We start from the raw sequence: 57671 nt of genomic DNA, 5'->3' as shown, positions 1-57671 counted from the left end.
GCCAAAACATGCAATGAGAATCTGACTTCAGTGGACAAACTGCATGACTTTCTTGATTGGATGAAAACCATATAAAGGAGGGATTCCATGGAGCTTAATCAGGCGTTCAGAAACAGACTGGGTTTATCCGCCGGCAGCACCATTTCATTTGAACAGCTTGATGACCTGCTTGAGCGGACGGCCTCAGCTTTTCCTTTTGAAAATTTTCGTGTGCTCACCGGACAGACAAAGCCCGTCACTAAAGAAAACCTGACGGAAAAAATGCTGGCTTTGAATGAAGGCGGGCTCTGCTATGAGCTGAACCCCCTCCTCTATCATTTTCTGCTGGAAAACCATTTGAACGTAAAGTTGGTCAGGGGAATGGTCTATGACCACCATAACAACTGCTTCAGCCGGACAGGAAGAACACATACCGCCATCCTTCTTGACCACGACAGCAGGTACTATCTGATTGATACCGGGTTTGGAGGAAATCTTCCGTTGAAACCTGTTCCTCTGAACGGAGAGGTCATCAGCTCCCGCAATGGGGAGTTCCGCGCGGCTGAGGTTTCGGGGTTTTCAGGAGAATATCTGCTTGAGATGAAGCTTTCAGGCAGGGATACAGATTGGAAAAAAGGATATGTATTTGACTCAAGAGAAATGAAGGAGTCAGAATTAGATGAAATACAGGATGTTATCTCTCATTCTGAATTCTCCCCTTTTAACAAAAAGCCTTTGGCCGTAAAAATAACAGACAGCGGCACGGTCACACTGACCGACACCTCACTCACCCGTACGATCAACGGACGGGCTGAAAAGACAGCGATACAGCAAGAAGAGTTTGCTCAATTGGCGAAAACCCTTTTTCAGCTAAATGATAAAAGCTGCTGATGTGCTCAGCAGCTTTTTGTATGCAGACGTCATTTCAGACGCTTTAATTTGTCGACTTCAGCGCAATCAGCTGATACGTCAGGATGGTTTTTGAATCAGCTAGTTCAAGTTTTTTGATCAGAGCCTGTCCGCTGACATCGCCGTCTTTTGTTTTTCTGACCTCAACAGGTATTTCTAGCGGATAAATGCGATAACCCTCTTTTTCAAGCGAAAAAAGATTCTCTTCCAGCCTGCTCTCTCTTCCTTTGGTCACAATCATTGTGTTCAGCTCTAAAGGCATACCCATCCTCATCACTCCTCTTCTTATATAGCTTTATTTTATCATAACCGTTTCCGGTTTTACTGCTTTTTCATCCATGCTGTAAGGTCCCTCACGACTTTTCTGTTTACAGCCGGGGGAAAATAGTGCGTATACTCCTCAAAGTACATCGTTTCTGCTTTTATTCCGAGTTCCAAAAGCCTGTTCTCCAATAAATGAGCATGCTGAACGGACACATTGTGATCATGCATCCCGTGGATGATCAAGATTGGCGCATGCCAGTCTTCAAGGTCATAAAGAGGGGTTCTCCAGTGATACCGTTCCGGATATTTGGACGGAGTCCCTCCTATCACCCGCTTCATCATTCTCCTCATGTCTTCTCTTTCTTCGTAGGTCAGCGTCATATCCGAAACACCGCCCCATGTCACAACCGATTTCACATCCCGGTCAAGCAGTCCTGCAAACAGCGCCATGACGCCTCCTCTGGAAAAACCGAACACGTGAATCCGACCGTGGATAACCTTCGAATGATTTTTTAGAAGCGTTAAAGCATGCAGGGCATCATATCTGTCTTCTCCTGCAAAATCCTCATTCCCTTCTCCTCCCTGATTTCCCCGGTAGAAAGGGGCCATGACGACAAACCCTTCAGAGGCAAACTGCACGATCCGTCCGGGTCTGACTTTGCCGACATTCTTAATGCCGCCGCGCAAATACAGAAAACCGTCAAATACTCCCTCCTGCACAGGTTCTGCGAGCAGTCCCTTCACCTTCAGGCCTTCAGACAGATAGGTGACGATTTCCAGTCTGACAGCAGGATTGGGAGACGGCATTACCTGGCGTTCAATAATCGATCCGTTTTCCATCTTCCCTTCACCTCACAAAACGATAATAGGCATTCACACATTTTCGCTGCATTCATACACTATTTCAGGCGTTACATTACTGAAAACTTATTTTACCTATTTTTAATGGTGTCTGTCACCAAGGAGGATTATGTATGAAAAAAAAGCTGATTGGCTTTTGTCTGCTTGCTCTGCTCGTCTTTACAATGAGCGCGTGCAATCAAAGCAAGCCGGAAAAAATCAGACTCGCTGAAGTCACCCATTCCATTTTCTATGCTCCTCTTTATGCAGCGATGTCTGAAGGATTTTTTGAAGAAGAAGGTCTTGATGTAGAACTGACGACAACGTGGGGCGGTGACAAGACGATGACGGCCCTGCTCTCTGATGGTGCTGATATCGCACTTGTCGGCTCTGAAACATCCATTTATGTTTCTGCCCAGGGCTCAAAGGATCCTGTGATCAACTTTGCACAGCTCACGCAGACAGACGGAACCTTTCTTGTCTCACGCGAGAAAATAGACAGTTTCAGCTGGGATCAGCTGAAAGGCACAACGTTCCTGGGCCAGCGCAAAGGCGGCATGCCGCAGATGGTTGGCGAATTTGTCCTGAAACAGCAGGGAATTGATCCGAAGGCGGATCTGGAACTGATTCAGAATATCGATTTTGCTAATATTCCGAGCGCATTTGCTTCAGGAACAGGCGATTTCGTCCAGCTCTTTGAACCGACAGCCAGTATTTTTGAAAAAGAGGGTACCGGACATATTGTGGCATCGTTCGGCGAGGAATCCGGCAAAGTCCCATATACGACCTTTATGGCAAAACAAAGCTTCCTGAAAGACGATAAAGAAGCGGCTGAAAAATTCACAAAAGCGATTTATAAAGCGCAGCAATGGGTGGAAGAAAGTAGTGCGGAAACAATTGCAAAGTCCATTGCCCCTCAATTTAAAGATACAGATCTCGACCTGATCACGACTGTGGTTGAACGCTATAAAGCTCAAGGATCATTTGCCACAGACCCGATCCTTGATGAAGCAGAATGGACGAATCTTCAGGACATCATGGAAGAAGCCGGCGAACTTCCTGCGCGGATTGATCACGCCGAGCTTGTTAATACAAAGTTTGCTGAAGATGCCGCAAAGTAAGGAGGTTTCAGCATGTCTTTCTTAACGGTCCAGCATATCCATCACATCTACTTCACTAAAGAATCCGCAACTCTTGCATTAGAGAACATAGACCTTGAAATTGAAGAAGGAGAATTCATTTCTTTCCTTGGCCCGAGCGGCTGCGGCAAAACCACGCTGCTGTCCATCATAGCAGGACTGATTTCTCCGACAAAAGGCAAGGTGCTGATGGAAGGAAAACCTATTAACCGGTTCTCCTCATCCATCGGCTATATGCTTCAGCAGGATTATCTTTTTCCCTGGAAGACCATCGAAGAGAATATTCTTCTAGGATTGAAAATTGGAGGAAAGCTGACACCGGAGGCAAGGATTAGAGGGCTTGCCCTCCTTGCTGAAATGGGCCTCGAAAACGTGGAGAAGAGCTATCCGCGTCAGCTTTCAGGCGGGATGAGACAGAGGGCGGCACTTGTCAGAACGCTTACCACCGATCCGAAGCTTCTGATGCTCGACGAACCATTCTCGGCTCTTGATTATCAGACGAAACTTAAATTGGAAGACCTTGTCTGGAGCACACTGAAAGATTACGGGAAAACGGCACTGCTTGTAACACATGATATCGGGGAAGCCATCGCCATGAGCGACCGCATCTTTCTTCTCTCGTCAAAGCCCGGGAGAGTGGCCAAAACGTTTGACATCCCGGAAGAACTAAAGAAGCTGGAGCCATTTCAGGCAAGGCAGCACCCTTCCTTCAATGATCTCTTTCAGCACATATGGAAGGAGCTGGACCTTCTCGATGAAAAAGGATGAACTGCAGCAGCTGCATCTCTCGTATTTAAAAGGGCTAAAAAAAGAGAAGAACTGGATAAGGTTCTACCAGCTTCTAATATTCGTTTCTTTCTTTTCATTATGGGAGCTTGCGGGAAAGAGAGAATGGATTGATCCTCTTCTCTTCAGCTACCCGTCGAAGATCTGGAGCTTGTTTTTGGAAAAAACAGCAGATGGCTCTCTTGCTGCGAACTTGAGCGTCACTTTGTTTGAAACCGTGCTCGGCTTTATCCTCGGCACACTTGCGGGCACCATTCTTGCCGCCATTCTCTGGTGGTCAAAACGATTGTCGAATATCCTTGATCCCTACCTTGTCATCTTGAACGCCATGCCTAAAGTTGCACTTGGCCCCATCCTGATCGTGGCACTCGGTCCCGGCTATTTTTCCATCATTGCAATGGGGGCCATCATCTCCATCATTATCACAACCATCGTTGTCTACACGGCATTCAGGGAAATTGATGCCAACTACCTGAAGGTCCTGCAGACATTCGGCGCAAAAAAATGGCAGATGTTCAAAGAAGCCGTTCTTCCCTCTTCCTTCCCAACCATTATTTCGACGTTAAAAGTCAACGTCGGCTTATCCTGGGTAGGCGTCATCGTCGGAGAATTTCTCGTATCGGCAAAAGGACTCGGCTACATGATCATTTACGGCTTTCAGGTCTTTAACTTCACCCTGGTTCTCCTCTCTCTCATCATCATCGCGTGCTTTGCCACAATTATGTATCAGGCGGTGGAGCTGCTTGAGAGAAGGCTTGTGAAAGACAGAGAATAAATACAGCTGCGCGGGCAGCTGTATTTTTTGTGTAGCCTTTCATTTTCACTTTCTAGTGCCCTCTATTTTGTGCTTGTCGGTTTATAGGGTACCATTTTCGCTTTTTGGTACCCCCTATTTTGCGCCAGCTGATTTATAGGGTACCATTTTCGCTTTTTGGTACCCCCTATTTTGCGCCAGCTGATTTATAGGGTACCATTTTACCTTTTTAGTGTCCTCTATTTTGCGCCAGCCGATATATAGGGCACCATTTTACCTTTTGGGCACCCTCTATTTTACCCCAGCCGAATTATAGGGCACTATTTTTGCTTTCTAATACCCCTATTCCACGCCAGCCGATTTATAGGGCACCATCCTCGCTTTGCCACCTCCCGCCCCAATCATGAATCCTATATTCTTTCTAGTCTATTTGGCATTTGCAAGAGTTTTTGGAAAATGATAGAATTTAACAGAAAGTTCTGATTATTCTCTGCTCATTTGCCGGTTACTAGTTTGCGAGAAACAATTAGGAGGGGTTCTTATGGAAAAATCTGTTCGATTAATCCCGTACCAAGTTGAAGACCAGCTCGTAGATATTCAGCAGATTCCGGAAGGCGTAAATCTGATTCAGGCCCCGTCGATTTGGAGTAAGGGGTTTAAGGGAAAGGACGTAGTCGTTGCAGTGATTGATACCGGATGCGACGCCCAGCATCCTGATCTTGAGGGCAGAGTGATCGGCGGCCGCAATTTTACCGATGATGACAATGGCGATCCAGAAAACTTCACTGACTACAACGGACACGGAACTCATGTTGCCGGAACAATTGCAGCAGTTAACCCTGATTCGGGCGTTGTCGGCGTTGCACCTGAAGCTAAATTGCTTATTCTCAAAGCTCTGGGCGGCGAGGAAGGGTCAGGCGCCTATGAATGGATTATCAGCGCAATCGATTATGCCATTTCAGAAAAAGCAGACATCATCTCCATGTCTCTTGGAGGACCATCTGATGTGCCTGAGCTTCATGAAATGGTTCAAAAAGCCGTTCAAAATCAAATCCTGGTAGTCTGTGCAGCAGGCAATGAAGGAGACGGCAACAGCAAAACGTCCGAATTCTCCTATCCCGGCTGCTATAATGAAGTCATCTCAGTAGGAGCTGTTAGCCTGCAGAGAAAGTCATCCTACTTTACAAATTCCAACAATGAAATAGATGCCGTTGCACCCGGTGAAAAAATTGTCTCGACAGTCCCCGGCGGCAAATACGCTATTTTCAGCGGCACTTCCATGGCGGCACCTCATGTGTCGGGAGCTCTGGCACTGCTGAAGCCTCTCTCTGAAAGCGAGTTTGAACGAAAAATGTCAGAGCCGGAAATTTACGCCCAGCTCATGAAGCGGACCATCCCGCTTGGGTTCCCAAAAAGCCTGGAAGGCAACGGCCTCATTTATCTGAGCGCACCGGACCTTCTTGCTGATTATCTAAAAAAAGAAAATCTTGCAATCGGCGTATAAAGATAAAACAAAAGGCTTCCTCCAAAGGGGGAAGTCTTATTTGTCATTTATTCCCTTGTAAGGCACTCCATGCATTTTCGCAGCCGCATAAAAATTCGAATGATTGCTGTTGAACCGTTTGTCTCTTAAAAATACAAGTTCATTTCCATCCTTGAAAAACAGCTTCACTTGCCAATTGACAGCTTGATCTTCCGAATCTTCCGTAATAATTTCCTTTACGTCAGACCATTTGTAGCTTGTTTCTGCAAACGTCCATGCATCGCTGAATTTTATCTCGTCATAGGTAACGACTTTATAATGGTCCGTTCCAAGACCAAGTCCGATCAGTCCGAGTACAGCAAGAGGCAGCGCCGCTTTCCAGAGCTTCTTTTGGTTCAGGTACATCAAAAAACAGGCAAGGGCCAGCACCGCAATTGAGATGCCGTACATATAAAGCACAAGTCTCGGTGTTTGGATAATGGCTGTATTCGGAGTATGAAAAAGAACATTATGCACCGTCTGCGGAACGATTAATATAACAAAAAAGCTTGAAACGGCAAGCAGCAAAGCAATGGCAATCCATATGTATCTTGGTTCACTGTGGGTCATTGTAGTCCTCCTTTCCGTAGCACGCTCTCTTTATATTACTATATTTTCCAAGAGCGAAAGGGTTTTTTTACAAAAAAAATCCCGGCTTCCTCTGAACCGGGATTTTACATAAAGCGCTCTAATACTCGTTCCATGCTTTTCAGCAGGACGTCATCTTTCATAATAAAACTGAATCTGCGGTTTCTTCCGATGTCCGTCGGCAGTGTTTCAAAAAGAATGGGGCCTTCTGTTTCAAGGTAGTCAGCCTGCGGGATGATCTCGTCGATTTCTGCATAATAAATGTTTTTAATGATTGTTTTTTCTTTTCCAACCACTTTGTATTGCCCGACATAATGCAGCTTAGAAACACTTGCTCCCGTTTCTTCTTTTACCTCTCTTAGAGCGGCATCTGAGGGGTTTTCACCCTTTTCAACTTTTCCTCCGGGAAATTCATAGCCGCGGTCCCTGTGTATGGTGAGCAGCCAGCGGTTTCCATACCGGCAGATCACCCAGACGTGTTTCGGTTTTTCTGAAAATGGATGTTCTTCAAACGATAAATGCACTTCATTGTGATAATAATCTTTAAATCGAAACATTTCCAATCCCTCAATTTCTATGTGTCCATAAAAATCTTATCACAATGAATGAAATTGTATAAGACCTATTGTTGTTCTTCAATCTTTTTTAATATCCCCTGAGACTTGATATGTTCCTTTGCCTCTTCGTCTCCGAGTTCATAAATCATTTCAAAAATCTTTATGTTGGTCTGGTCAATTGCATCGTTCTGCCTGTCATAATGATATTCAAGGTATGGCACATGCGCCCTGAAAAACCCCTGCCAGTCAGAAGAATACACCTGGTCAAAATATTCTCTGAGCGACGTAATTTCTTCCTCTGTCGCTTCTATTTTATAGTCCCACGGCGCTTGTGTGCTGAGTCTTGATATTTCTCCGTTTGCCACCGTTACATAATACGTTTGTTTTATATCAGGCATTTGTTAAAGCCACCCCTTTACTTGTCCATTTTTTATTTTTTTCCCAACAGCGGACAATTTATTCGGGGCTACCTTTTAAGCAGCTGTTCAATAAACTCAAGAATCCGTATAAGAAACTGCGGTACAGGAAGCTTGACGTAATGGGCATTGCGAAGGATTCTGAGAGCTTCAAACACGATATAGAAGCAGATCGTGCCGTCCCGGAGAAGATAGCTTGTGTTAAGAATGAGATCAATGAGGTTGGCGACAGCAACGACTGCTATGATGATGACTTTTGCTCCAAATCTGGAGGCTGCGTTTTTCAGAAGGTTCCCATTGCTGTTTATGACATCGGACAGCAGAAAGGTAATCAGTTCCAAGGCCATCAGTGCAAGCAGGATCAGAAAAATTTCATGCAGTTCTCCAATAATAAAAGTCAAAACCGAAAAGTAGACAGAAGTCAGCATAAGCAGGCCCATTTCTGGACGAGACATTTTTTTGCCATCCTTTCATGGAAAATAAAATCCCTATATCTTATGCTTATTTCATCTACTTGTTCTAGCATCTATCCTATCAGAAGAAAAATGGACTGCACGAAAAAAGACTGCCATCCGGCAGCCTTATTTTCCCAAAAATGATTTCAGCATCCAATTATGCTTTTCAAGACTCTGATGAATTGCAAGGAGCATATCTCCTGTCGTTTCATCTCCTACCTCATCGGCAAGCTCCATGCCTTCTTTCAGCTCTTCCGCCACTTTTGTGAAATCATTGAAAGTGGACTGAACCATCTGCTCTGCGGTCTCCTTGCCTTCTGCTTCGCTGATGGTCGACAGCTCCAGACATTCTCTGAGCGTTGCAACTGGCGCTCCCTCAAGTGCAAGCAGACGCTCTGCAAGTTCGTCGATGTGGATGTGTGCTTCATTGTAGAGCTCTTCAAATTTTTCATGAAGGGTGAAGAAGTTCTGGCCTTTTACATACCAGTGATAGTTATGTAATTTTTCATAAAGCACAGTCCAGTTTGCCACTTGTTTGTTGACGGTTTGAATTAGTTTTTCAGACATATGAATCTCCTCCTTAAATCTATTCTTACGTTACCCACAATCACAAAAAATAAAACAAAAAAGACATGAAAATCTGATACAATGTGGACATACAGGGGGGACCAGCATGTATGTAATTTTTGCGATCTGCATTCTCATTATTCTAATCGTTCTTCTTCTGAGTGTACTCACAACATCTAAAGCATATAAATATGAGCACACGATTGATCCTCTTCAAAAAGAGGAAAAACCACAAGAAAAAGAACATATTACTAACGATAAAGACGCCTGACACACAAAGGCGTCTTTTTGTGTATTTAGGACTATACTTTCGACACTTTTTTTAGTCACCATTTATCATCACTCTTTTGCAGGAAAGAAATATCCGTTCTTACTATCTAATTATTGTAAGATATTATCATTTCTCATACCAATAGACAGATAGCACAGCAAAAATCTGTCGAAACCACTCGAACAATAAAGAAAAACGATCTAGTTTTTATACTATAATGAAAATTAAGAAAATAAAGGGGGATACATACATGACATTGAAAAAAGGATTTATGGCAGGAGTGTTAAGTACTGCACTTTGTGCTTCTGCAGTATTTGGAGGGGCTGCTGCGACAGGTTCTGCCCAGGCTCCGGAAAAAAGCTATCTGGTGGTTTTCAAAAATGAAAACTCTCTACCATCCGGCTATCAGGAGCTGATTGAAAAAGCAGGAGGGAAAGTAAGCGACAAGCTTGAGAAGGTTGGTGCCGTAGAGGTTTCTTCTGCTAATCCGGACTTTCTGACAGCCATTAAAAAATCCTCCAGCGTGCAGGATGCAGGTGTCCAAAAAAAGCTTTACCCGGAATCACCGGATGTTGAAGCAGCCTTTACACCTGAAGCAAATACACAATCAGCAGATTTATATGAATCCCTGCAATGGGACATTAAACAAGTAACCAACAATGGCGAATCATGGACCCTCCCAGGCGGAACAGGAAAATCCGTTGACGGCAATGACATTGTAGTTGGGGTCATCGACACAGGCATTGATTACAACCACCCGGATCTAAAAGAGAACTATGCTTACGGGAAATCGTTCGTGCCGGGCTATCCCGATGCCATGGATCAGAACAGCCACGGTACTCATGTTGCAGGATCAATTGCAGCAAAAGGCCGCACAATGGGTGTCGGTCCTGACTTAAAAGTAGCGGCTTACCGCGTATTCGGTCCTACAGGAGGAGCTGAAACAGCGCATATCGCAGAAGCGCTTATGACGGCTGCAGATGACAATGTGGATGTTGTCAACATGTCTCTTGGCGGTTACGACTGGTTCCAAAACCCTGAATATGCAACAAAGGACACTGTAGCAGACGTAAGACTGTTCAACAGAGCCATTCAATACGCAATCAAAAAGGGTGTAACGGTTGTCGGATCTGCCGGAAATAATGCCCTTGACATCAGCAGCCCTGGAAAACTATCGGGCGATGACAATGGCGCTACACACAGAAGTCCGAGCAGCCAGAGCATGATTCGCGTTTCTGCAGGCGGACAGCTTAAAAACCTTGCTTTTTACTCGAATTATGGTGTAGGTAAAATTGATGTAATCGCTCCCGGCGGTGATTTAGGACCAAATTATGATCCTGCAACAGGCGCTGGCCGAGACAATTCGTATCTGTGCTTAGCTACAACTCTGAACGGAGGATACGGATACAAAGCAGGCACATCCATGGCTGCTCCAAAAGCCGCAGCACTTGCAGGCGTCATTATCGCCCAGCATGGAAAGGACAAACTTTCTCCTTCCCAAGTAAAACACATCGTCCAATCTTCTTCTGTAGATCTTTTCAAGAACGGATATGACGGTGAAGCAGGACACGGTTTAATTAATGCCGTTAACGCTTTAAAATAATCACAAAAAGAGCGGGGCAGCTGCCCCGCTCTTTTTAATATTCTTCATAGACATAAGGCTCTTTCGGCTGCTCAATTTTTTTGATCGATTGAATTTCGACACTCGGCAGCGTCCAGTCTTTAAACTTTACACTCTTTAGTTTGCCGCTTACTTTTACCCATTCATCCTGTTCGTATGTTTCCCCGTCTTCGATGGAAGCGAGAGTTCCATACACAGAAGCATCTGCCACACAGCATGATAAGCCAAACCTCGCGACAACAAACTGGTCTTCTTCAAATCCCTCTTCCCTGTATACAAATCCGTGCATTTCCACTTCTTTGCCTTCAAACTTCTGAGGGTTTTTATCCAATATATTGGTCATGGCGATATAGTTTTTTTCTGTCAGGACGATTTTGTCCATTTTCAGCATGTCTGCTTCCAGCTCTTCGTAATACCCTTCAGGCGGCGCCTGAATCTCGAATCCGTCCGGATGCTCAAGAGGTGCGTCCGGACTTGATGCAGGAGACTGCGATTTTTCCTCTACACGTTCCTCAAGCTGCTTCATATACTCATCCGGATCCTGCAAGTACAGATCAGCAAGATCTTCATCCATCTGAGCGTTTTCTTCTGATCCGGCCTGCTGCTCCTGAGACTGGGCCAGGCCGTTTTTAAAGCCGCGCTTTGCAGCAATTGAGCTGTCAAGAACCGTGTCAGGGAAAACAAACCCTGTTACAACCGGAAAAATAAAGAACGAGTAAATAACAAGCGACTGAACTGGCGAGCTTTTTCCTGAATGATCAAAACCGCAGTTGCAGTAAAGCTCTTCTGTTTTTTTGCTGCCGCTTCTCCAGATTTGAACAACGCCGAGAATTAAAAACGTGACAACAGCAAAATAGATAAAAGGAAGCATCCGGGGTGCAATGAAATTCCGGATGTCCCCAGTGACGATGAGTTTAAAAAGAAGCATCGTAAAACCCATCAGGATAATGCCGCGCAAATATAAGTGAAAACGGTAATCTCTTTCCTTTTCCATCGGTTTTCCTCCTTACAGGATGACCTGCTGATAAACCAGCACGGATAGATAGACAGCTGCTGTTACAATCGCAATAAAAGCAAAAACAAATTTCGCTCTGAAGAACGCGAACAGCATGATTGTATTTTTCAAATCGATCATTGGTCCATAAACCAGGAATGCAAGCAGGGAGCCTGCCGTAAATGTCCCGCCGAAAGAGGCAGCGACAAACGCATCTGCTTCCGAACAAAGCGAAAGAATGTAGGCAAATGCCATCATGATAGCCGGAGACAGGAATTCACTCGATCCAAGATCCGTCAGCAGAGAGCGGTCAAGGAACGTCTGGAAGACACTTGCAATGAACGCACCAAGAATGAGGTATTTCCCCATTTCAAAAAACTCATCGCTTGCATGGAACAAGGTTTCTTTCCATTTGCTTACCCCTTTGACAGGCTCTGAAGGAGCGGTTCTTCCCACAAGCTCCTCTCTTGTCCATTTCAGCTGATCGCGGTTTTTAAAAATCAGATAGACCGCGAGACCGACAAGGATGGCGACGATAAAGGCAAGTCCCATGCGGCCGTACACAATTTCTTTTGATGACTGAAAAGCATAGTATGTAGATGCGAACACGACCGGATTTAGGATCGGAGCAGAAACCAGGAATACAATTCCGATATGAAGAGGCATACCTTTTTTAATCAACCGTCTCACAATCGGAACAATGGCACACTCGCAGACAGGAAAAATAATGCCCAGCAGTGCTGCAGGAAACAGGGCAATAACAGCATTTTTAGGAAGGTATTTTTGAATCATCTCTTCCGATACAAATGACTGAATCAAAGCAGAAACGAATACCCCGAGCAGAATAAAGGGAATGGCTTCAAGCACAATGCTCAGGAAAATCGTGTTTAAGTTTAAGAACGATTTAGGTGCATCAATCTCGAAGCTTCCGAAATCTATGAATATAAAAAGATAAATAAACAACCCTATTAATGCAAGAGCAAGAGACTCCTTCACAATAGAAAACGCCGGTTTTTTCATCTCTAATCTCCAATCCTATTATTTCTCCTAGCATTATAGCATACGGGGCCAGTCCATAAATTATGCAATTTCATGACAAATCCCTCCTATTGTAAAATTCGTTGGGATTAGGTAAACTGATTAAATCGTAACTATTACGTTTTAGGAGTGGGATTATGTACGAATGGATCATTATCGGAGGCGGAGTCCAGGGAATGACAATGGCTGCTTTTCTTCTCCAAGGAAAGAAAACCAGAGCGGAGAAATTAAAAGTGATTGATCCCCATTCAAAGCCTCTTGAAAACTGGAAAAACTGTACAGAAGCGATATCAATGCCATATTTACGGTCCCCTTCTGTTCACCATATTGAAATGAATCCCTTTGGACTCGAACGCTTTTCAAAACAGAAGGGATATCAAGGTTTCTATGGCAGATTTAAAAGACCTTCCCTTGAATTATTTAAAGAACACTGTGATCACATTTACCGGGAATTGAATCTTGAAAGCTGCTGGATTCAGGGCCGTACAAACACGCTGAAAAAAACAGGTGAGCATTGGGAGGTTACTCTTTCAGATGGAAAGACTCTGACTTCTGAAAATGTGGTCCTTGCCATAGGAATCGGAGAACAGCCCCATTGGCCAGAGTGGGCTGAAGCAGCAAAGAAGAATTTTGACCATATCTATCATGTTTTTGATAAGGATCTGGATCTTGATAATCTGCCCGGTCCTGTAGCCGTCATTGGCGGCGGCATGACGGCAGCCCATTTATCAAATAAGCTTGCAGGGCTTTATCCGGGAGAAGTGATGATGCTGAAGCGACATCCCTTCAGAGTGAAACTCTTCGACAGTGATCCCGGATGGCTCGGACCGAAAAACCAGCGTACATTCAGAATGAACGCCGACTACACAAGCAGACGCAATCACATAAAGTCAGCAAGGCACCGCGGCTCCATCACCAGGGATCTGCAGATGAAACTCCATCATTTAAAAAAGCGCGGCATGCTTGAATGGAAAGACTTTGAAGTTGAACAGGCGGCTGCAGACGGGAAGACACTTACCCTCCACGGAAAAGACGGCTGTCTCATTCAGGCGGGTTCAGTCATTCTGGCAACCGGATTTATGCCTTCACTACCTGGAAAAGAGTGGATAAATCCCGTAATAGAACGTGAGAAATTAACATGCGCAGACTGCGGATACCCAATTGTCAATGAGCATCTGAAGTGGGACCAGGGACTGTATGTAACAGGTGCTCTCGCAGAACTGCAGGTAGGACCGATTGCACGGAATATTTCAGGTGCCCGGCAGGCTGCAGAATTGATTTTATCCGGCCTTTAACCACTATTGAGCATTTTTCATTGCCGTAATCTTTCATTGTACAGTATACTCTCTAGTATTGAGGCACTCGAGAGGAGATCATCTATGAACAGAGAATTACAGTTACCGCCTAAAAAAGAGAGACACAGATTATTTGGGTCAGTAGAACCAGGCATCAAAACAAAACCGGTTGAAAAGGACAAAATGCCGGACCTGCAAAATTCAAAAAAAGATTTCCTATTTCATATAAATGCTGTCGGCATCAGTAATGTAAAATATCCCGTTGTGATTCATTCTTCGCTGTCACCCGAGCAGCAAACGACAGTGGCCGCATTTAAAATGACGTCATCCATCTCATATGAAGCAAAAGGAACAAACATGAGCCGTTTCACAGAACAGCTTGAAAAGTACCGCTTAAACGGCGGTTTCACCATGTCCATCAATGAGCTCTATGACTTTACAAAAGAGCTTGCTGAACGATTGAAACAGAAAGATGCTGAAATTGACGTGACATTCCCGTGGTTTTACGAGCGGAAAGGACCAAGCTCGGAGCTGGCCGGTTTAAACCACGCCACTGCCGGCATGAAAATCCGCTATGAAGAAGGCAAAGGCTTTACATCCAGTGCAAAACTTACCTGTGCAGTGACAACACTCTGCCCGTGTTCGAAGGAAATCAGTGAGTACAGCGCCCATAATCAGCGCGGATTCATTACAATGGAAGTAGAATTTGCAGAAGGCTATAACGAGGAGCTCGACTGGAAAGAGGCGCTGCTCGCAGCAGCGGAAACAAACGCAAGCGCCATGATTCATCCTGTCCTTAAACGCCCGGATGAAAAAATGGTCACCGAAACAGCCTATGAAAATCCGCGCTTCGTTGAAGACATGGTCCGCCTCGTTGCAGCAGACCTTTACGAGCTTGACTTTGTTTCAGCTTTCCGCGTCGAATGCCGAAACGAAGAATCCATTCATCTGCATGATGCAATTGCAGAATTGTCGTACCGGAAATAAATATGCAGCTTGAGATGCCTGATAATGGGCATCTCTTTTTTTACATATAAAAAAGGCTGTTCACCCGCAGTTGGAGTGAACAGCCTTCTCTTCTATTTTTCTTTATTGACTGATTCGGCAATCAGATCAGTCAAAGCCTCTGAACCTGTTTTTCCAAGATGCACTCCGTCGTCTCCAAAATATTCGGGATGATCAATGGATTCTGCATACCAGTCAATCAATGTAACATTTTCGTTTTGCTCCGCTTTTTCCTGAAGCACACGGTTTACACTGCTTTCCCATTCCTTCGGCACCCGGGTGTTCACCAGATAGACGTCGGCTTCTGAGAACGAATCGAGCAATTCCTGCAGCTGGTTCTCCGGAAAGTATCCATTGGTTCCGAGATGAATGACAACCGCTTTATTCTGCTCATTATATTCTTCATATTCAGGAGCAAGGCTGACCGCCTGGCGCATCTGCCTGCCAATCTCAGCATCTATTGTAATGCCCGGATATTCTTCCTGAAGCTTTGGAGCTATATCAATCATAACAGAATCACCAATGGCAAGGACTTCCTTATCAGACGGGTCCACTGTCTTTGGCTCCTCTTTTTCTGAAGGGCTGCTATTCTGCGATCTCTCCTCTTTATCACTGATTTTGACCTGTTTAGGAGAAGAATGCATCTCTTTTTTCTCTCCTTCAACCATCCCCAGTGCTCCGGCCGCAAAGAAAACAAACAGAACAGATACGACAAGTGACGCTGCTTTTCTTGATAGAGAAAAGTCTGTCCATGTAAGCTTGATAAATCCCCTGAAGCCTTCTCTTCTTACAGGTACTTCTATCAGCCGGTATGAAAGCTCTGCGATGATCAGGATCAGCAGAAGCTGCAGCCCGACTCTCCAGTACACCGGATTTCCTATTTCATGAACGGGCGTGCCAAGCACAATGACAGGGTAATGCCACAGGTAAATGCCGTATGACCGCGTCCCGATCCAACGCAGGGGTTTAAAAGAGAGAATCTTCCCCAAATAGCTGACCGGATGACTCACCGCTCCAATTAATACGGCTGCGTTCAGACAGATTAAAAACATTCCTCCTCTGTACAGAAACGGCTGATATTCAGTGACAAAATGAAAACAGGCAAGAAGAATTCCAAAAGCTGCGAAGCTGATAACGTTCAGCGATACCTTATGTCCAATCGGTACCCTGCCTGAAGTCAAACGCTTCATCGGCCATACAAGAGCCAGGACACAGCCTGTCAGAAGCTCAAATGCCCTCGTATCGGTTCCATAATATACGCGGCTCGGATCTGTACCGTCCTGAAAAAGAACAGCCATCAGAACCGCTGAGCAAACAGCTAAACCCGCTATGACAGCCGCCAGTTTCAGCCGCTTTTTAAAGACAAACAGACCGGCTGCAAGCAAGATTGGCCAAATGATATAAAACTGTTCTTCGATGGCAAGCGACCACAGGTTTTTAAAAGGTGACGGCGATCCAAATTGATCAAAGTAAGAAAGATCGTTAAAAATGTACCACCAGTTGCTGACGTAGAACAGGGACGAAACAGCATCACCGCGAAGTGTGCCCACAAGCTCTCTGTCAAAAAACATCACCCATACAAACGTTGCCGTAATCATAACGAAAGCGGCAGGAAGCAACCGTCTTAACCTTCCTGTCCAAAATGCAGCAAAGTTCAGCTGCATCGTTTCTCCTTTTTCAGGGAGGATCATAGATGTGATTAAATAACCCGATAAAACAAAGAAAACATCAACCCCCAAAAATCCTCCCTTTGCAAAGCCAAGATGAAAATGATAGGCGATGACCGTCATGACGGCAATTGCCCGAAGTCCATCCAGTGCAGGGATGTAGCGGCGGTTATCCGTTTGGCGAAACATGATTAACTCCTCCAATATTCTGCTGAAACCTCTAGTTGGTTCTTATTCTATGTATCTTTTATTTTTATTCAGATACTCTCTGATTTTTCGCTTCTGTGAATCTGACTTCTATCCTCCCTTTTCCACTGCAAGAAGTTATTTCATATTTTAATTGTTCCATTTTAACAGAAGGAAATTTAAACAATCAATGATCTTTACGCAACGAATAACGTTTTTTAATCATACTGACACAAATCGGGTGAAAGGATCTATGAAATGACGTTTTTTTACAGGCAAAACAGCACCCGTCCATTAAGTATAAGTGCTGTTCATGCATTCGGTTTAATTTAAACGCAACAAAAAAGGATGCCTACTAAATCTAAGCAGGCACCCTCTCCTCATTATGCATGACTCTTTCTTTTCCGCTGGAATCTCCCTTGATCTGCTTCAGCACGGCCACAATTAGAAAGCTGACTATCACAAGCAGCAGCCATGAACTGACCTTTCCTAAATGAACAAGGCTCCATGCTTCCGTTTGATTGGGATACTTCCAGGCTCCAAAATAGGTGGCAATATTCTCGGCAATCCATATGAAAAAGCCGATCAGAACAAAAGAGAGAGCAAGCGGCATGCGGTACCTGGTTCCGTTCACCTCATAAGAAACCCAGGACTGCCAGAAAACAAGAATGACCAGTCCGGACAGCCACCACCTAACGTCAATCCAGAAGTGATGGGTGAAAAAATTCAAATAGATGGCAGCTGCAAGCGGCACGACTGCCCAAAGCGAGGGCCATTTTATCAGCTCAACTTCAAGACGCCTCCAAGCCTGGCATAAGTAGCTCGCTACACTTGCGTACATAAATCCGCTGTATAGCGGAACACCAAAAACCTTGGAATATCCTTCCTCAGGATATGACCAGGAGCCCATATGCACCTTGAAAAGTTCAAGGGCAAGCCCGATGATATGAAACAGTGTAATGACTTTCAGTTCATCCTTCGTTTCAAGCCCTGATTTCAGCATCAGCCACTGCATGACAAGACAAATCACAAGCAGCCAGTCATACCTTGGAAGAAACGGAAGCGGGATAACCTGTGTCAAAGCAAGGGAAGCAAAGATGACAACAGGAAACAGACAGGACAGAGCCTGCTGCCATCCAAAGTGAAAGAGCTGTGCGATTCCTCTTGAGATGAAGGCTCCAAGTGAGTTTTCCCGAGCTTGAAATACCTCCTGTTTACTCGCCATCTTCGTCACTCCGGTATTCCAGAATATCTCCCGGCTGACAGTCGAGCGCCTTGCAGATCCCCTCCAAAGTGGAGAGCCTTACAGCTTTTGCCTTGCCATTTTTTAAAATAGAAAGGTTAGCCATTGTAATCCCTACTCTCTCAGAAAGTTCTGTTACGCTCATTTTTCTTTTGGCCAGCATGACATCAATATTTATAATAATCGCCATATTATTCACCTCAGACCGTTAAATCATTTTCTGATTTGATATCAATCGCCTCTTTTAACAGCTTCTGCAGGACAGCAGCAAAAACCGCAACCACAAAGGATGCAAAGACCATGACCATTCCGATTAATATGATGCCCGGTGCATCGTCCCTCTCCGCCATGAGGTAAAAGAGCGGCATGCCAAGCACATAAAGGGCACTGAAACTGAAGGCGCTGTATTTGATTTTCTTTAAAGCTTCGACGGCAAAATCCGAGAAGGCATGATTTCTGTCAATTAAATTTAAAAGGTGAAACGATTGATATAGAGCAAAGTAAAATGGAACTGCCGTTGCATACAGAACGATAAGCACCAGATATTTTAGATAAGTCTGTTCAGGATACAACTCTGCTGCAAAATTCCCAATTTCGGGTACTAAAAAGATACACAAAGCAATGACAGGAAGACCAATCAGGATGATCGCTGCCTTTAGAAAGAGCGTTGTTCCCCGTTTCATAAAAAGCACCTCGCATATATATTTTCAATTAGACTGTACCACGTTATTTATTGTTTTACAATAAATTTTTATTTATTTAAGTTGTACTTTTATTGAAAATAGATGCAATCTTTTTTGGCATAAACAAATAAAAAGCATACCACGGCAAATGGTATGCTTCAGTCACCTATTATCAGAGTTCTATCTTACCAGCTTGATTTTTTCACACCGGGAAGCTGTCCTTTATGCGCAAGCTCGCGGAAGGCAATTCTCGAGAGCTTAAATTTACGCAAATACCCTCTGGGTCTCCCTGTTACCTCGCAGCGGTTTTTCAGGCGTGTCGGGGAAGAATCACGCGGCAGCCTGCGCAATGCTTCAATATCTCTGTTTTGCTCTAATTCTGCACGCAGTTCCCGGTATTTTTCAACAAGCTCCTGTCGCTTTTTTTCTTTTGCCACTTTTGACTTTTTGGCCATATCCATTCAACCCTTCTTTTTCGTAATTATTACGATTTAAAAACCATACTGTTTCCGCACATTTATGCTAGAAAGAGGTAATGCTTTTTGTTGTTTTCTGATCCATTTTCCATTCGCTCTGTACAGTCGATCCATTTATAAGTACTCAGTTTCTGTTCTAGCTTTTTGTTGATTTCGGCTTCTGTTTCCTTCATCAGCCGGTAAACTTCTTCAGCACTTATACTAAACCTGTTCGCTGCTTCATGATAAGGCGACACTTTTACGAGCATGTTCAGAAATTGTTCTTTTGTTTCGCATTGAGACGCAAGTTCATCTTCTCTGCTCTCTATATATTGATAAACTGTTCGTTTCGTCTCAGATAGACCTGCAATGATTCCCTTTGCAAGGACGTTCATTCCTTTTTCATTCAATCTCAGCACCCCGGTTTCGATGAGAGTCAACCCAAATCGTAATAAATACGATTTATAATCATTATACATTTTCTATATCTAAATGAAAAGCCTGCAGAGGAATATATTTCTCTCTGCAGGCTTGAGGTACTTTTGTCTATAAACATTACTTAAAGGAGCGTCTAAGAATACTCTTAGAATGTGTAAACGTATCAAAGCTCGCTCGGCCGTGGTAGGCACCCATGCCGCTGTCTCCAACACCGCCGAATGGGAGGTAATGAGACGTCATGTGGCTGATGGTATCGTTGATTGCACCGCCGCCGAATGACAGGTTATGCAGCACTTCATTTTGAATGTTTTCATTTTCAGAGAAAAGATACAGAGCCAGCGGTTTTGGGCGCTCGGCAATCATTTCAATGGCCTCCGGAAGTTCATCGTATACAAGAACAGGCAGGATGGGCCCAAAGATTTCATCCTGCATCACAGAATCTTCCCAAGAAACATTGTCAAGAATTGTCGGTTCAATGAATAAACGTGATTTGTCGGATTTGCCTCCTGCAACTGCGTTTCCGCTTTCCAGAAATGCTTGCAGCCGGTCAAAGTGTCTTTCACTTACCACATGCGGATACTCATCTCCCGGCACATTTTCGCCATATGTCTTTGTAATAGCTTCTTTTATCTTCGCTATCAGCTGATCTTTCACTTCGCTCTTTACTAAAATATAGTCGGGTGCCACGCATGTTTGGCCGGCATTCATGAATTTCCCTCCGGCAATTCGTGCAGCCGCCTGATCCAAATCAGCATCGTCGTGGACAATAGCCGGACTTTTGCCTCCGAGTTCAAGTGTCACAGGCGTTAAATGCTCTGCGGCTGCTTTTGCGACAATTTTCCCCACTCCTGTACTGCCGGTAAAGAAAATATAGTCAAATTTCTCTTTTAACAGAGCTGTACTCGTTTCGACTTCCCCTTCTACCACTCGCAAATATTCCTCCGGGAAGTTGTCATTAATGAGCTTTGCCAAAAGTCCTGATGTGCGTGGTGTAAGCTCAGAAGGTTTCAGCACCGCACAGTTTCCCGCTGCTACCGCGCCAGCAAGCGGATTGACGGCAAGCTGGAATGGATAGTTCCAAGGGGCAATAATAAGTGCTGATCCATACGGTTCTGATAAGATAAAGCTTTCTGCCCCTTCATGTGTAGACGGGGTATCTGCTTTCTTCGGTGCAGACCAGGAAGTTACATTCTCGGCCATAAAATCTATTTCACTCAAAACAAGGCTTATCTCTGCGCGCTTCGCTTCAACTTCAGGTTTATTCAGATCAGCTTTCAAGGCGTCAAGAATCTCCTGTTCATTGCTTATGATAAGCTCTTTCAGTTTAGTCAGTGTCTGGATTCGGAATTGAACATCCTTCGTTTTCCCGCTTCGGAAAAATGACTGTTGTTTTGCTGTAAGTTCTTGATAGTTTTCCATATCGCATTCTCCTTCATGGGTCTATTTTTTGAAGCATTCTTTCTTTAGCAGCTCTGCAAAACAGAGAAATAAGCTATATAGAAGTTAACGCAGACAACGATACTCCTCTTGAAGAATAGGGTCAATTACTTTGCTCAGGGCCCGTATTCAAATTAATGCGAAAACAGCAAAAAAAAAGAGACCAGTCTGCAATCGACTGATCTTTCGTTAGTTTTTCAGGGAAATACTACCGTTTTATTTTCATAAACGAGTACCTTATCATCCAGATGCCACCCTACGGCGCGTGACAGCACAAGCTTTTCAACGTCTCTTCCAACCCGTTTCAGATCCTTAATCTGATATCTGTGGCTTACCCGCTCAACATCCTGCTCAATGATTGGACCCTGGTCAAGCTCTTCTGTTACATAATGGGCGGTTGCCCCGATAATTTTCACGCCGCGGTCATAGGCTTGATTATAAGGTTTGCCTCCAACAAAGGCAGGCAGGAATGAATGATGAATGTTAATAATCCGGTTCTTAAAACGTTCAATCATAACAGGGGGAATAATCTGCATGTATCTCGCCAGAACAATGGTATCCACACCTGCATCTTCCAAAAGTTCAAGATGTGTTTTTGCCGCCTCTTCTCTTGTTTCCTTCGTTGCCTGCACATGGTGATAAGGAATTCCGAACGGCTCAACAATTTCCCGCATTTCATTATGGTTGCTGACAATCATGGCTATTTCTGCAGCAAGTTCGCCGAGGCGGTACCGCTGCAGCAGATCCTGAAGACAGTGATCTTCTTTTGAAACAAAGATGGCGATCTTCTTTTTATCACTCGCGCAGGACATCCGCCATTTCATTTGAAACGCCGCTGCCGTCTGCTCAAACCGGTTTCTCAGTTCACTTATCTGATCTTCAATGCCATGAAGCTGAAATTCAATTCTCATAAAAAAAAGACCGCCGACCGGGTCGGTAGAATGCTGATCCGAGTGAATAATGTTGGCTCCCTCATCAGCTAAAAAACGTGAAACCGCTGCAACAATACCCGGGCGGTCCTCACATGAAATCAATAATCTTCCTATCACACTGAATCCTCCTCGGCCCGCATGTGCTCACTGTACGGACATATGTATAATCAATGTGAACAGTATAACGAATCGACCGTTTTTAAGCAACGCCTTTACCGGACATCAGCTTCTTTTCTGAAATACTTATTTCCTAGATATACGACATCTACTAACGGCCCTTACCCCCTAATATTCAGGTGAAAGACCGGCAGTAACCAGCATCTGTAAGTTGCTTCGTGTATGGGTGACGTTTGTCCTCAAAGAGCTCTGCTGGAGAAAAGACATCAAGCAGATTACCGTCCTTCAACACACAGATTTGATCGCTCATAAACCGGACGGCAGCTATGTCGTGGGAGATAAACAGAAACGACATGCCGAGCTCTTCCTTCAGCTCCTTGAGCAGGTTCAATATTTGCGCCTGGACAGATACATCAAGGCTTGACGTTGGTTCATCCAAGATGAGAAGTTTTGGTTCAATGCTGATTGCCCGGGCAATGGCTGCGCGCTGTCTCTGGCCACCGCTGAGCTGATGCGGGTAACAATCCAGGTGCCTTTCGCTCAAGCCAACTTTTTTTATAAGGTGCAGCGCCATTTTTTTTCTGTCCGCTTTTACGTCAGATAAGTAATCAGGAACAGCTTCCGGATAGTTTTCAAGCGGCTCTGCGACCGTTTTCCAAATAGGCAGTTTGGGGTTCAGTGAAGCATGAGAATCCTGAAATACAACCCCAATGTGACGCCTTATTTTCTTAAGATATTTTCCCTTTTGTTCCCTCAGCACAATTCCGTTTATTGTGATCTCTCCGCTGTCAGCTGAATCAAGTCCAACTATCAGCTTTGCAAGCGTACTTTTGCCGCTACCGCTTTCGCCTATCAGCCCGAGGCACTTCCCTTCCTGAACAGTGAGAGAAACGTCTTTAAGAACGTTATGATCCCTGTAAAACTTTGTGATCCGGCTGACTGTCAGCACCTGTCTTCTCTCCTTTCATGTCCGCATGACAAGCAGACCAATGATGAACACTCTTTTCCTGAAACGAAGGAAATGTCATGCACTCCGGCATCACTTCCGGACAGCGAAGGGCAAACGGGCATCCTGTTTCAGCTGAAAGACCAGGCTCGCCTTCAATACTTGGCAATCTTCTGGGTACACTTCCCGCAAGTTTAGGCTGTGTGCTTAATAAAAGTTTCGTATAAGGATGCGCGGGTTCTGAAGCGATCATCTCTGTTGGGCCATGCTCAACGATTCTCCCACCGTACATGATCATCATCTTGTCTGTCCGTTTCAACAAATGATTCAGATTATGTGATATAAGGAGAACCGCACAATTAATCTCTTTTTGCAGGTCAGCAAGAAGCTGAAGAATTGATTCTCCCGTCAAAACATCAAGGGCCGTCGTCGGTTCGTCTGCAATAATAAGTGAAGGCTTCATCATCAGCGATGACGCAAGTGCTGCTCTTTGCAGCTGTCCTCCGCTGAGCTGATGGGGATAGCTATTAAACGTCCTTTTTGCAGGAAGTTTCACCCGTTCCAGCCAGTAAAGAATCTCCTGTTCAGCGTTCGCTTTACTTACTTGACGGTGAGATTTAATCGCTTCGACAAGCTGTCTACCAATTTTAAGAAAAGGCGAAAAACTTCCTTGATAGTTTTGGAAAATGTACGTCACATCTTTTCCTCTTATCTTCTGCATTTTTTTTTCTTTCATGGCTGTTAAATCATTTCCGGAAAAAAAGATGCTTCCTTTTGATAGATGGACAGAAGGAGGCAGCAGACCCAGTACAGCTGCTGCTGTCATACTCTTCCCGCTGCCGCTTTCTCCTGCAAGTCCAATCATTTCTCCTGCCTTGATCTTGAGATTTAAATCTTTTACAAGAATTCTGCTCTCATGTTTATTCGTTAGTGCTATTGAAAGGTTGCTTACGGTTAACACTGTTTTATCATTCTGTGCGTTCAATGCTCTTTTCACCTCCTGGCCTACCTGCTTTTTACATCAAGCCGGTCTCTCAGGCCTTCCCCTATTAAGTTGCATGATAAAACAACCAGAAAGATGGCAAGACCGGGATAAATCATCAATTCCGGGTACGTTTGAAAATAAGGCCTGCCGTCATTCAGCATGGCTCCCCATTCAGGGTTGGGAGGCTGTGCACCGAGGCCTATGTATGATAAAGATGAGATAATCAAAATCACTTTCCCAATATCCAGTGCTGCGAGTATGAGAACCGGCGACAGAATGTGAGGCAGTATATGCCTTCTAAGAATCTTCCAGTCAGAGCATCCTCCAACCTTTGCGGCAAGAATGTACTCTTTTTCCTTTTCCGAAATCACAATGCCCCTTACTAAGCGGGTGTAGGTGATCCATTTCACTGCGACAACAGCAATCATTAAATTTGTAAGGCTTGGACCTAAAAATCCGGCAATGGCAATCGCCAGAATAAATTCCGGCAAAGCAAGAAGCCCGTCTGCCGTTCTCATGAGAAAAGCATCAAACTTGCCCCCTGCATACCCCGACAGAAGGCCGAGAGGAAGACCTAGACAAAGAACACTTGCCACAACAAGCGCTGTGATGCCGAGAGTTGCTTTTGCCCCTACCATCAATCTTGTAAAAATGCACCTGCCGAGATTATCTGTTCCAAGAGGGTATTGCAGACTTGGAGAAGCAAACCGCTCCCCCATATTTGCTGTATAAGGATCATTTGAAACAAGCAGCGGGCCCGCAATCGAAAGAACGGCAATGAAAACAAGCAAAGCTGCTCCTGTCACTATCATTAATCTGCCTGAAAAAATAGTTCGCTGCAGATGGCGGACGTTTTTTTTCACCTGCGGAAAAGTATTCATTTCGCTTCCTCCTTTCCTCTTCTGATTCGGGGATCAATGAGAAAATACGAAAGATCTGTCATCAGATTCATCGCTACAACAAAAACTCCTGTTACTAATACATAACCCTGTATGATTGGGTAATCGCGGGCAAAAATAGCGTCGACCGCCATACTTCCAAGCCCGGGCCAGGAAAATAAGATTTCAATCACGACCGCTCCCCCAAGAAGACTTCCCATACTCAGACCAAGCACCGTCATGACAGGCAAAAGTGCAGCCCGGATAGCATGAATCCACAGAATGCGCCATTCTTTCACCCCTCTTGCTCTTGCTGCCCGGACATAATCTTCGGAATAGCTTTCCATTAAACCCGAGCGCAATAATCTTGCATAAACAGCTGCCAGTGAAAACCCTAAAGCAAATGAGGGCAAAATGGATTGAGACCACTCTCCAAATCCATTCGAAGGCAGCAGCTGAAGCTTAAAGGCAAAAACATAAATAAGCATCAGTCCCAGCCAGAAGCTTGGAATTGATGCTCCAATCAGCGCAAGCACTCTGCTGACATGATCCGGCCATTTTCCCGGAAAGCGTCCTGCTGCAATACCGAGCGGAAGAGCGATAGACACCATGACAAGAAGTGCTCCCCCCGCAAGCTCCAATGTAATCGGCAAGCGCTCCATCATTTCTTCCCAGACTGGATTACCGCTCATGTAGGACTTTCCAAGATCAAGCTGGAGCAGCCCAACCATCCACTTTCCGTACTGAACATATAGGGGCTGATCAAAGCCGAGCTCTTTTCTGAGCTCAGCCTGATCAGCATCTGTCACCATCATTTCATCAGCGTTTAATATCAGCAAAACCGGATCACCCGGTGCAAGCTTCATCAGTCCGAATGTAAAAACAGACAAAATGAACATGATCAGCACCAGCTGAATGACACGCTGTTTTATTAGAGGAAGCATGCTACTTCACATCCATTGAATGAGTTAAAATATAATACTCCTCAGCCGTGGGATTAAAGTTTTGAACCCGCTCGTTTACTCCTACCAGTATGTTTGGGTAAACAGCATAGCTGTGCGCGAATTCTTTGTTGATGATGCCTGCTGCATCCCTTGTCAGCTGCGTTCTTTTTTCTAAATCGGCTGTTGTATTGAGTTCTTTGATCAGTTCATTCAATTCAGGTATCGAAATCTTCCCGACATTTAGAGCACCTGTCTCTGTAAAGGCAGAATTCAGAAAATAGCTCCCATCTCCCCGTGGAGACGTATTGTTGCTGTATGTAGCAAGATCCCAGTCTTTATTTTGGGCAAGGTGTGTATCTGCATTTTCAACATTTTTAATGTCAATTTCAATTCCTGCTTTTGCTGCATCCGACTGCAGAAGCTGTGCAATAAGCGGCAGTTCAGGACGTGCTTTGTATGTAATCAGTTCAAGCTTGAGGGGCTGTCCGTCTTTTTCCATTTTTCCTTGACCATTCTCTTTATAGCCGGCTTCAGTAAGCAAATCTTTGGCTTTCTCTACATCCAGTGCTTTAACTTTATCCTCTATGCCAAATGGAAGGGTGCTGTTAAACGGTCCATTTGCAGGAATTCCTTGTCCCAGCATTATGTCTTCTGCAGTGCTTTTGCGGTCAAGGAGCAAATCAAGCGCTTCTCTCACTTTAGCATCTGACACTTTAGGGCTTTGCTGATTGTATAAAATAAAATGCGCTCTAAGGCCAGGAACCGATTCAACCTTCAGTTCTTTATCCTTTTCAATCGGCTCTATGCCTTCTGCCGGAAGATTATAGACGATATCTGCCTCTTTAGATTGAAAAGCAAGTGATCTTACGTTAGCATCTTCATTGAATTTGATGACTGCTTCACTGAGCTTAGGATCTCCGGCCCAGTATCCGCTGAATTTTTCAACCTGAACTTCTTGATTTGAAATGAATTTTTTGACTTTGAACGGTCCTGTACCAATCGGGGCATTGTTAAATTTTTCTTCGCCCATCTCTTTTTCAGCTTCTGTGTTCACAATTGATGTATACGGGTTTACAAGCTCAGAAGGAAGAGCCGGATAGGGTTCTGTCGTGATAATGGAAAGCGTTTGTCCGTCAGCTTCCATTGATTGAATTTTCAGCGAATCTCCAAGGGACTCGTTTACAGCAATACTTCTTTCTAGAGAACTCTTTACTGCCGCAGCATCAAGTTTTTTTCCGTCCTGAAACTTGACCTCATCACGGATTGTAAATGTCCAGTGCACATTATTTTCTGTTTCCCATTTTTCAGCGAGCCAGCCTTCAATCTTTGAATCTTCATCAAGCTTAAGAAGCGTCTCTGTCACTCCTGCACGAATTGGGGTAAATCCTGTATGGGGATCCATGTTCGGCGACTTAAAGCTGAAGATCATCGATACCTTCTTATCCTTTTCTTCTTTTTCAGGATCAGCCTTGCTCTTTTCAGCAGAACATCCTGCAGCTGCAAGAATAAATAAGCCTATTAAAATAGCAATCAAGCTTTTCGAACCACAAAACGATTTCATCAAATCTACCACCCTTGATTAATTTAATTCGTAATAATTACGATTTACATTAGTAAATATTACTAGCTTCTTCAACATCGGTCAATGCCAATTTTTCTAAACAGAAGACGAGCGCCCCTGCACCACAGCTGTTTTTCTTTTCATCATAGACAGCAGAACACATGAAGCAACAATCAGTATACCGCCTGAAATGGTGATTGCATCCGGAATCTCTGACCAGAATAAAAAACCCCACAATGCATTAAAGACAATTCCTATGTATCTTGTCATTTCCACTACAACAATATTTTCATGGGTGAAAGCTTTCGTCAGGAAAATTTGGCCAAGAAGGGACACAACGCCAATGCAAATCAGGTAAAAGCATTCAAGCAGAGACGGTATGACAAATTCGTTCCACATGAGCGGTATGGAAAGAACCGTTCCGGTTGCGAGAAAATAAAAAACAATTTCATAAGACCGATGTGTTTTGCTGAGAAACCGAATAGATGTTGCGGCTCCTGCAGCAAACAGGGCACTTAATACACCTACAAGGGCATAGACTGAAAAAGACGAGAATTGAAACGGCTTAATCAAGAGTATTGCTCCAAGAAAAACAAGGGGAAGAACATAAAAGGTTGATTTTGAGACCTTTTCCTTTAAAAAAACCGCTGAGAGGAAAAAGACAAAAATGGTTGATAAGTGTGCAAGAATACTTGCATCAGCAAGCGGTATTTTTGAAATGGTGAAAAAGTAAGCATATAGATACATGGCACCGAGCATCCCTCTTACAAAGAGCATGGGAACACCCTTTTTTGAAAATACGGTTTTGCTTTGCCTCATCATCACGAAAATGATGACAGTGCCGATCAAGCTTCTGAAAAACATGATTTCTGAAGCAGGAATATTTAGGCTGACCGCTTTTACAAGGGCATTCATCACACTAAAAACGAGTGAGGATAAAACCGCAAGCATTACTCCATTTTTCAGCATGTTTCTCTCTTCCCTTCAGGATCATAGTTTTCAAACGCTTCACGTTGTGTTTCACTGAATTGTGCTGTTTCCTCTTCAAACGTCCTCAGCAACAAATGAGCCACAGGCATAGGGATGCCTGCTTTAAAAGCAAGTTCGGTCACCAGTTTCAGCTTGTGGTAGTCTTCAAGCGGAACTCTTGGAAGCACCCATTTTCCTGACCGGGACCGTCTCACCTGGGCAAACGGCACTTTTGAAAAATCAAAGTACGTTCCATTCTCATCCGGGACTGAAAAGGGATCAATCAAAATAGCCGTGTATCTGATGTACAGCAAATATTCCTGCTTCTGTGAACTGAACGAAGGGAACTCGCAAATATCATTTCTTGAGAGTGTATATTCGTGAACTGGATAGTTATCATCGTTTAAAAATTCCAATAGATTAATAGGACTTGCACCTAAACAAAGAACAACTTCTGAGATTTCTTTCCAAAGAGCGTTCATAGCTTTTATCGCATGCTGGGTAATCGGTCCTTCCGGATAAAGCTTATACATGGATTTTAAAGACTTGTCTTCTCTCAGTATCTCTCTCATCGCAACACAGTTCATAAACAATGGCGGATGGACATAGGTTGTTATGCTTCTTGCCTCGGCTTCAACTGCTGATGAAAGAATTTCCGATTCCGGGCCGGTACTTCTTAGAAAATCAGCCATAACAGGTGCAAAGCTGCTGTTTCTATGTGAGGAACCAACATACACTTTTTTTTTCAAAGCTTTTGTGAAAGCTGAAAACGGATCTTCTGCTGAAAACTTCGTCGCGGCATAATAAGCAGACAGGCTGATAACCTCTATATCTAATGCCAATTGCTCGACGATCATTGAAGCAGAGCCGATTCCAGGAGAGAGAAGAACCACTTGTTTTGCCCTTTTAAGATTCTTTATGTTTATCTCTTTTAAAACTTCAATGTATATATGGCTTGGCGTGCATAGTATAATCGTCTCCCATAAATCGTTCACTTCACCTAAAGATGGGTAAAAATAATAAATGGCGGCTTTTCCGTTCAAGCTTTGATCTAAGTGAGGAGCAAATAAGGACGACACTTCAAATCCATTTAGTTCAAAGTATTTCTGAAGTTGTTCGGAATGTTCTCCGGCCCGGTTGGCTAAGCCCAATTTATTTGAGTATCCTCCTTTTGCAGCTTGTACTGCTGCTGCAAAGGCTGCCGGTCCCGCCCCTGCAATCAGCGTGTTCCCAAAAGCATGCGAATTTAATGTCATGAATATTCGACTTCCTTTCCTGTTAATGCCTGCACTTTTGTCAGCATAAGTGTATCGTAGAAGCGTTTATCCGGATAAACCGGTTCTGTTTTCCAGACCGACTCCGGTGAATCATGGTACGGATAGTTAAAAATAGATTTAAGGCCATTTCCATAGCGCAGAATCACTTTTGCTCCATACGGAAGAAGGGATGCAAGCTGCTCAATAATGGCCGTTTTTTCTCTTACAAGGGATGCAATCACAACATGCGTGGCACTTTTAATGGCAGGCAGCTCTTTAACCGGCTCGCTTGTAAATCGCACGTTCTCCTTTAAACCTGACAGATAGGCAATTTCCCTGCCCATTTCGACAGCTTCCTCATCAATATCAAGACATGTTAACCGTGCCCCTGTTTCCTTTGCGATTGTTAGAGCGGAAAGAGGAAAAGCTCCAGATCCAATGAAGAATACCTCTGATTCCCTCGAAATTCCGCACCTGACTGCATCCTTTTTCACCGCGGATGAAAGCGCGGAAAAATAACCCGACAGATCAGCATTGCTTTTTGACGTGCATACAGATTGATGTTTCTCCAGAGCAGCAATTGCAGCGGAAGACGTTTCTCTAAGCAAACTGGCATATTTTCTGATTTCCTGATCACTTTCCCATAAAAGCCATTGTTTTTCGTTTTTTTCATCTGTGACAAATGCAGAAAGTTCATCCAGTTTTTCTGTCAGCATCTCACAGCACGGGCTGCTTTTTTTAATAAAGACCGATAATTCTGCTATTTCGTGCAAAAGCATTTTTATTGACACTAAAAATGTGTATTTGTCTTTCAAATTACCCCTCCTACAAAACGTAATAATTACGATTTGAAGTGTATCATTCACTTCTTTCCACCGTCAATCAGGTAAAAAGGCTCAAAAAAACAGCACCCCGCATCGCAGGGCGCTGTTCTCTGTTCATTATCCAAAAACCTTTGCAAGGTCTTTCTTATCCTGATCAAGCCAGAAACGCATAAGTCGCTTGGCTCCTTCTAAATCATGAAGTTTAGCCTGGCCGCACTGCTTTTCGTTGGCTGCCGGAATTTCAGTAATTTCGATGGCATCTTTTAAAGTATCTTCAAGAAGATCGATAATTTCTTCAACCTTCGGCTCGCCGCTCACTACCAGGTAGTAGCCGGTCTGGCAGCCCATTGGTGAAATATCGATGATATCAAAATGATCGTATTTTTCAGCATGCGTGCGGATATTGAATGCAAGCAGATGCTCAAGTGTGTGGATTACATCCGGCTTCATTGCCTGCTTATTCGGCTGGCAGAAGCGGATATCAAATTTATTAACAAGTCCGTCTGTTCCTACTTTATGAACGCCGCAATGTCTGACATACGGGGCAACGACTGCATTATGATCAAGGTCAAAGCTTTCTACTGATGGCATAGTACCACTCCTTTATTACGTCTCTTTTTATCATACAATTAATTCCGATAAAATTCATCACTTTTGTCTGAATAAGTGTTTCCAATTTTAACTTTTTCCCACTTGCAGTATACTTAAGGCATACAGAGAGGTGATTAAAATGAAACAGCTGTTTATCGCACTGATCCGCTTTTATCAGAAATTCCTTTCGCCGATGAAACCCCCGTCATGCCGTTTTTATCCGACATGTTCCCACTACGGACTCCAATCTGTCAAACGGTTTGGGGCTTTAAAAGGCGGTTATCTGACCGTAAAACGAATCCTGAAGTGCCATCCTTTTCATCCCGGGGGCTTTGATCCGGTTCCGGAAAAAAAGGATCAGACGCCGTAGCCGTCCACTACTAAATCAAGCTTTCCTGTAGACGGATCAATCACAAGTCCGTGTACAGGAACATCAGCCGGAAGCAATGGGTGGTTGCGGATAACGTCTACACTGTGTTTTACACTGTCTTCGACTTTATTAAACCCTTTCAGCCAATCATCAAGCTGAATTCCTGAATAACGGAGCGTATCAATTTTATCCTGGGTAATTCCCCGGTTTTTTGCTTTTTCAAGAAATGACTCCGGGTTAAGGGCACTCATGCCGCAGTCATGGTGACCGACAACGCATACTTCGTCTGCGCCAAGCTCCATAACAGCTACAAGAATACTTCTCATGATACTCCCAAACGGATGGGCAACAATCGCACCTGCACTTTTGACAATTTTAACATCGCCGTTCTTGACGTTCATTGCCTGCGGAAGAAGCTCGACAAGTCTTGTATCCATACAAGTTAAAATGACCATTTTTTTGTCAGGAAATTTTGTCGTCTGATATTTTTCGTAGTCTCTCTTCTCTACAAACTGGGAATTGTGTTCAATAATTTCTTCTAACAATCTCATCTGCTATTCTCCTTACAAAGTGGTATAGTTTGGCTGCATGTAATAGGCAGCTTTTTAATTACTATATCATAACACTTGTTTTTTAGGCGCGTTTTACTATATGATGTAAATCGTAATAATTACTATTTATAAAAGCTGGAGGATTATGATGAGAAAACAAATTCCCGTTACGGTTTTAAGCGGATATCTTGGAGCCGGAAAAACGACCCTTTTAAAACATATACTTGAGAACAAAGAAAACAGGCGGATCGCTGTAATTGTCAATGATATGAGCGAAATCAACATTGACGGGAGCCTGATTAAAAATACCGTCAGCCGTACAGAAGAAAAACTGGTGGAAATGCAAAACGGCTGCATTTGCTGTACGCTGCGCGAGGATCTGATGATTGAAGTCGAGCGTCTTGTGAAGGAAGGAAACATAGATTATATCGTTATCGAATCATCCGGCATCAGCGAACCGGTGCCTGTTGCCCAGACATTCACCTACATTGACGAGGAGATCGGCATTGATCTGTCTGCATTCTGCCGTTTGGATACAATGGTAACGGTTGTGGACGGGAACCGCTTCTGGGAGGATTTCTCTTCTGGTGAAAATCTTCTTGACCGGAAGCAGGGAACAGATGAAAACGATACAAGAGAAGTCATTGACCTGCTGATTGATCAGATTGAATTTGCTGACGTTCTTCTTCTAAACAAAACAGATTTGCTGGAAGAGGAAGATGTGAATGAATTATATGGTGTACTGAGGAAATTAAATCCGGATGCAAGGATATTGAAAACAGCCTTCAGCCATGTTCCGCTGGCTGAAATTATGGACACTAACAGATTTGACTTTGAAAAAGCCAGCCAGTCCGCCGGCTGGATCAAGGAACTTAACGAAGAGCATGTGCCGGAGACAGAGGAATACGGCATTTCTTCCTTTGTTTACAGAAGACGGAAGCCGTTCCATCCGGAGCGGTTCATGAACTGGCTTGAGAATTGGCCCCAGGATGTAGTGAGAGCAAAAGGTTTTTTCTGGCTTGCATCAAGAAATGATACTTCTGGCCTTCTTTCACAGGCAGGCACCTCCATTATGATTCAGGGAGCAGGAGAATGGGTGGCCGCTTATACGGAGGACGAGCGTATTCAAACACTGAAGGATGAACCTGAGCTGCTTGAACGCTGGGACACGGAATTTGGAGATCGCATGACGGAACTTGTTTTTATCGGGATTGACCTTAAACGGACAGATGTGGAAGCTTCACTTGACGAATGTCTCCTGACAGATGAAGAAATGACATCAGACTGGTCCTCCATGCATGACCCGCTTCCTGCTTTTTCATAATTGTGAGAATGGTTTTTCTTTTTACATTAAAGTATTTACGGTTCTCAAATCGTAAGTATTACGATATAATGTGAAAGGAAATGATGAAACCAACGAAATTTTTATATATAAGGAGCTTACAATGAGAAAAAAAGGTTTATCTATGGCACTGGCACTGCTGCTTGGAACAGCTCTTGCAGGATGTGCAGACAGCGGAAATGAAACAACCGGGGACGAAAAGGACAAGCTGAAGGTTTATACCACCATCTTCCCTGTTCAGGATTTCACTGAAAAAATCGGAGGAGACGCTGTAGAGGTTGAAAGTGTGTACCCTGCTAATGCAGATGCCCATACGTTTGAACCTTCTACAAAAGATATGGTTGCCATGGCTGAGGCGGATGCCTTTATCTACTCAGGTGTCGGACTTGAAGGATTTGCCGAAAAAGCAACTGAAACCCTGCAGTCAGAAGATGTGAAAATCATCAAAGCGGGCGAAGGAATTGAGCTTGCTGCTTCCTCTCATAACGAAGAAGCACATGCTGAAGAAGAAGGACATGACGACCATGCCCATGAGGAAGAGCATGCTGATCAAGAGGGACATGACGACCATGCTAAAGAAGAGGAGCACGCAGCTGAGGAAGAGCACGCCCATGATCATGGAGATAAAGATCCCCACATCTGGCTTGACCCAGCACTTGCCATCCAAATGGCTGAGAACATTAAAAACAGCCTGACAGAGCTTCATCCGGAATCAAAAGATGAATTCGAGAAAAATTTCACTGCGCTTAAAGCAGATTTAGAAAAACTAGATGCTGATTACAAAGAAACAATCGACGCTGCTGAAAAGAAAAAAATTCTGGTTTCTCATGCTGCGTACGGCTACTGGGAAAACCGCTACGGCATTGAGCAGATCAGCGTTTTAGGACTTTCTCCAACACAGGAGCCATCTCAAAAGCAGCTTCAGACCATCGTTGAAACAGCGAAAGCAAACAAAATCAATTATGTGATTTTTGAGAATAACGTCAACAGCAAAATCTCAGACATTGTGAAAAGTGAAATTGGCGCAGAAAGCCTAACCCTATCCAACCTTGAATCCATTTCAGAAGAAGATGCTGAAAACAAGGAAGACTATTTCAGCATCATGAAGCGCAATCTTGAAACGTTAAAAACTGCTCTTCAATAAAAATACCGGCCAAACTTGGCCGGTATTTTTATATGTGTTTCTTTACAAATAACTGCTGTATTCTTTCTGCAGGCAGATTCTGCCCAATCAGAATTAGAACGGGCTTTTCGCTCTCAACCACTTCTTTAGATATAACCGCTTTACCCGCAGCATACTGCATCTCCCTCATTGTGCCTTTCACAATAAGATGCCCTTTTGAACGGATCAAACCATCTATATCTCTCAGGATGGATTCAAGATCCGAAAGCTCCATGACCTGCGGATTCTCAATTTTAATTGTGCCAATAGTGTGATGGTGGTGATGGTGCCCTGCTCCCTCACTGAGTGTCAGGGCAGCATGGCGCTGTTCTATCAGTTTTTCAAATGGTACGTTTCCATACGATGCATCATACATTTCTACATCTTCCGGAACAGTTTTCCGGATTTTTTTCTTTACTTTTTCCAGGTCTTTATCCCTTGCTAGGTCAATTTTGTTCAGAATCAGCAAATCAGAAGAAATAATCTGTTCTTTCAGCAGAGAGCGGATTTCCTTCGAGCTTGAGAACATGCTCTGGTAGTCCAGGTAATGACTGGCATCGACAATTCCGATCATTGAAAGAAGCTCATAGTCATCAAACAGTGCCGGAGAAAGAAGCACGTCTTTAATTTCCAGCGGATTCGCCACTCCTGTTCCTTCTATTAGAAGAACATCAACAGACTGCTCTGCTTTAAATGCTTTGAGCGTCGTCACAAGATCATCCTGAATGGTGCAGCAAATACAGCCATTTAACAGCTCATGGACCTGCTGATCTTTAAATAAATGCTTCTCAACGTTCTCATCGCCAAGTTCATTTAAAATAATGCCTACTTTTTGTCCTCTGTTTTTCAGCTCATCCGCCATTTTTACAAGAAGCGTTGTTTTGCCGCTTCCCAAAAAACCGCTTATAGTATAAACGGGTATTTTTTTCATGTAAAAAACCTCCCTGCCAGTAGATTATCATACAGAAAAGATGCCCTGGAACATGATGCTCCAGGGCTCCCTTTTTACATGTTGTATTTTTTCTTGAAGCGCTCTGCGCGTCCGTCGCGGTCTGCGAATTTCTGGCGCCCTGTGTAGAATGGATGTGTATCAGAGCTGATTTCAAGTTTGATCAGAGGGTACGTATTGCCGTCTTCCCACTCTGTTGTTTCATTCGATTTTTGAGTAGAACCGCTCAAAAATGTAAAACCGCTGTTTGTGTCCATATATACAACTTTATGATAATCCGGATGGATACCCTGTTTCATTTACAGCACTCCTTTAATCGTAATTATTACGTTTTATATATTACTCCCTTTCCGGCAATTTGTCAACGCTCCTGTCTGAAATGAAATTTCTTTTGAGGAACATCCTAAGCATATTTTATGGAAAAATGCGGACAATAAGGAAAGATTGTTACAACCATGGGAAAGAAAGGCGGAAAACAGATGGATGATCTCGTACTTGCCAGATCCTTGTTCGGGACGACAATGGGCTTTCATATTATTTTTGCATCGCTTGGTGTAGGCCTCCCTCTAATGATTTTAATAGCAGAGCTTCTTTTTCAAAAAACGAAGGATCCTGATTATGCCGTGATGGCAAAACGGTGGACAAAAGGACAGGCCGTGCTGCTCGGTGTTGCTATCCCTACAGGAACGATTGCAGGCGTGCAGCTTGCCTTGCTGTGGCCGGGATTCATGGAAGTTATCGGCCGGGTTATGGCCCTTCCTTTTCAGATTGAAATTTATGCCTTTTTTGTGGAGGCGCTGTTTATGTCCATTTATGTGTATGCTGCAGACCGCATCTCCCCGAGAATGAGGATTGTCAGTGTATCACTTGTTTTAATCGGGGCCGCAGCATCTGCGATTCTCATTACAAATGTCCATGCGTTTGAAGGAACTCCCGCGGGCTTCCGAATTGAAAATGGAGAAATCGTTGATGTTGATCCTTGGGCTGCATTTTTCAATCCAAGCTTCATCGTAACGGCTGGACATGTCGTTGTTTCTGCATTTATGACCGGCGCATTTGTTATTGCTTCAATTGCTGCGTATAAAATGCTCCGAAACATGAAAAATGAGAGGCTATACAAGTTTCACCGCAAGGCGCTCATGATGGGGCTGATTGTCGGAGGCATTTTCTCATTTTTGACCGCTTTGAATGGACACGAATCTGCCCAGATGCTGCATGAATATCAGCCTGAGAAGCTTGCTGCAGCAGAAGGGCTATTTGAAACGCAGCGCTATGCTCCGCTTGCTGTCGGCGGATTTACAGACAGAGAAACCCAGGAAGTCAAATGGGGAATTGAAATTCCGTGGGCACTCAGCTTTTTGGCAGACAACAGCTTTGAGACAGAAGTCATTGGATTAAATGACTTTCCGGAAGAATATTGGCCTCCGCTGTTTGTCCATACCCTGTTTAATGCCATGGTGGGAATCGGAAGCCTGCTGATTCTCCTTTCCCTGATCGGATTTTTCTGGTACAAAATTCTGAAGCGGCCCCATTTTCCGAAATGGCTGCTTGTACTGTTTGTACCATCAGGTATTCTGTCCATGCTTGCAATTGAGTTTGGCTGGATTTTCGCTTGTACAGGAAGACAGCCTTGGGTGATTTACCGTCTGCTCAAGACAGAGGATGTGGTGACAGCTTCAGGTCAGATTGGCACGCTCTTTATTTTGTTCACCCTTGTTTATGCGATATTGGGTCTGGCCGTAATTCTTGTGCTTGTCTACTACTTTAAACGCAATCCGGTTGAAAATGAGCTAGATAAGCGAGGAGACGGAGATGGCGTCAGTGTTTATTAAAACGATTACGAAGGAGGCGCTGCAAAGATGACAACAGATGCTCTGCTTGCCATTACGGTTGTCTGGGGATTTGTCTTTATCTATGCTGTTATGGCGACGATGGACTTTGGAGCGGGATTTTGGTCCATGGTTTACATCAACAAAGAACGGACAAACGCAACAAACATTGCCAATCGCTATTTATCGCCAACCTGGGAGGTAACGAATGTTTTTATCGTTGCAATTGTTGTCGCCCTGTTCAGTTTTTTTCCGGGGGCAACGTTTATCCTGGGCACTGTGCTTTTGATTCCGGGCAGCATCATTCTGCTGCTGCTCGCAATCCGAAGCGGTTTTCTCGTTTTTTCCCACTATTCAAAATCAGGATACGGCAAACTGCTGACGTACGTTTCAGGGATCTCCGGCTTTATCATACCGGCAATCCTGCTTTTAGTCCTTCCGATTACACATGGCGGCTACATTGAAGTAATCGACGGCGCCCATCAGCTTCAGCTTGATAAACTTTTCACAAGTCCGAATGCCTATGCATTCAGCGGGTTTGCCATTACGAGCACGCTATTTCTTTCTTCGCTTCTGCTGTCGGATTATTCAAATGTGGCGAATGAACCTGAGGCATATAAAGTATACAGACGGGATGCCCTGATCCTCGGACCGCTTTCGCTTGTAATGGGCTTTCTGATCATGCTTACGCTTCGGAATGAAGCTAACTGGCTTTACACCAACATGATGGAGTATTTGCCATTTTTAATCGGCTCGGTAGCGATGTTTGTCATTGCCGGCGGAGCGCTGTTTCTCCCATCCCAAAAGGATAAGAAAAAACTTGGCCGCCCGAGGCTTGCTGTAGTAGCGGTCGTCATTCAGTATTTTCTGGCAAGCTACGCCTATGGCCGGGCACATCTGCCTTACATGCTCTATCCTGATGTGACCATACAAGACGGCTTTACACACCCGAACACGTTTCATGCCGTCTTTATCACCTACATCGTCGGATTCCTCATCCTTTTCCCTGGCTTCTTCTATTTCTGGCGGCTGTTCATGAAAGACAAACGCTATTTGGATCAAAAAGAAAGCTGAGGGTCAGTCCCGCACCTCGTTAACAGATTAACGCAGAGCGGGACTGACCCCTTTTCACGTATGAAAGTCAGTAAAGTAAGCAAAACTAACAGATGAACCTTAATTAAAAGGAGGGTATTTTTATGCCAAGAGAAGTAAGGTGCGAAGTAAATAACTGTGAGTACTGGGGCAATGGCAACCAGTGTACGGCTGATGCCATTTATGTTGTGAGCCATAGAGGCGACACGGCTTCACGCAGTGAAGAGACAGACTGTAAAACATTTAAACCTCATGATTTGTAAAATGATCTAGTGAAAAGGACAGCTGGCGGCTGTCCTTTTCTTTATTATTGATAATGAGAATCATTTTTATTCACTGGCAGAAGCAAAATTTCTTTTTGCAAGCCATTTTGCAAGCATGCCGTGTGTTGGCGAAAAAAGAAAGGCCAGGAAAAAGATTGCCCCTGCTGCTGTTGCCATTGCGCCGGCTATGGAAACATTCAGCCAAGTTGCCGACCAATAGCCAAGAACGGCAGACAGAACACCAATACCTGAGCTGATCACGAGCATATGCGACAGTTTATCTGTCAGCAGATAGGCCGCTGAAGCAGGAACAATCAGCATCGCAACCACTAATATCGCTCCGACACTGTCAAAGGAAGCTACCGTTGTAATCGAGAGCATCCCCATTTGCAGATAATGCATCACAAGGACAGGGATGCCAATGGCAGCTGCCATTTGAGGATCAAAAGACGTTATTTTGAACTCCTTATAAAACAGCGCGATCAGAATGAGATTAATCACAAGGACCGAACCAAGCATCCAGACCGCTTTTGGCCCAACATCCATTCCTGCAAGTGTAAGGGTATTCCACGGAATAAAGGTGATTTCCCCCATTAATGCATGATCGACATCAAGATGTATATTCCCTCCAAAAAGCGACAGCAAAATAACTCCGACGGCAAAGAGGGATGTGAATACGACTCCAATTGCCGCATCGGACTGAACCCCTTTCGCATTCAGCACCTGGACTAAAAAAGCTGTCAGAAGGCCGACTATAGCTGCCCCTATAAACATAGAAACGCCGTCAAGACTCTTGCTGACAAAATAGGCACCGACTATGCCAAGCAGAACAGAGTGGCTGATCGCATCAGCAAGCATCGCCATTCGCCTGAGAATCAGAAAACAGCCAATGATCGCACATGTAATGCCGACGAGCGATCCTGTCAAAAGAATCCATGCATCATAACTCATTGAACCTGCCACTCCTTTCTATTTAAAGCATTTGCGGTTTTTGGCAGCAGTTTCGGCTCTCTGCTGTGATCTTTCAAAAGGCCCATCAGCCTCTTCTTCATATCGAACGACATTTTCTCCACATCGACATCGTCCCTGCTTTTAAGCTGAAGCTGGGCAAGCTCCATTTCGTGCATCAAATACATCTCATACAGCCTCTGATTCAAGGTCAGCTCATAAGCATGCTTCAAACCGCTGTCTGTCAATCTCCATTGATCGCTCCCGACCTGCATGACAAGCTTCTTCTTTTCAAGTTCCTTGACCGATTTATTGATCAGACTTTGGGAAACCTTTCTTTTACTGAGAACATCTTCGAGGGAAAATGCCCCATTCACACCGGCATTCTCCGTCACATCGTAAAAAGAGAGAAGAAGCTGTTCAACAGACGTTTTCCTTTTCAGTTTCCACTGTTTCACCGCTTTGGACACGAGGCCCCTTTTCGGTGCAAAAACAAGGGATATCAAAAACAGAATCGTCGCTGCAACAATAATCAGCGGCCCGGTCGCCATTCCGTCTGTTGTCGTGCTGAGAAGAGTCCCTGCAACACCTGAAATCCCTCCTATAAGCCCTGCAATAAGAACCATATGTCCAAGCTTATCCGTCCAATATCTTGCAGCAATCGCCGGAGTGATCAGCATGGCTGCCATTAAAATAACACCAACCGTCTGGAGGCCGATTACAACTGCGCAGACAATCAGGACCATCAGCAGGCCATTCAGAAATGTTGTCGGCAGGCCAATTCCTTTTGCAAATTGAGGATCAAACGTCAATAATTTGAACTCTTTAAAGAAAAGAGCGGTAAGGAGGAGCAGGGCAGCTGCAATCCAAGTAATAATCTGAACATCCTGACCGACCATGGATGCCGCTTTTCCAAATATAAAATCACTCAGTCCGCTCTGATTTCCCCCCCGGTTATGCTGAATATAAGTCAGCAGCACAATCCCAAACCCAAAGAAAACGGACAAAACAAGGCCAAGGGCTGAATCCTCTTTTATTCTTGAGTTCTTGATAATGACCCCAATCAGCCATGCGGCAAGCATTCCCGAAACCGCAGCTCCAACAAGAAACCACAGCAATGATTTAGAACCGTATAGGAGATATGCCATACAAACTCCGGGCAGAGCGGCATGGGCCATTGCATCGCCGATCAGGCTCTGTTTTCTAAGAAGAGCGAAGCTTCCAAGGACTCCGCTTGCAAGACCGAGAAGCATTGTTCCGACAAGCACCCACTGCGTATTTTGATTTTGCAGCTGATAGATTAATTCCTCCATCATTTTTCTTCACTCCTGTTTGGTTTCGTCTACAAGCACCTGCTGATCCTGCAAGAAAGTGAGTCTGCCCCCGTAGGTTTTCTGAAGGTTCTCCATTGTAAAAACCTCACTCGTCGGGCCAAAAGCAATTTTCCTCAGGTTCAAAAGCAATACCCAGTCAAAGTATTCTTCTACAGTCTGCAGATCATGGTGCACGACCAGCACCGTCTTTTTTCTTGCTTTCAATTCGTTAAGAAGAGAGATAATGGCTTTTTCCGTTGCTGCGTCAACGCCCACAAATGGTTCATCCATAAAATAAACGTCTGCATCCTGTGCAAGGGCTCTTGCAAGAAAAACACGCTGCTGCTGGCCGCCTGAAAGCTGGCTGATTTGCCTGTCGGCAAAATCCAGCATACCCACTTTATTCAGGCACTCCTTTGCAAAAGCCGTGTCCATTTTGCCCGGCCTTTTCATCCAGCCCACATGGCCGTAGCGCCCCATCAGCACAACATCAAGGGCATTTGTCGGAAAGTCCCAGTCGACTGAACCTCTTTGAGGCACATAGCCGACCCGCTTACGCTGTTTTTTATATGAATCTCCATAGATTTCAACTTCTCCCGAGGCTGAAGGGATCAGCCCGAGTACAGCTTTTATCAGCGTGGATTTCCCTGCCCCGTTTGGACCGATAATTCCGATCAATTTTCCTTCAGGGACCTCAAAACCAACCTCTTGAAGAACAGGTTTCCGGTGATAGGCTACCGTCAAATTGTTAACTGCTACTGGTTTCATACTTAGCACCTGCCTTATTTCAATGACGAAACGATTGTATCGATATTGTGTTTGAACATTCCAAGATACGTTCCTTCTTCAGATCCTTTTTCTCCCATGGCATCTGAATAAAGCTGTCCGCCGATTTTCACGTCATGACCGTTTTTCTTAGAGCCTTCGACAACCGCGTTAATGGATTTTTCAGAAATGCTGCTCTCAACGAACACAGCCTTAATTTCTCTTTCTGTCAGCAATTCCACTAAATTTTGAACATCCTTCAGGCCATATTCAGAATCTGTGCTCAGTCCCTGAAGGCCCATTACTTCAAAGCCGTATGCCTTCCCAAAGTATGCAAATGCATCATGGGCGGTAACCAGAACTCTTCTCTCTTCAGGAATGGATTGAACCTGCTCTTTTGCATATTGGTCCATTTCTGCAAGCTTCTCTTTATAGGCAGCTGCATTGGCAGCAAACTCCTTTTTGTTTTCAGGAGAAAGCTTGCTCAGCTCATCTTCTACTTTATCAACGGTGTACATCCATAATGAAATATCAAACCAGACATGTGGATCATGTGCTTTTTTATTGGCCGGATCACTCATTAATTTCGTTTTGGGTATCGTCTCTGCTACTGGAACAGTCGGCTTTTCATTTGACATTTTTTCAAAGATCTCACCCATTTTGCCTTCCAGATGGAGACCATTGTAAAAAATAATATCAGCCTTATTCAGCTTCTGAATGTCTCCCTGTGAAGCCTGATACAAATGGGGATCAATTCCCGGTCCCATCAGAGAAGTTACTTCTACATGGCTGCCTCCGACATTCGCTGCAACATCCGCAATCTGAGCAATTGTCGTCGTTACCTGAACTTTGTCATTTTCCCCTCCGCCTGTGCTCTTGCTGCAGGCAGACATAATTGCCGTAAACATGAAAACCGCAATCAGCATACTGAATCTTTTTTTCATAGAAATCCTCCTTTTCGTCAATCAACAAATGTTTCCCATGTGCAAATTTTAAGGTAAAAAAAGTCTTTCTTTCGCTGAAGCATCATATGAAAGAAAGGTAGGTTGAGTGCCAATAAGTTAGCTTGTTTCATGATTTGTTGACAAGTATAAGTTTTTTGCCCTTATGCAAAATTTAAATCATTTACGTCTTTCTGTCAATGATAGATTCTCGACAAAAAAAACCAGCTATCCGAAGACAGCTGGCTAAAAAAGGGCAGAGAGGGTATTTTTTAAGAATGATGCCGAATAACTCTACACTTTCTTTTTATCATATTACGCAAATATGAGCAAAGCGGGAAAATCCCGATTTCAATTGAAAAAACTTCATTTTCCCCTGGGGAAAACACCATTTTACAATGTAAATTCCTCTTTGAACGTACGGTATTTTTCTAATTTCGTCCTGTCGATATCAAATCCAATTCCTGCTGCTGCCGGAACATCAATCACGCCCTGGTCAACCCTTACTTCGGGTGTAATAATATCCTCCTTCCAATACCTTGAGGAAGCAGAGATATCACCAGGTATTGAAAATCCGGATAGAGAGGCCAAAGCGATATTGTGTGCTCTTGAAACGCCAGTCTCAAGCATGCCGCCTACCCATACAGGTATGTCTTTTTTGACACATAGATCGTGGATCTTTTTTGATTCCGCAAGCCCTCCAACTCGTCCTGGTTTAATATTAATGACTCCGCAGCTTCCAAGCTGAATCGCATTTTTCGCATCATTGAAGGTGATGATGCTCTCATCCAGGCAGATGGGCGTCTTGATCTCAGCCTGCAGGACCGCATGCTCAATGATATCATCATGGCCAAGCGGCTGCTCTATCATCATCAGATTATAGACATCCAGCTTTTTTAAATGCTCGAGATCTTTCAGTGTATAAGCTGAATTGGCGTCTGCCATAAGAGGAATGTCAGGAAAACGGGTTCTGATTTCTTCAATCAGCTCAACATCCATCCCCGGTTCGATCTTCACTTTGATTCTTTTATATCCTTCATTGATACGCTGCTCAATTGTCTGAAGCATGGATGAGACAGGTGCCATTCCCACAACGACTCCAGATTCAATCTGGCTTCTTGTGCCGCCAAGCATGTTTGCCAGCGGCTTGCCGAGAAGCTTCGCATGCAAATCCCAAACAGCAGATTCAATCGATGCCTTTGCCATTTGGTTCCGCCTGATCCACTGAAGGGATGTTGCATAGGCCTCCGGATGCGGGAACGTTTTTCCGAGAAGATCCGGAATCAGAAAAGCGGTCAGCATATGATGGCATGTCTTGATAGTTTCTTCCGTATACCAGGGGGATGAAAAGGCAACAACCTCTCCCCAGCCTGTGAATCCCGAGGAATCTTCCAGTTCAACCAGAATACTCTCCCGCCGGTCAACCGTTTCTCTGCTGTTTTTAAAGGGAGAGACAAGATTCATCTCCAAATGGTGAAGGGTCACTTTCCGGACATCAATCATGCCTGCCTCCATCCGCAAGCATCCTCCGCATCAGCTTGCTCGAAGCATTTCTCGGCAGGCTGTCTCTAAAATAAATGCGGGAAGGAAGTTTATATTTTGCAAGTCTTTCCCTGCAATACGAGAGCAGTTCAGCTTCGCTCACATGCTCCTTCAAAACCACATATGCAAGAGGAACCTGTCCCCACTTTGGATCATCTGCTCCCGCTGCTCCCGCTTCAAGTACAGACGGGTGAGACAGGAGCACGGCCTCTATTTCAGCCGGATACACATTTTCACCGCCTGAAACAATTAAATCTGAGCGCCTGTCTAATACAAATAAAAACCCATCTTCGTCAAGATAGCCGATATCGCCTGTTGGAAGAAAGCCGTCGTGAAACGTGCTTTCCCGTTTCCAGTAGCCCTTTGTCACATTCGGCCCCTGGACGTAAATCTCTCCTTCAGCCATAGGAGGACACTCTTCTCCGCTGTCCATGATTTTTATCCGGCACGGAAACAAAGGTTTGCCGGCAGATCCAAGCTTTGAAAAACTGTATTCCGGAGAAAGGGTGACAATTTGTGAGGAAGTCTCTGTCATTCCGTAAGTCTGATAGACCGGAACGGATTTTTCTTTGCACTCTTTTAAAAGAGGCATGGGCGCCGGACCACCGCCAAGGAGCATAACCCGCAGACTGTCCGGAAACTTTGCATCACCAAGCTCTTCAAGCATCCGGGTCAGCATTGCCTGTACAACCGATACAATGGTAATCCCTTGTTCAAAAATCGCCTTATTTGCCTTTCCAGGCTGAAATGTTTCATGCAGCACAACGGTCATTCCATAAATGATCCCCCTCATTAAAATGGAAAGACCGCTGATATGAAAAAGAGGAACCGCACAAAGCCAGCGGTCATCATGATGAAGCCCAAGATTTAGAGCGGATCCGGAAGCGCTCCAGTAATGATTTCCGAAGGTCTGCATCACGCCTTTTGGTTTCCCTGTCGTGCCTGATGTATACATAATTGTCGCCGTCTCATCAAGATGAAATGTTTTTTCATAGGAAGCAGATTCTGTAAAACTTTCAAGGTTTCTGCTGTCTATGGATATCCAGCTCGGCTTCTCCCAATGATGCTCCAGGGCATGATGGTATAGGAGATAATCTGCTTCTGAGTCACGCAGCTGATAGTCAAGCTCTGCTGCTGTTAATCGTGTATTCAGCAATATGGCCTGTGCCCCAATATAGGCAAGAGCATGAATGGTGACGGCCATATCAAGACTGTTCTTCATGAGAACCGCACATCGGCTCCCTTTCCCCATGCCTTCTTCTTGCATGGCGGCTGCTTTGCGGAGTGTCCGGCTGTGCAGCTCATGAAAGGTTACCGTTTCTTCCTCCGTTAGAACAGCAATCCGTTCAGGCGTCAAAAAAGCCCGCTGCATCAGCCAGTTTGGCATCATTGTCATGTTTTCACCAACTTTCATATGCTAGTAGCTTCGGCAAATTTGCATAAAAGAAAACAGCTTGATGAACTCATCAAGCTGCTGCACGTTCTTAAGGAAATCTCGGGAACTGTTTGAAGTCAGGATTGCGCTTTTCTTTGAAAGCGTCTCTTCCTTCTTTTGCTTCATCTGTCGTGTAATAAAGAAGAGTTGCGTCACCTGCAAACTGCTGAATGCCGGCAAGTCCGTCTGTATCCGCATTAAATGCAGCTTTTAAGAAGCGGATGGCAGTCGGGCTCTTCTCAAGAATCTCCTCACACCACTGAACGGTTTCTTCTTCAAGTTTTTCAAGAGGCACTACTGTGTTGACAAGTCCCATGTCAAGCGCTTCCTGTGCATTGTACTGACGGCATAGGAACCAGATTTCTCTCGCTTTTTTATGTCCCACAATACGGGCAAGGTATCCTGAACCGTATCCTGCATCAAAGCTTCCTACCTTTGGTCCGGTCTGTCCGAATACAGCATTGTCAGCCGCAATCGTCAGATCACATACGATGTGAAGAACATGTCCGCCTCCAATCGCGTATCCTGCAACCATCGCGATAACCGGTTTAGGAATAACACGGATCAGGCGCTGAAGGTCAAGAACATTCAGCCTTGGAATCTGGTCTTCTCCAACATATCCGCCATGGCCGCGGACTTTCTGGTCTCCTCCGGAACAGAATGCCTTTCCGCCTGTGCCTGTTAAAATGATGACTCCTACATTTGCATCGTCTCTTGCGTATGCAAAAGCGTCAATCAGCTCCATCACTGTCTTTGGACGGAATGCATTATGTACTTCAGGGCGGTTAATCGAGATTTTGGCAATCCCATTATACGTTTCATATAAAATATCTTCGTACTTGCGTTCAGCTACCCATTCTACTGTCATTTCGCGTACAGCCTCCTTTTGAATACGTTTACTTATTCATAAACTCATTTACTATTTTACCAAAGATTTGCGGCTGTTCTACATGAACCGCATGACCTGCATCTTTTATTTTAATATATGTCGAAAGAGGGAGCAAACCTTTCATCTCTTCTGCAAGTCTGCAGAACTTCTCATCCCGCTCTCCGCATACGAGAAGGACAGGGATATGCAGGGAAGAAAGGCCGTTCCAGACAGGTGGCTGTGAGCCTGTCCCCATTCCGAGAAGACTGTTTGCCAGGCCGGCTTCCTTGTTTTTAAGCCGCTTGCTGCGCTCCCTGTTCTGAATGGCCTCAGGCAGCTCTTTTTGGGATGCAAACAGCGGAATCTCCTCCCAATACTGTACAAAATGCGGAATCCCTTTTTCTGAAATCATTTCCGCAAGTTCCTTATCACTTTGCCGCCTTTTCTTTCTTTCCTCACTCGATAGTAGCCCCGGGGTACAGCTTTCAAGAATCAGCTTGCTTACTGTATCCGGATAGCGCAGAGCATAGGACAGTGCTGCCCTGCCGCCCATTGAATAGCCTGCAAGCACAGGTTTATCCAGTTCGAGCTCTTTAAAAAGTGCATGCAGATCAAGCACCGTCTCCTCCATTGAATACCGGCGGTAATCTGCCGGAGAATCAGTCCTGCCGTGACCGATCAGATCAATCAAAATCACCTTGCATGAGTGAAATATTCCCAGAAACGAATGCCATGATTCTGCCGATCCTGTAAACCCATGCAGAAGCACAAGGGGCCGGCCCTCTCCATACGTTTCAACCGAGTAGGATATCCCTCTTATCTTCACCATCATTTCCGCAGCCTCTCTCTTATTTCCTGGGAAACACGATTCATCAAGTTTCGATGAATCGTGACACGGGAATGGCGGTTCGTACGGACTTCGATGATATTCAGCCCCTTTCGGCGAGCAGCGTTTTCAACGTCATCTCTAAATGCCTCCCACGTCTCAGGCTGGGTATAAGCCGCATCATAGAGTGACGCAGCATGCTGAAAATGCAGCCCGGTAGGGGTCCCGAAAAGCGTTTCAAAATGTTTTTCTTCTTTTGACTGAGGCAGGAAGGAAAAAATGCCGCCGCCGTCGTTGTTCAAAAGAATCACCGTCATGTCAAGCTTATGCATTTTTGCAGCCAGCAGCCCGTTCATGTCATGGTAAAAGGAAAGGTCTCCAATGACCAAGAAAAGCGGATCTTCTGTACCGGCACTCATTCCCAGGGCTGATGAGACGACTCCGTCTATCCCATTTGCCCCCCGGTTTGCATGTACAGAAATGTTCTTATTTGAATTTAAGAAGTAATTGTCTGCATCTCGAATCGGCATGCTGTTTCCAACAAACATATGGCTTTTTTCCGGCATGGCCTTTTGAAGCTCGGTAAAGACTTTGCCTTCAAACAGGTCGTCCGGGCCGTCTTCAGGAGAGGAAAGGATCTTCCGTGCTGTGCTGTTTGTCTGCTGCCACGTCTTTAGCCATTGTTCATTTTCTGCAGAAGAAACCCTCCCCGACAGACTTTCACAGAACCAGCTTTCATCGCATTCTATCATTTCAGAAGCCAGCAAAGTAGGTTCGCGGAACCCTCCTTGTCCGTCGACCACCAGCTGCAGAATCTCAGGAGATCGTTTCAGGAACAAAAACAGCGGCTTTGAAACCGGCATCGCTCCAAAACGGAGAATCACGTCTGGCTTTAGCTCATTTGCAAGTTCATCATCTTTCATAAAAGCGTCGTATCCATCAATGACTGCAGACTTATCATGAGATCCTGTTCTTAAGTTCGAAAGGGGATCTGCAAGAATCGGGTATTTTAAAGCTGCAGAAAGTTTAAGGACAGCATCAGTAAAGAGCGGATCACGTATCTCCCCGCAGACAATCAGCCCTTTTTCTTTACCGGAAAGCATCTCGGCTATCCTCTCTATTTCAAGGTCCTGAAGAACTGCCTGTCCCGGTTTGATGGTGACATGATGTGTTCTGCCGCTCCCGTTTTTCCAAATGTCCTCTAAGTCAAAATCAGGAATCAGCGGTTCTCTGAATGGAAGATTCAAATGCACAGGCCCCGCTGGAGACGACATTGCTTTGCCTGCTGCCCGGGCAGCCATCATTCTGCTGTAGGCAAGCATTCCTTCTGTTTGTTCAGGGATTGCCATGTCAGCAAACCACTTCGCATACCGCCCGAAAAAATGAATCTGATCAATTGCCTGGGGAGCTCCGACATCCCGCAGTTCGTGGGGACGGTCAGCCGTCAAAATAAGCAGAGGCACTCTTGAATAGAATGCCTCAACGACAGCAGGGTAATAATTTGCAGCTGCAGTACCGGATGTACACAGCAGCGCTACCGGTTTATTCAGCATTTTGGAAAGCCCCAGAGCAAAAAAGCCTGCGGACCTTTCATCGATCATAAGGTGAATGTTGATATCTGGGTGTTCTGCCATCAGCATCGCCATCGGTGTTGACCTTGATCCGGGACTGATGACAGCTTCTGTGACCCCCGCTTTTGCCAGCTCATCTGCAAAATTTGCAGCATAAAGGGTAAGTGATTTAGATTTGCTCATGCTGCATTCCTCCCAGAGCAGAAAGCATCGGCTTCAGTTTAATGATCGTTTCCTGATATTCCGACTGCGGATCCGATTCTGCTACAATTCCGCATCCTGCAAACAGGGATGCCTGTTTCCCGTCAATGAGCCCTGACCGGATAGCCACTGCAAATTCCCCGTTGTTGTCTGAATCCAGCCATCCAACCGGACCTGCATACCATCCTCTGTCCATCGGCTCAATGTCTCTGATCATCTCTAGTGCACCTGCTTTTGGATATCCTCCGAGGGCAGGCGTTGGATGCAGTTTTTCAACTAAGCTGAGCAGCGACCTGCCGCCGTGCATTGTGCCTTCAATTGGCGTATACAAATGCTGGATATTTTTTGTTTTTAAAAGCTGCGGACCATCCGGCACCCTGATTTCACTGCAGCACTCCTCAAAAGAATCCTTGATCATTTTTACGACAATGGCATGCTCAATCAGATTCTTTTCATCATTTAAGAGGGCAGTGCCGAGTTCTGTATCCTCATGCTTTGTTTCCCCTCTTTTAATTGACCCTGCAAGACATGTTGAAAGCAGTCTGCTGCCTTCTTTTTTGATAAGCCGTTCAGGTGTAGCCCCAATAAAAGACTTGCTGCCGATTTCTATCGAAAAAATAAAGCTTCCAGGCTGTTCTGACTGAAGCTTATTTAAAGATGCATAGACATTGATATCACGCTCATAAGAAACACTGACTTCCCTTGCAAGCACGACTTTATCAAGCTTGCCGCTTTTAATGGAAGCTGTAGCTTTTTCAACAGCGGACATCCATTCATGTGTATCTGCTTCTTGCAGCGAATAATTGCCGCCCGTTTCCATGCTCACCGGCTGCTGTGCGGCCAGTACTTTATTTGCAAGATCCGTAAAGTGCTCCGCGCAGTTCTCAAGCTCGTCATCCGGCCTGATTATACGGTTGATGGTTAAATAGGATGCATTTTCCTTTACCGTAAGCATCACAGAAGGCAGAAAAAACTTAGATTCCGGAAAATGGCTCCACTGCTCATTGCTGCGATTGTGCGGATCAAACGAAAAGCCGCCAAAAAGCAGGGCGCCTGTACCTATGTGAAAACTTTCACTATCTTCATGGTGAACAATCTTTTTAAAGCGCTTCCATTCCGTTTCAATGCGCCCAAAACGGTCGCTTACAGCATCATTTTCCACTGTGCATTCACTGCCCAGACCACAAATCGTAAACCGTGTACCCGGAGTCGCCCAGTAAAACCGGCTGCCTGAAAAATGCTGTTCGCCATCCGCATAAAATTGGAGGGGGTTCTTGATCTCATGCAATGTTTTAACCTGACTCAGGATAACCGGTTCTTCTAACTGTCTGGCTTCATCCAAAGCACCCTTCAATTTCTCCGTAAATGTATGTTCTAACGCCGTAATCATTGGAAATCCCTCCAAAACCGAAAAATCGCTTATATTAAGATACACCCCAGAGGAAAGAGGTGTCAATAGTACTTTCCCAAAGAAATGGTATAATAGAATGAACGACTATTATCCTTATTATATTACTACCCGCATCACTTTAAAATGAAAAGCTCTCAAGGAAGAATTTTCAGGTGCTGGAATAGTCCCCAATGTTCAAACATCTGTAAAAGGATTGACACAATATTGTAAATTTCCTACACTTAATTTTGTGAAGCTGACAGCTTTAGTCTGCTTCAACTAGGGGAGGAAAAAAAGATGCACACACAATCTCACACAACTCAGAACATGCCTTCCATTAAACCGGATAAAAGCTGGAAAGTATGGTGGATGCTGCTGCGGCCGCATACCCTGTCAGCAGCCTTTATACCCGTTACGATCGGCACAGTTCTTGCCTTAAATGAAGGCGGTATACATGTGGCCCTGTTTCTTGCCATGCTCATTGCATCCATTCTGATTCAGGCTGCAACCAACATGTTCAATGAATACTTTGACTTTAAGCGCGGTCTAGACAATGAAAACTCTGTCGGAATCGGCGGAGCAATCGTCCGAAACGGCGTAAAGCCAAAAACAGTACTGAACCTTGCTTTCGGCTTTTTCGGAATCGCCATCTTGCTTGGCATCTACATTTGTATGGAGTCCACTTGGTGGATTGCTGTCATCGGCCTGATTTGCATGGCGACAGGATACTTCTATACAGGAGGCCCTGTTCCGATAGCCTACACTCCTTTTGGAGAGCTTGTAGCGGGATTCTTTATGGGAATGGTCATTATTCTGCTCGCTTATTATATCCAGACAGGCACAATTTCTGCTATCAGCGTAATCATTTCCATACCAATTGCATTTTTAGTCGGGAACATCATGCTGTCCAACAACATCCGTGACCTTGACGGCGACAAAGAAAACGGACGGAAGACCCTGGCCATTCTGATTGGCCGCAAAAAAGCCATCATCTTCCTTGCCGCCACGTTTGCCGCTTCCTACGCAGTCATTCTTGTCATGATTGCTTTTGGCTATCTGTCAGCATGGGCTTTGCTTGTTTTGATCAGCACGCCTAAAGCATACAGTGCGGTCAAAAAGTTCATAGGAAAATCCGTCCCGCTTGAAATGATGCCTGCTATGAAAGCTACCGCTCAAACAAACATCCAGTTCGGCTTTTTGCTTGCGATCGGATTATTTATCAGCACGATCTAAAAGGTCCTCTTAAGGGGCCTTTTTGTTTTGGCATCTTTCACACGCAGAACCAGGAAACTTTCATTTTCAAACATGAAAATACGCCTTTTGACCATACTAAGAAAAGCGATTAACCAAAAAGCAGGTCAGACAGGGAAAGGAATGTGATGGAAATGCTGAACAGCGAACAAATAGCTTCCTTCCGCTCTGTTCTTGAAGAGATAAAAGCGGAGCTGGAACGGCATCTTAAGGAAAACAGCCACTACGGCCTTGAACAGAGCTTCGGGCATGATTCAACAGGAGAGCTTTCAAGCTATGATAATCATCCTGGAGATGAAGGTACGGAACTTTATGAACGGGAGAAGGATATTGCCCTTAACGAGCATGCAGAAGAGGAATTAAGTGATGTGAACCGGGCTCTTTCAGCCATCAAGAATGGCACTTACGGAAAATGCGAAGTCTGCGGCCGGGACATTCCGGAAGAACGGCTTGAGGTTCTTCCGACAGCCGTCACCTGCAAGGAGCACTCACCTGAACAGGCTGTTTCCTATGAGCGCCCAATTGAAGAAGACGTTTTAGAACCTGCCTTTGGTCAGTTTGAGTATGATGAAAGCGATTCTGAGGCTTATGATGCAGAAGATACGTATCAGGATGTCGAGCGGTACGGAAACTCCGAAACACCCTCAGACCTTGAATATCCCGTCGATTCATACAATGACGTCTACATGGAAAATGATGATCCAACGGGCTATGTCGAAGATTACGAAAACTTCACTGCCACAGATATTGAAGGAAAGAATGTAACCGTATATCCGACCATTCAGCACAGGCAATATGAACACACTCTTGATGAAGAGGGTCTGATGACGCCGTTCGGTGATTTGCCTGAATACGAAAAAGACCCTTACACAGAGTAGAATAGAGCGTCCTGTAAAGATTTTACCGCCAAAAAAAAACCCGCTAAAAGCGGGTTTTTCAATGCAGTACAGGAATCGGCTGGATGTCCCAAATGCCGTCTGCGTATTCATGAATGGTGCGGTCACTGGAGAAATAACCGGAATGCGCAATGTTCAACAGGGCTTTTTCGAGCCACTTATCCTGATTTTGATAGGCCTTTTCAAGCTGATCCTGTGCATCCACATAAGATGCGAAATCCCGAAGAACGAAATACTGATCGTTTTCATACAGCAAGGAGTCTTTTATCGCCTCAAATTCATCTTCCGTATCAGGGAAAAATCCATTTGTGAGCTGGTCAACCACCTGTCTGATCCGCAGATCATGGTGATAATATTCGCTTGAGCGATATCCGCCATTTTCATAATAGTTTAAGACTTCCTCAGCCTTCAATCCGAATGTGAAAATGTTTTCCTTCCCCACTTCTTCAAGAATCTCAATGTTTGCCCCGTCCAGAGTTCCGATAGTCAGGGCGCCGTTCATCATGAATTTCATGTTGCCTGTGCCCGATGCTTCCTTGCTTGCTGTAGAGATTTGCTCACTGACGTCTGCAGCAGGGAAAATATGCTCTGCAAGTGACACTCTGTAGTTTTCCATAAAAATGACTTTCATCATTTTTGAAACTTTCGGGTCATTGTTTACTTTGTCAGCAAGTGCATTAATCAGCTTGATGATTTTCTTGGCGTAATAATAGCCCGGTGATGCCTTTGCCCCAAAGATAAAGGTTCTCGGATGAATGGAGAAATTAGAATCCTCTTTCAGCCTGTTGTACAAATACATAATGTGCAGCACGTTCAGCAGCTGTCGTTTATAGGCATGGAGGCGCTTAACCTGAACGTCAAAAATGGAATGTTCATCTACCTTGATGCCAGTATTTTTTTCAATAATGTCAGCTAAAATTTTCTTTCGCTTCTGTTTTACAGCTGCAAATTGTTCTTTCAGCAGCGGATCGTAAATGTGCCTTTTCAGTTCAATCATCAGATGGGGCTTTTTAATCCAGTCTGTGCCGATTGTATCCGTTATCAGACTTGTCAGCTCCTGATTGGCTTTCAGCAGCCATCTGCGATGAGTAATGCCGTTCGTTTTATTGTTGAATTTTTGCGGATAGATTTGATGAAACAGCTTCATTTCCCTGTTTTTCAGGATATCAGAGTGGATTTTGGCTACTCCGTTTACACTGTGGCTGCCTGCTATGGCTAAGTGAGCCATCTTGACGACGCCGTGCGCAATAATCGCCATATTTTCAATCCGCTTCCAGTCCCCAGGGAAACGATTCCACAATTCTCTGCAAAATCTTTCATTTATTTCTTCGACAATCATATAAATCCGCGGCAGCAGCGGTTTAAAGATATGCAGCGGCCATTTTTCAAGTGCTTCAGACAGTGTTGTATGATTTGTATAGGAGATCGTGCCAACGGTGATGTTCCAGGCTTCTTCCCATTCCATGTGCTCTTCATCAAGAAGAATGCGCATCAGTTCAGGAATGGCCAGAACCGGATGTGTATCATTGACATGAATGGCTACATGCTTGTGAAATTCATGCAGTGTATCATTCTTTTTCAGGTAGGATCTTATGATGGACTGCAGGCTTGCAGAGACGAGAAAATACTGCTGTTTCAGACGAAGAATTTTTCCTTCATCATGTGTATCGTCCGGATACAGAAATTCAGAAACAGCTTCTGTCTCGCGTTTATACGCAAGCACGTCGCGGTTAGGCGGGTTTGGAGACGGTTCAGCGTTCCACAGTCTCAGAGTATTGACCGTGCTCGTTTCATAGCCGATGACGGGCATATCGTATGGCACAGCCATTATGTTTTCTGCATGAACGTGACGGAATTCAAGCTTTCCATCCTCCATTACATGTTCGATTTTTCCCCAGAAAGGAATTTCAATGGCCTGATCCGGCTTGCGCACCTCCCAGACGTTGCCGTGTCTAAGCCACTGCTCAGGCAGCTCCACCTGATAGCCGTCCACGATTTTCTGGTCAAAAAGGCCGTGTTTATAGCGTATTCCAAGGCCATGGCCCGGAAGGTTAAGAGATGCCAGCGAATCAAGGAAACAGGCAGCAAGGCGGCCTAAACCGCCATTGCCAAGGCCTGCATCTGCTTCGCTTTCCTCGATCTCCTCAAGATCAATGCCAAGCTCAGCAAACCCTTCAAGCACAACATCCCGGATTCCCAGGTTTAACAGATTTTGTCCGAGCAGCCTGCCAAGCAGAAACTCGATTGACAGGTAATAGACCTGTTTGTTGTTGCTTGCGCGGTTCCATTCATTTGTCTGGATCCAATGGCTGCTGATATGTTCTCTTACCATGTTTCCAAGCGTTTGGTACTGGTCGCGTTTTGTCGACTCAGCAAACGTTTTACCGTACATCATCTCCAGACGCTTCAGAAAACTGTTTTTAAACTCGTTTTTGTCAGAGAACATGACTCCCACTCCTAGTCATTAAATCAGCGTAAAGCTGGTTGTATTTAAACGCAGACTGCGCCCAACTGTAATCTTCCTTCATAGCTGTTTTGACAAGGCTGTTCCAAATGGTTTTGTTTTTATAAACAGAAAATGCACGGTCGACTGTATGCTTCATATCATGCGCATTGAAATTTGTGAAGGTGAACCCGTTCCCTTCACCTGTATCATCCCGGTAGGAGGTAACAGTGTCATTCAGTCCGCCTGTTTCCCTTACAATCGGAATGGATCCATAGCGGAGGGCAATCAGCTGTCCAAGTCCGCACGGTTCAAACTGCGACGGCATCAGGAAGAAGTCTGAACCGGCATAAATGCGGTGTGCAAGAGGCTCATCAAAGCCGATATATGCTTTGCACTTATCCGGAAACAGCCATTCCATGTGGCGGAAGAAATCCTCGAATTTCTTTTCTCCAGTTCCAAGGATAATCATCTGCATATCAGACTGCAGCATCTCATGCAGCACGCGCTCAACAAGATCGAGTCCTTTTTGCTGAGTCAGCCGCGTAACCATTGTCATGAGCGGCGTATCCTCTTTTTCAGGAAGGCCAAACATCTTTTGAAGCTCTTTTTTGTTTTTCGCTTTATTCTGAGCTCTGTGCTCATCATAAGGGAATGCTATGTATGGATCATCCCCGGGGTTGTAGATCGTGTCATCGATGCCGTTTAGAATCCCGACAAGAGACGCTTCCTTCACCCGCAGCAGACCGTCAAGACGCTCTCCGAAATATGGGGTCTGAATTTCATTTTTATACGTCGGGCTTACCGTCGTGATCAAATCAGAGGCTACAAGAGCAGCTTTCATGAAATTGACCATGCCGTGAAACTCAAGCTGATCATTGTTGAAATAACGGTCATCAAGGCCAAGCAGGTCATAAAGAATTTCTCTCGGAAAAATCCCCTGAAACTGCAGATTGTGAATCGTGAAGACTGCTTTCATATTTTCATAAAAAGACTGCGAGGCATATTCCTCTTTTAGAAGGAATGGAACCATACCTGTATGCCAGTCATGACAGTGGATCACATCAGGCTGGAAGTCAACCGCCTTAATGGAATCAAGAACGGCTCTGCAGAAAAAAGAGAACCGTTCCCCATCATCATAATGGCCATATAAAGAATCACGCTTAAAATAATATTCATGATCGATGAAATAATACGTGACACCCTCAAATTCAAGCTGCTCAATTCCGCAATATTGCCGTCTCCATCCGACAGGAACGACAATCTCCTTCACTTTTTTCATTTTGGATCGGAAGCGCTCTGGGATTTGCCCGTATTTAGGCAGGACTACTCTTATGTCCGTCCCGAGGCGCTTAAGCTCCTTCGGCAGTGCTCCCGCAACGTCGGCCAGGCCTCCGGATTTTACAAAGGGAACACATTCCGATACGACAAATAATACTTTCACGATTTCATCAGCGCTCCTTGTACCGTTCCTTTTCTGAGGACAACCGGAAGATCGGATGTTCCTTTCAGTTCAATGCCGCTTCCAACTTTGACATCTTTATCAAGCACGACATTTTCAAGAACACAGTCTTCACCGATTTGTGATTTCTGCATGATAATGCCGTTTTTCACAACGGTTCCTTTTCCGATATGAACGGCTCTGAAAATAATGCTGTTCTCAACATGTCCTTCAATTACGCTGCCGTTTGCAATCATGGAATTTTTCACTACGGCGTTCTGGCCGTGGCGTGCAGGCGGCTCATCCTTTACCTTCGTTAAGATCGGGCGATTTGTAAGGAACAGCTGCTGCCAGACTTCCGGCTTCAGCATTTCAAGGCTGTGGCGGTAATAGCTTTCAGTCGAATCAATAATGGCAACATATCCGTCAAATTCATAATCACAGATCATAAGCTTGTGGGTATTATCCATGATTACCTGGGCTATCGTTTTATATCCTGTCTGGTTATTGTCATGAATCAGATTCAGCAGCAGTTTTGTTGACATGACATACATCTGCAGTGACTCGCCGTCTTTGCGGATTTCCGTTATGTCGCAGCCCATTTTCACATGCTTGGCAAGAACATCTTTAAAGTCGATATTGCAGACCGTATAGCTGTTGGCAATAACCGCATATTCCTGCTTGCTTCTGAGGAAATAATCAATATGATCTGACAGCTGGCGGATCGATCCGAACTCGCTGTACTGATCATTTAAATGCGGTGACGGGAAGAAGAACAGTCCGTCACGCTTTCTGTTTAAGTCCCATTGCTTTCCTGAACCAAGATGGTCCATTAGAGAACGGTACTGGTATTTCGGGAAGATTGCTACACTGTCAATATCCGAGTTCACCATATTCGATAAGATAAAGTCTATTAATCTGTAGCGTCCTGCAAACGGGACCGCTGCCATTGAACGATTTACCGTCAAGTCTTCGATAGCACTTGTATACGTTGTTGCATCAATAATTCCCAGCATCCTTTGATTCATAGCTGTTCCACCTCTCGTATTCGTTTTTTTTCATCGGAAATAAATAGGATTTCACTGCTGACACGCACATCGTACTTAACGGTTACGCTCCTGCCGTTTGCTCGACTAATTCTTCCGTTACTAAAATGACTTCATCAATATC

The 57671-nt window shown here is 44.7% G+C and carries 61 protein-coding genes (2 of these 61 cut by a window edge); 18 read left to right on the top strand and 43 right to left on the bottom strand.

Translation table 11 applies throughout. From position 1 onward, the window contains the following. On the top strand, nt 1-75 hold the 3' end of the coding sequence (locus MHB63_13600) for a FusB/FusC family EF-G-binding protein (protein MEK3807550.1). 570 nt of this gene lie to the left of the window's left edge; the window shows 75 of its 645 coding nt (coding positions 571-645); the start codon falls outside the window, past its left edge; the stop codon is at nt 73-75. 12 nt (nt 76-87) lie between these two features. Then, the gene (locus tag MHB63_13595) at nt 88-870 is read left to right on the top strand and encodes an arylamine N-acetyltransferase (GenBank protein ID MEK3807549.1); all 783 of its coding nucleotides are present in this window, start codon (nt 88-90) and stop codon (nt 868-870) included. Nucleotides 871-913: 43 nt separating this feature from the next. Here the strand turns inward: MHB63_13595 and MHB63_13590 are convergent, their stop codons facing one another. Beyond that, nucleotides 914-1156, bottom strand: a complete 243-nt coding sequence (locus MHB63_13590) for a DUF2584 domain-containing protein (protein ID MEK3807548.1) — start codon at nt 1154-1156, stop codon at nt 914-916. 53 nt (nt 1157-1209) lie between these two features. After that, nucleotides 1210-1992 carry a prolyl oligopeptidase family serine peptidase gene (locus tag MHB63_13585; protein ID MEK3807547.1) on the bottom strand — a complete coding sequence of 261 codons (783 nt, stop codon included), beginning with the start codon at nt 1990-1992 and terminating at the stop codon, nt 1210-1212. A 134-nt stretch (nt 1993-2126) separates the two neighbouring features. On the opposite strand from MHB63_13585, the gene MHB63_13580 reads away from it, so the two are divergent. The 4 genes from MHB63_13580 to MHB63_13565 all read left to right on the top strand — a co-directional run bounded on the left by MHB63_13580 (nt 2127) and on the right by MHB63_13565 (nt 6175). Continuing rightward, nucleotides 2127-3113, top strand: coding sequence for an ABC transporter substrate-binding protein (locus MHB63_13580; GenBank protein ID MEK3807546.1), 987 nt, complete (start codon nt 2127-2129; stop codon nt 3111-3113). Nucleotides 3114-3125: 12 nt separating this feature from the next. Continuing rightward, on the top strand, nt 3126-3899 hold the full coding sequence (locus MHB63_13575; protein MEK3807545.1) for an ABC transporter ATP-binding protein: 774 nt from the start codon (nt 3126-3128) through the stop codon (nt 3897-3899). Continuing rightward, nucleotides 3886-4692, top strand: coding sequence for an ABC transporter permease (locus MHB63_13570; GenBank protein MEK3807544.1), 807 nt, complete (start codon nt 3886-3888; stop codon nt 4690-4692). Before MHB63_13575 ends, MHB63_13570 begins: the two co-directional genes overlap by 14 nt. 520 nt (nt 4693-5212) lie before the next feature. Further along, nucleotides 5213-6175 (top strand): S8 family peptidase, encoded by a 963-nt coding sequence (locus MHB63_13565; GenBank protein ID MEK3807543.1) that lies wholly within the window; start codon nt 5213-5215, stop codon nt 6173-6175. Nucleotides 6176-6211: 36 nt separating this feature from the next. Here MHB63_13565 and MHB63_13560 read toward each other — a convergent pair whose 3' ends face one another. The 5 genes from MHB63_13560 to MHB63_13540 all read right to left on the bottom strand — a co-directional run bounded on the left by MHB63_13560 (nt 6212) and on the right by MHB63_13540 (nt 8776). Then, a complete protein-coding gene (locus MHB63_13560) occupies nt 6212-6763 on the bottom strand; it encodes a hypothetical protein (protein ID MEK3807542.1) in 552 nt (183 codons plus the stop codon). A gap of 104 nt (nt 6764-6867) precedes the next feature. Continuing rightward, nucleotides 6868-7338: an RNA deprotection pyrophosphohydrolase gene (gene ytkD, locus MHB63_13555; protein MEK3807541.1), complete on the bottom strand. Its 471-nt coding sequence runs from the start codon at nt 7336-7338 to the stop codon at nt 6868-6870. 65 nt (nt 7339-7403) lie between these two features. Next, the gene (locus tag MHB63_13550) at nt 7404-7736 is read right to left on the bottom strand and encodes a hydrolase (GenBank protein ID MEK3807540.1); all 333 of its coding nucleotides are present in this window, start codon (nt 7734-7736) and stop codon (nt 7404-7406) included. Between the two features lie 68 nt (nt 7737-7804). Further along, nucleotides 7805-8209, bottom strand: coding sequence for a phage holin family protein (locus tag MHB63_13545; GenBank protein ID MEK3807539.1), 405 nt, complete (start codon nt 8207-8209; stop codon nt 7805-7807). 126 nt (nt 8210-8335) lie between these two features. Beyond that, the gene (locus MHB63_13540) at nt 8336-8776 is read right to left on the bottom strand and encodes a Dps family protein (protein ID MEK3807538.1); all 441 of its coding nucleotides are present in this window, start codon (nt 8774-8776) and stop codon (nt 8336-8338) included. 106 nt (nt 8777-8882) lie between these two features. Between MHB63_13540 and ytzI the strand changes: the two genes are divergently transcribed. Together ytzI and MHB63_13530 are read left to right on the top strand one after the other, a co-directional pair. Further along, nucleotides 8883-9047, top strand: coding sequence for a YtzI protein (gene ytzI / locus MHB63_13535; GenBank protein MEK3807537.1), 165 nt, complete (start codon nt 8883-8885; stop codon nt 9045-9047). Between the two features lie 250 nt (nt 9048-9297). Next, nucleotides 9298-10650, top strand: a complete 1353-nt coding sequence (locus tag MHB63_13530) for a S8 family serine peptidase (GenBank protein ID MEK3807536.1) — start codon at nt 9298-9300, stop codon at nt 10648-10650. 34 nt (nt 10651-10684) lie between these two features. Here MHB63_13530 and MHB63_13525 read toward each other — a convergent pair whose 3' ends face one another. Both MHB63_13525 and MHB63_13520 read right to left on the bottom strand, forming a co-directional pair. Beyond that, entirely contained in the window at nt 10685-11662 is a 978-nt protein-coding gene (locus MHB63_13525; protein MEK3807535.1) for a TIGR03943 family protein, read from the bottom strand. A gap of 12 nt (nt 11663-11674) precedes the next feature. Next, nucleotides 11675-12682: a permease gene (locus MHB63_13520; protein ID MEK3807534.1), complete on the bottom strand. Its 1008-nt coding sequence runs from the start codon at nt 12680-12682 to the stop codon at nt 11675-11677. Between the two features lie 155 nt (nt 12683-12837). Here MHB63_13520 and MHB63_13515 point away from each other — a divergent pair, with 155 nt between their 5' ends. After that, the gene (locus MHB63_13515; protein ID MEK3807533.1) at nt 12838-13995 is read left to right on the top strand and encodes an FAD/NAD(P)-binding protein; all 1158 of its coding nucleotides are present in this window, start codon (nt 12838-12840) and stop codon (nt 13993-13995) included. Nucleotides 13996-14079: 84 nt separating this feature from the next. Next, nucleotides 14080-14982, top strand: coding sequence for a GTP cyclohydrolase FolE2 (folE2, locus tag MHB63_13510; GenBank protein MEK3807532.1), 903 nt, complete (start codon nt 14080-14082; stop codon nt 14980-14982). 92 nt (nt 14983-15074) lie between these two features. Here the strand turns inward: folE2 and MHB63_13505 are convergent, their stop codons facing one another. From MHB63_13505 to MHB63_13425, 17 genes are all read right to left on the bottom strand, one after another. Continuing rightward, nucleotides 15075-16856 carry an acyltransferase family protein gene (locus MHB63_13505; GenBank protein ID MEK3807531.1) on the bottom strand — a complete coding sequence of 594 codons (1782 nt, stop codon included), beginning with the start codon at nt 16854-16856 and terminating at the stop codon, nt 15075-15077. Between the two features lie 358 nt (nt 16857-17214). Next, on the bottom strand, nt 17215-18078 hold the full coding sequence (locus MHB63_13500; GenBank protein ID MEK3807530.1) for a DUF817 domain-containing protein: 864 nt from the start codon (nt 18076-18078) through the stop codon (nt 17215-17217). Further along, complete coding sequence (locus MHB63_13495) at nt 18068-18286, bottom strand: helix-turn-helix transcriptional regulator (GenBank protein ID MEK3807529.1); 219 nt, start codon at nt 18284-18286, stop codon at nt 18068-18070. Before MHB63_13495 ends, MHB63_13500 begins: the two co-directional genes overlap by 11 nt. A gap of 10 nt (nt 18287-18296) precedes the next feature. Continuing rightward, the gene (locus MHB63_13490; protein MEK3807528.1) at nt 18297-18779 is read right to left on the bottom strand and encodes a DUF2975 domain-containing protein; all 483 of its coding nucleotides are present in this window, start codon (nt 18777-18779) and stop codon (nt 18297-18299) included. A gap of 185 nt (nt 18780-18964) precedes the next feature. Beyond that, nucleotides 18965-19234, bottom strand: a complete 270-nt coding sequence (gene rpsN / locus MHB63_13485) for a 30S ribosomal protein S14 (GenBank protein ID MEK3807527.1) — start codon at nt 19232-19234, stop codon at nt 18965-18967. 62 nt (nt 19235-19296) lie between these two features. After that, on the bottom strand, nt 19297-19644 hold the full coding sequence (locus MHB63_13480) for a hypothetical protein (protein ID MEK3807526.1): 348 nt from the start codon (nt 19642-19644) through the stop codon (nt 19297-19299). Between the two features lie 145 nt (nt 19645-19789). Continuing rightward, nucleotides 19790-21091: an aldehyde dehydrogenase gene (locus MHB63_13475; protein ID MEK3807525.1), complete on the bottom strand. Its 1302-nt coding sequence runs from the start codon at nt 21089-21091 to the stop codon at nt 19790-19792. A gap of 215 nt (nt 21092-21306) precedes the next feature. Further along, nucleotides 21307-22158 (bottom strand): formyltetrahydrofolate deformylase, encoded by an 852-nt coding sequence (purU, locus tag MHB63_13470; GenBank protein ID MEK3807524.1) that lies wholly within the window; start codon nt 22156-22158, stop codon nt 21307-21309. 175 nt (nt 22159-22333) lie between these two features. Then, the gene (locus tag MHB63_13465) at nt 22334-23107 is read right to left on the bottom strand and encodes a dipeptide/oligopeptide/nickel ABC transporter ATP-binding protein (protein ID MEK3807523.1); all 774 of its coding nucleotides are present in this window, start codon (nt 23105-23107) and stop codon (nt 22334-22336) included. Next, complete coding sequence (locus tag MHB63_13460; protein ID MEK3807522.1) at nt 23064-24089, bottom strand: ABC transporter ATP-binding protein; 1026 nt, start codon at nt 24087-24089, stop codon at nt 23064-23066. The genes MHB63_13465 and MHB63_13460 overlap by 44 nt, the downstream gene beginning before the upstream one ends. Before the next feature lie 20 nt (nt 24090-24109). Further along, the gene (gene nikC / locus MHB63_13455; protein ID MEK3807521.1) at nt 24110-24970 is read right to left on the bottom strand and encodes a nickel transporter permease; all 861 of its coding nucleotides are present in this window, start codon (nt 24968-24970) and stop codon (nt 24110-24112) included. Beyond that, nucleotides 24967-25911 carry a nickel ABC transporter permease gene (gene nikB, locus MHB63_13450; protein MEK3807520.1) on the bottom strand — a complete coding sequence of 315 codons (945 nt, stop codon included), beginning with the start codon at nt 25909-25911 and terminating at the stop codon, nt 24967-24969. The genes nikC and nikB overlap by 4 nt, the downstream gene beginning before the upstream one ends. A 1-nt stretch (nt 25912) precedes the next feature. Next, nucleotides 25913-27472: a nickel ABC transporter substrate-binding protein gene (nikA, locus tag MHB63_13445; protein MEK3807519.1), complete on the bottom strand. Its 1560-nt coding sequence runs from the start codon at nt 27470-27472 to the stop codon at nt 25913-25915. Between the two features lie 96 nt (nt 27473-27568). Next, nucleotides 27569-28441: a DMT family transporter gene (locus MHB63_13440; GenBank protein ID MEK3807518.1), complete on the bottom strand. Its 873-nt coding sequence runs from the start codon at nt 28439-28441 to the stop codon at nt 27569-27571. Next, a complete protein-coding gene (locus tag MHB63_13435) occupies nt 28435-29697 on the bottom strand; it encodes an opine metallophore biosynthesis dehydrogenase (protein MEK3807517.1) in 1263 nt (420 codons plus the stop codon). The genes MHB63_13440 and MHB63_13435 overlap by 7 nt, the downstream gene beginning before the upstream one ends. After that, the gene (locus MHB63_13430) at nt 29694-30512 is read right to left on the bottom strand and encodes a nicotianamine synthase family protein (protein MEK3807516.1); all 819 of its coding nucleotides are present in this window, start codon (nt 30510-30512) and stop codon (nt 29694-29696) included. The genes MHB63_13435 and MHB63_13430 overlap by 4 nt, the downstream gene beginning before the upstream one ends. Nucleotides 30513-30638: 126 nt before the next feature. Beyond that, nucleotides 30639-31112 (bottom strand): S-ribosylhomocysteine lyase, encoded by a 474-nt coding sequence (locus MHB63_13425; GenBank protein MEK3807515.1) that lies wholly within the window; start codon nt 31110-31112, stop codon nt 30639-30641. A gap of 139 nt (nt 31113-31251) precedes the next feature. On the opposite strand from MHB63_13425, the gene yidD reads away from it, so the two are divergent. Continuing rightward, nucleotides 31252-31482, top strand: a complete 231-nt coding sequence (gene yidD / locus MHB63_13420) for a membrane protein insertion efficiency factor YidD (GenBank protein ID MEK3807514.1) — start codon at nt 31252-31254, stop codon at nt 31480-31482. Here yidD and MHB63_13415 read toward each other — a convergent pair. After that, nucleotides 31470-32033 carry a carbonic anhydrase gene (locus MHB63_13415; GenBank protein MEK3807513.1) on the bottom strand — a complete coding sequence of 188 codons (564 nt, stop codon included), beginning with the start codon at nt 32031-32033 and terminating at the stop codon, nt 31470-31472. The two genes, yidD and MHB63_13415, sit on opposite strands and share 13 nt — an antisense overlap. 148 nt (nt 32034-32181) lie before the next feature. On the opposite strand from MHB63_13415, the gene MHB63_13410 reads away from it, so the two are divergent. Both MHB63_13410 and MHB63_13405 read left to right on the top strand, forming a co-directional pair. After that, nucleotides 32182-33357, top strand: coding sequence for a GTP-binding protein (locus MHB63_13410; protein ID MEK3807512.1), 1176 nt, complete (start codon nt 32182-32184; stop codon nt 33355-33357). 121 nt (nt 33358-33478) lie between these two features. Then, entirely contained in the window at nt 33479-34519 is a 1041-nt protein-coding gene (locus MHB63_13405; protein ID MEK3807511.1) for a zinc ABC transporter substrate-binding protein, read from the top strand. 28 nt (nt 34520-34547) lie between these two features. On the opposite strand, the gene MHB63_13400 is transcribed toward MHB63_13405, so the two are convergent. Continuing rightward, nucleotides 34548-35468, bottom strand: coding sequence for a CobW family GTP-binding protein (locus MHB63_13400; GenBank protein MEK3807510.1), 921 nt, complete (start codon nt 35466-35468; stop codon nt 34548-34550). A 74-nt stretch (nt 35469-35542) separates the two neighbouring features. After that, nucleotides 35543-35785, bottom strand: a complete 243-nt coding sequence (locus MHB63_13395) for a type B 50S ribosomal protein L31 (GenBank protein MEK3807509.1) — start codon at nt 35783-35785, stop codon at nt 35543-35545. Nucleotides 35786-35965: 180 nt separating this feature from the next. Between MHB63_13395 and MHB63_13390 the strand changes: the two genes are divergently transcribed. The 3 genes from MHB63_13390 (at nt 35966) to MHB63_13380 (ending at nt 38670) form a co-directional block, all read left to right on the top strand. Next, a complete protein-coding gene (locus MHB63_13390) occupies nt 35966-37318 on the top strand; it encodes a cytochrome ubiquinol oxidase subunit I (GenBank protein MEK3807508.1) in 1353 nt (450 codons plus the stop codon). A 27-nt stretch (nt 37319-37345) separates the two neighbouring features. After that, nucleotides 37346-38389 carry a cytochrome d ubiquinol oxidase subunit II gene (locus tag MHB63_13385; protein MEK3807507.1) on the top strand — a complete coding sequence of 348 codons (1044 nt, stop codon included), beginning with the start codon at nt 37346-37348 and terminating at the stop codon, nt 38387-38389. Nucleotides 38390-38511: 122 nt separating this feature from the next. Beyond that, a complete protein-coding gene (locus MHB63_13380) occupies nt 38512-38670 on the top strand; it encodes a DUF1540 domain-containing protein (protein MEK3807506.1) in 159 nt (52 codons plus the stop codon). Nucleotides 38671-38736: 66 nt separating this feature from the next. Here MHB63_13380 and MHB63_13375 read toward each other — a convergent pair whose 3' ends face one another. The 10 genes from MHB63_13375 to MHB63_13330 form a co-directional block, all read right to left on the bottom strand. Beyond that, entirely contained in the window at nt 38737-39621 is an 885-nt protein-coding gene (locus MHB63_13375) for a metal ABC transporter permease (protein MEK3807505.1), read from the bottom strand. Then, nucleotides 39618-40934, bottom strand: coding sequence for an iron chelate uptake ABC transporter family permease subunit (locus tag MHB63_13370; GenBank protein MEK3807504.1), 1317 nt, complete (start codon nt 40932-40934; stop codon nt 39618-39620). Before MHB63_13370 ends, MHB63_13375 begins: the two co-directional genes overlap by 4 nt. Nucleotides 40935-40940: 6 nt before the next feature. Then, nucleotides 40941-41699: a metal ABC transporter ATP-binding protein gene (locus MHB63_13365; GenBank protein ID MEK3807503.1), complete on the bottom strand. Its 759-nt coding sequence runs from the start codon at nt 41697-41699 to the stop codon at nt 40941-40943. Between the two features lie 14 nt (nt 41700-41713). Beyond that, on the bottom strand, nt 41714-42640 hold the full coding sequence (locus MHB63_13360) for a zinc ABC transporter substrate-binding protein (protein ID MEK3807502.1): 927 nt from the start codon (nt 42638-42640) through the stop codon (nt 41714-41716). Between the two features lie 390 nt (nt 42641-43030). Beyond that, on the bottom strand, nt 43031-44140 hold the full coding sequence (gene menC, locus MHB63_13355) for an o-succinylbenzoate synthase (GenBank protein MEK3807501.1): 1110 nt from the start codon (nt 44138-44140) through the stop codon (nt 43031-43033). Then, on the bottom strand, nt 44133-45575 hold the full coding sequence (locus MHB63_13350) for an o-succinylbenzoate--CoA ligase (GenBank protein MEK3807500.1): 1443 nt from the start codon (nt 45573-45575) through the stop codon (nt 44133-44135). The genes menC and MHB63_13350 overlap by 8 nt, the downstream gene beginning before the upstream one ends. An 88-nt stretch (nt 45576-45663) precedes the next feature. Beyond that, a complete protein-coding gene (menB, locus tag MHB63_13345; GenBank protein ID MEK3807499.1) occupies nt 45664-46482 on the bottom strand; it encodes a 1,4-dihydroxy-2-naphthoyl-CoA synthase in 819 nt (272 codons plus the stop codon). A 28-nt stretch (nt 46483-46510) separates the two neighbouring features. Next, nucleotides 46511-47314 (bottom strand): 2-succinyl-6-hydroxy-2,4-cyclohexadiene-1-carboxylate synthase, encoded by an 804-nt coding sequence (gene menH / locus MHB63_13340; GenBank protein ID MEK3807498.1) that lies wholly within the window; start codon nt 47312-47314, stop codon nt 46511-46513. Then, a complete protein-coding gene (menD, locus tag MHB63_13335) occupies nt 47311-49062 on the bottom strand; it encodes a 2-succinyl-5-enolpyruvyl-6-hydroxy-3-cyclohexene-1-carboxylic-acid synthase (protein MEK3807497.1) in 1752 nt (583 codons plus the stop codon). The genes menH and menD overlap by 4 nt, the downstream gene beginning before the upstream one ends. After that, nucleotides 49049-50470: an isochorismate synthase gene (locus tag MHB63_13330; protein MEK3807496.1), complete on the bottom strand. Its 1422-nt coding sequence runs from the start codon at nt 50468-50470 to the stop codon at nt 49049-49051. The genes menD and MHB63_13330 overlap by 14 nt, the downstream gene beginning before the upstream one ends. Nucleotides 50471-50767: 297 nt before the next feature. On the opposite strand from MHB63_13330, the gene MHB63_13325 reads away from it, so the two are divergent. Together MHB63_13325 and MHB63_13320 are read left to right on the top strand one after the other, a co-directional pair. Next, a complete protein-coding gene (locus tag MHB63_13325; protein ID MEK3807495.1) occupies nt 50768-51703 on the top strand; it encodes a 1,4-dihydroxy-2-naphthoate polyprenyltransferase in 936 nt (311 codons plus the stop codon). A 152-nt stretch (nt 51704-51855) separates the two neighbouring features. After that, nucleotides 51856-52599: a TraR/DksA C4-type zinc finger protein gene (locus MHB63_13320; GenBank protein ID MEK3807494.1), complete on the top strand. Its 744-nt coding sequence runs from the start codon at nt 51856-51858 to the stop codon at nt 52597-52599. Nucleotides 52600-52657: 58 nt separating this feature from the next. Here MHB63_13320 and MHB63_13315 read toward each other — a convergent pair whose 3' ends face one another. The 4 genes from MHB63_13315 to MHB63_13300 all read right to left on the bottom strand — a co-directional run. After that, nucleotides 52658-55063: a glycogen/starch/alpha-glucan phosphorylase gene (locus tag MHB63_13315; protein MEK3807493.1), complete on the bottom strand. Its 2406-nt coding sequence runs from the start codon at nt 55061-55063 to the stop codon at nt 52658-52660. Beyond that, the gene (glgA, locus tag MHB63_13310; protein MEK3807492.1) at nt 55053-56504 is read right to left on the bottom strand and encodes a glycogen synthase GlgA; all 1452 of its coding nucleotides are present in this window, start codon (nt 56502-56504) and stop codon (nt 55053-55055) included. The genes MHB63_13315 and glgA overlap by 11 nt, the downstream gene beginning before the upstream one ends. Continuing rightward, entirely contained in the window at nt 56501-57529 is a 1029-nt protein-coding gene (locus tag MHB63_13305; protein ID MEK3807491.1) for a sugar phosphate nucleotidyltransferase, read from the bottom strand. The genes glgA and MHB63_13305 overlap by 4 nt, the downstream gene beginning before the upstream one ends. An 82-nt stretch (nt 57530-57611) precedes the next feature. After that, nucleotides 57612-57671 carry the 3' portion of a glucose-1-phosphate adenylyltransferase gene (locus MHB63_13300; GenBank protein MEK3807490.1) on the bottom strand. The gene runs 1086 nt beyond the window's last position, so only the last 60 of its 1146 coding nucleotides appear in the window; its start codon lies beyond the right edge, outside the window — the gene reads right to left on this strand; it ends in the stop codon at nt 57612-57614.

Source organism: Bacillus sp. FSL H8-0547 (assembly GCA_038002745.1).
Lineage (GTDB): Bacteria > Bacillota > Bacilli > Bacillales > Bacillaceae > Bacillus_P.
The sequence above is the reverse complement of the archived record's forward strand: the minus strand, read 5'-3'. Positions and strand labels throughout refer to the sequence as shown.

Bases quoted from the DNA above. Each gene is read 5' to 3' on its own strand.
- menB (MEK3807499.1), bottom strand. From the start codon at position 46,482: ATGACAGTAGAATGGGTAGCTGAACGCAAGTACGAAGATATTTTATAT.
- MHB63_13350 (MEK3807500.1), bottom strand. From the start codon at position 45,575: ATGACAATGATGCCAAACTGGCTGATGCAGCGGGCTTTTTTGACGCCT.
- MHB63_13560 (MEK3807542.1), bottom strand. From the start codon at position 6,763: ATGACCCACAGTGAACCAAGATACATATGGATTGCCATTGCTTTGCTG.
- MHB63_13390 (MEK3807508.1), top strand. From the start codon at position 35,966: ATGGATGATCTCGTACTTGCCAGATCCTTGTTCGGGACGACAATGGGC.
- MHB63_13330 (MEK3807496.1), bottom strand. From the start codon at position 50,470: ATGATTACGGCGTTAGAACATACATTTACGGAGAAATTGAAGGGTGCT.
- MHB63_13475 (MEK3807525.1), bottom strand. From the start codon at position 21,091: ATGGAAAACTATCAAGAACTTACAGCAAAACAACAGTCATTTTTCCGA.
- nikC (MEK3807521.1), bottom strand. From the start codon at position 24,970: ATGAATACTTTTCCGCAGGTGAAAAAAAACGTCCGCCATCTGCAGCGA.
- MHB63_13490 (MEK3807528.1), bottom strand. From the start codon at position 18,779: ATGAAACGGGGAACAACGCTCTTTCTAAAGGCAGCGATCATCCTGATT.
- nikB (MEK3807520.1), bottom strand. From the start codon at position 25,911: ATGCTTCCTCTAATAAAACAGCGTGTCATTCAGCTGGTGCTGATCATG.
- MHB63_13580 (MEK3807546.1), top strand. From the start codon at position 2,127: ATGAAAAAAAAGCTGATTGGCTTTTGTCTGCTTGCTCTGCTCGTCTTT.
- MHB63_13540 (MEK3807538.1), bottom strand. From the start codon at position 8,776: ATGTCTGAAAAACTAATTCAAACCGTCAACAAACAAGTGGCAAACTGG.
- MHB63_13500 (MEK3807530.1), bottom strand. From the start codon at position 18,078: ATGGCGAGTAAACAGGAGGTATTTCAAGCTCGGGAAAACTCACTTGGA.
- MHB63_13415 (MEK3807513.1), bottom strand. From the start codon at position 32,033: ATGAGATTGTTAGAAGAAATTATTGAACACAATTCCCAGTTTGTAGAG.
- MHB63_13385 (MEK3807507.1), top strand. From the start codon at position 37,346: ATGACAACAGATGCTCTGCTTGCCATTACGGTTGTCTGGGGATTTGTC.
- MHB63_13425 (MEK3807515.1), bottom strand. From the start codon at position 31,112: ATGCCATCAGTAGAAAGCTTTGACCTTGATCATAATGCAGTCGTTGCC.
- MHB63_13380 (MEK3807506.1), top strand. From the start codon at position 38,512: ATGCCAAGAGAAGTAAGGTGCGAAGTAAATAACTGTGAGTACTGGGGC.
- menH (MEK3807498.1), bottom strand. From the start codon at position 47,314: ATGATGGTGAAGATAAGAGGGATATCCTACTCGGTTGAAACGTATGGA.
- MHB63_13595 (MEK3807549.1), top strand. From the start codon at position 88: ATGGAGCTTAATCAGGCGTTCAGAAACAGACTGGGTTTATCCGCCGGC.
- MHB63_13405 (MEK3807511.1), top strand. From the start codon at position 33,479: ATGAGAAAAAAAGGTTTATCTATGGCACTGGCACTGCTGCTTGGAACA.
- ytzI (MEK3807537.1), top strand. From the start codon at position 8,883: ATGTATGTAATTTTTGCGATCTGCATTCTCATTATTCTAATCGTTCTT.
- MHB63_13435 (MEK3807517.1), bottom strand. From the start codon at position 29,697: ATGACATTAAATTCGCATGCTTTTGGGAACACGCTGATTGCAGGGGCG.
- nikA (MEK3807519.1), bottom strand. From the start codon at position 27,472: ATGAAATCGTTTTGTGGTTCGAAAAGCTTGATTGCTATTTTAATAGGC.
- MHB63_13410 (MEK3807512.1), top strand. From the start codon at position 32,182: ATGAGAAAACAAATTCCCGTTACGGTTTTAAGCGGATATCTTGGAGCC.
- MHB63_13565 (MEK3807543.1), top strand. From the start codon at position 5,213: ATGGAAAAATCTGTTCGATTAATCCCGTACCAAGTTGAAGACCAGCTC.
- MHB63_13570 (MEK3807544.1), top strand. From the start codon at position 3,886: ATGAAAAAGGATGAACTGCAGCAGCTGCATCTCTCGTATTTAAAAGGG.
- MHB63_13530 (MEK3807536.1), top strand. From the start codon at position 9,298: ATGACATTGAAAAAAGGATTTATGGCAGGAGTGTTAAGTACTGCACTT.
- MHB63_13545 (MEK3807539.1), bottom strand. From the start codon at position 8,209: ATGTCTCGTCCAGAAATGGGCCTGCTTATGCTGACTTCTGTCTACTTT.
- MHB63_13590 (MEK3807548.1), bottom strand. From the start codon at position 1,156: ATGGGTATGCCTTTAGAGCTGAACACAATGATTGTGACCAAAGGAAGA.
- folE2 (MEK3807532.1), top strand. From the start codon at position 14,080: ATGAACAGAGAATTACAGTTACCGCCTAAAAAAGAGAGACACAGATTA.
- MHB63_13550 (MEK3807540.1), bottom strand. From the start codon at position 7,736: ATGCCTGATATAAAACAAACGTATTATGTAACGGTGGCAAACGGAGAA.
- MHB63_13440 (MEK3807518.1), bottom strand. From the start codon at position 28,441: ATGCTGAAAAATGGAGTAATGCTTGCGGTTTTATCCTCACTCGTTTTT.
- MHB63_13320 (MEK3807494.1), top strand. From the start codon at position 51,856: ATGCTGAACAGCGAACAAATAGCTTCCTTCCGCTCTGTTCTTGAAGAG.
- MHB63_13395 (MEK3807509.1), bottom strand. From the start codon at position 35,785: ATGAAACAGGGTATCCATCCGGATTATCATAAAGTTGTATATATGGAC.
- MHB63_13585 (MEK3807547.1), bottom strand. From the start codon at position 1,992: ATGGAAAACGGATCGATTATTGAACGCCAGGTAATGCCGTCTCCCAAT.
- MHB63_13370 (MEK3807504.1), bottom strand. From the start codon at position 40,934: ATGATGGAGGAATTAATCTATCAGCTGCAAAATCAAAATACGCAGTGG.
- menD (MEK3807497.1), bottom strand. From the start codon at position 49,062: ATGAGCAAATCTAAATCACTTACCCTTTATGCTGCAAATTTTGCAGAT.
- MHB63_13360 (MEK3807502.1), bottom strand. From the start codon at position 42,640: ATGAAAAAAAGATTCAGTATGCTGATTGCGGTTTTCATGTTTACGGCA.
- MHB63_13520 (MEK3807534.1), bottom strand. From the start codon at position 12,682: ATGAAAAAACCGGCGTTTTCTATTGTGAAGGAGTCTCTTGCTCTTGCA.
- MHB63_13365 (MEK3807503.1), bottom strand. From the start codon at position 41,699: ATGAAACCAGTAGCAGTTAACAATTTGACGGTAGCCTATCACCGGAAA.
- rpsN (MEK3807527.1), bottom strand. From the start codon at position 19,234: ATGGCCAAAAAGTCAAAAGTGGCAAAAGAAAAAAAGCGACAGGAGCTT.
- yidD (MEK3807514.1), top strand. From the start codon at position 31,252: ATGAAACAGCTGTTTATCGCACTGATCCGCTTTTATCAGAAATTCCTT.
- MHB63_13315 (MEK3807493.1), bottom strand. From the start codon at position 55,063: ATGTTCTCTGACAAAAACGAGTTTAAAAACAGTTTTCTGAAGCGTCTG.
- MHB63_13305 (MEK3807491.1), bottom strand. From the start codon at position 57,529: ATGAATCAAAGGATGCTGGGAATTATTGATGCAACAACGTATACAAGT.
- menC (MEK3807501.1), bottom strand. From the start codon at position 44,140: ATGATTGATGTCCGGAAAGTGACCCTTCACCATTTGGAGATGAATCTT.
- MHB63_13575 (MEK3807545.1), top strand. From the start codon at position 3,126: ATGTCTTTCTTAACGGTCCAGCATATCCATCACATCTACTTCACTAAA.
- MHB63_13325 (MEK3807495.1), top strand. From the start codon at position 50,768: ATGCACACACAATCTCACACAACTCAGAACATGCCTTCCATTAAACCG.
- MHB63_13495 (MEK3807529.1), bottom strand. From the start codon at position 18,286: ATGGCGATTATTATAAATATTGATGTCATGCTGGCCAAAAGAAAAATG.
- MHB63_13400 (MEK3807510.1), bottom strand. From the start codon at position 35,468: ATGAAAAAAATACCCGTTTATACTATAAGCGGTTTTTTGGGAAGCGGC.
- MHB63_13375 (MEK3807505.1), bottom strand. From the start codon at position 39,621: ATGAGTTATGATGCATGGATTCTTTTGACAGGATCGCTCGTCGGCATT.
- MHB63_13505 (MEK3807531.1), bottom strand. From the start codon at position 16,856: ATGTTTCGCCAAACGGATAACCGCCGCTACATCCCTGCACTGGATGGA.
- ytkD (MEK3807541.1), bottom strand. From the start codon at position 7,338: ATGTTTCGATTTAAAGATTATTATCACAATGAAGTGCATTTATCGTTT.
- MHB63_13515 (MEK3807533.1), top strand. From the start codon at position 12,838: ATGTACGAATGGATCATTATCGGAGGCGGAGTCCAGGGAATGACAATG.
- MHB63_13525 (MEK3807535.1), bottom strand. From the start codon at position 11,662: ATGGAAAAGGAAAGAGATTACCGTTTTCACTTATATTTGCGCGGCATT.